This is a genomic window from Pseudomonas rhodesiae, from assembly GCF_007858255.1.
In the GTDB taxonomy this organism is placed as follows: Bacteria; Pseudomonadota; Gammaproteobacteria; order Pseudomonadales; family Pseudomonadaceae; genus Aquipseudomonas; species Aquipseudomonas rhodesiae.
Genome location: NZ_VFEU01000017.1, coordinates 1 through 57671, shown reverse-complemented (window position 1 = coordinate 57671; position 57671 = coordinate 1). Strand labels below are relative to the sequence as shown.

The 57671-nt window shown below is 58.3% G+C and carries 51 protein-coding genes, 2 tRNA genes and 1 pseudogene (1 of these 54 running past the window's edge); 34 read left to right on the top strand and 20 right to left on the bottom strand.

What is annotated here, in order from left to right; all coding sequences use genetic code 11:
* The 3 genes in view from carB to FIV35_RS21080 are tightly spaced (at most 28 nt apart) and all read left to right on the top strand, a layout consistent with a single transcriptional unit that may run on beyond the window.
* Window positions 1-897: the 3' end of a carbamoyl-phosphate synthase large subunit gene (gene carB / locus FIV35_RS21090; protein WP_034100733.1), read on the top strand. Its footprint begins 2325 nt before the window's first position; the window shows 897 of its 3222 coding nt (coding positions 2326-3222); its start codon lies beyond the left edge, outside the window; it ends in the stop codon at window positions 895-897.
* Window positions 898-899: 2 nt separating this feature from the next.
* A complete protein-coding gene (greA, locus tag FIV35_RS21085) occupies window positions 900-1376 on the top strand; it encodes a transcription elongation factor GreA (RefSeq protein ID WP_034100946.1) in 477 nt (158 codons plus the stop codon).
* A gap of 28 nt (window positions 1377-1404) precedes the next feature.
* Complete coding sequence (locus FIV35_RS21080) at window positions 1405-1809, top strand: hypothetical protein (protein ID WP_034139322.1); 405 nt, start codon at window positions 1405-1407, stop codon at window positions 1807-1809.
* A gap of 9 nt (window positions 1810-1818) precedes the next feature.
* Here the strand turns inward: FIV35_RS21080 and yhbY are convergent, their stop codons facing one another.
* Entirely contained in the window at window positions 1819-2127 is a 309-nt protein-coding gene (gene yhbY / locus FIV35_RS21075; protein ID WP_028617972.1) for a ribosome assembly RNA-binding protein YhbY, read from the bottom strand.
* A gap of 105 nt (window positions 2128-2232) precedes the next feature.
* On the opposite strand from yhbY, the gene rlmE reads away from it, so the two are divergent.
* From rlmE to FIV35_RS20995, 16 genes are all read left to right on the top strand, one after another.
* On the top strand, window positions 2233-2883 hold the full coding sequence (gene rlmE / locus FIV35_RS21070) for a 23S rRNA (uridine(2552)-2'-O)-methyltransferase RlmE (RefSeq protein ID WP_034139321.1): 651 nt from the start codon (window positions 2233-2235) through the stop codon (window positions 2881-2883).
* 200 nt (window positions 2884-3083) lie between these two features.
* Window positions 3084-4994: an ATP-dependent zinc metalloprotease FtsH gene (gene ftsH / locus FIV35_RS21065; protein ID WP_034100726.1), complete on the top strand. Its 1911-nt coding sequence runs from the start codon at window positions 3084-3086 to the stop codon at window positions 4992-4994.
* An 8-nt stretch (window positions 4995-5002) separates the two neighbouring features.
* Window positions 5003-5854: a dihydropteroate synthase gene (gene folP / locus FIV35_RS21060; protein WP_034139320.1), complete on the top strand. Its 852-nt coding sequence runs from the start codon at window positions 5003-5005 to the stop codon at window positions 5852-5854.
* A gap of 16 nt (window positions 5855-5870) precedes the next feature.
* Complete coding sequence (gene glmM, locus FIV35_RS21055) at window positions 5871-7208, top strand: phosphoglucosamine mutase (protein ID WP_034100722.1); 1338 nt, start codon at window positions 5871-5873, stop codon at window positions 7206-7208.
* A 66-nt stretch (window positions 7209-7274) separates the two neighbouring features.
* Window positions 7275-8030 (top strand): triose-phosphate isomerase, encoded by a 756-nt coding sequence (tpiA, locus tag FIV35_RS21050; RefSeq protein WP_034139319.1) that lies wholly within the window; start codon window positions 7275-7277, stop codon window positions 8028-8030.
* A gap of 4 nt (window positions 8031-8034) precedes the next feature.
* Complete coding sequence (gene secG / locus FIV35_RS21045; protein WP_034100718.1) at window positions 8035-8418, top strand: preprotein translocase subunit SecG; 384 nt, start codon at window positions 8035-8037, stop codon at window positions 8416-8418.
* Window positions 8419-8440: 22 nt separating this feature from the next.
* Window positions 8441-8526: transfer RNA gene (locus tag FIV35_RS21040), tRNA-Leu, on the top strand.
* Between the two features lie 96 nt (window positions 8527-8622).
* A tRNA-Met gene (locus FIV35_RS21035) sits at window positions 8623-8699 on the top strand.
* A gap of 140 nt (window positions 8700-8839) precedes the next feature.
* Window positions 8840-9298, top strand: a complete 459-nt coding sequence (gene rimP / locus FIV35_RS21030) for a ribosome maturation factor RimP (protein ID WP_034100945.1) — start codon at window positions 8840-8842, stop codon at window positions 9296-9298.
* A gap of 47 nt (window positions 9299-9345) precedes the next feature.
* Window positions 9346-10827: a transcription termination factor NusA gene (nusA, locus tag FIV35_RS21025; RefSeq protein WP_034100716.1), complete on the top strand. Its 1482-nt coding sequence runs from the start codon at window positions 9346-9348 to the stop codon at window positions 10825-10827.
* Between the two features lie 27 nt (window positions 10828-10854).
* The gene (infB, locus tag FIV35_RS21020) at window positions 10855-13374 is read left to right on the top strand and encodes a translation initiation factor IF-2 (RefSeq protein ID WP_034100714.1); all 2520 of its coding nucleotides are present in this window, start codon (window positions 10855-10857) and stop codon (window positions 13372-13374) included.
* Between the two features lie 159 nt (window positions 13375-13533).
* A complete protein-coding gene (gene rbfA / locus FIV35_RS21015; RefSeq protein ID WP_034100712.1) occupies window positions 13534-13929 on the top strand; it encodes a 30S ribosome-binding factor RbfA in 396 nt (131 codons plus the stop codon).
* 3 nt (window positions 13930-13932) lie between these two features.
* On the top strand, window positions 13933-14850 hold the full coding sequence (gene truB, locus FIV35_RS21010) for a tRNA pseudouridine(55) synthase TruB (protein WP_034139318.1): 918 nt from the start codon (window positions 13933-13935) through the stop codon (window positions 14848-14850).
* 115 nt (window positions 14851-14965) lie between these two features.
* Window positions 14966-15235 (top strand): 30S ribosomal protein S15, encoded by a 270-nt coding sequence (rpsO, locus tag FIV35_RS21005; RefSeq protein WP_003177875.1) that lies wholly within the window; start codon window positions 14966-14968, stop codon window positions 15233-15235.
* Window positions 15236-15428: 193 nt separating this feature from the next.
* Window positions 15429-17534 carry a polyribonucleotide nucleotidyltransferase gene (pnp, locus tag FIV35_RS21000; RefSeq protein ID WP_034100707.1) on the top strand — a complete coding sequence of 702 codons (2106 nt, stop codon included), beginning with the start codon at window positions 15429-15431 and terminating at the stop codon, window positions 17532-17534.
* Between the two features lie 295 nt (window positions 17535-17829).
* Window positions 17830-18432 (top strand): BON domain-containing protein, encoded by a 603-nt coding sequence (locus tag FIV35_RS20995; RefSeq protein WP_034100705.1) that lies wholly within the window; start codon window positions 17830-17832, stop codon window positions 18430-18432.
* Between the two features lie 229 nt (window positions 18433-18661).
* Here the strand turns inward: FIV35_RS20995 and gstA are convergent, their stop codons facing one another.
* Window positions 18662-19291 carry a glutathione transferase GstA gene (gene gstA, locus FIV35_RS20990; protein WP_034139317.1) on the bottom strand — a complete coding sequence of 210 codons (630 nt, stop codon included), beginning with the start codon at window positions 19289-19291 and terminating at the stop codon, window positions 18662-18664.
* A gap of 150 nt (window positions 19292-19441) precedes the next feature.
* Between gstA and FIV35_RS20985 the strand changes: the two genes are divergently transcribed.
* Window positions 19442-19783, top strand: a complete 342-nt coding sequence (locus tag FIV35_RS20985; protein ID WP_034100702.1) for a winged helix-turn-helix transcriptional regulator — start codon at window positions 19442-19444, stop codon at window positions 19781-19783.
* Between the two features lie 233 nt (window positions 19784-20016).
* On the opposite strand, the gene FIV35_RS20980 is transcribed toward FIV35_RS20985, so the two are convergent.
* From FIV35_RS20980 to dksA, 14 genes are all read right to left on the bottom strand, one after another.
* Complete coding sequence (locus FIV35_RS20980; RefSeq protein ID WP_034139316.1) at window positions 20017-22950, bottom strand: DUF748 domain-containing protein; 2934 nt, start codon at window positions 22948-22950, stop codon at window positions 20017-20019.
* 87 nt (window positions 22951-23037) lie between these two features.
* A complete protein-coding gene (locus tag FIV35_RS20975) occupies window positions 23038-24054 on the bottom strand; it encodes a class I SAM-dependent rRNA methyltransferase (RefSeq protein ID WP_034139315.1) in 1017 nt (338 codons plus the stop codon).
* 68 nt (window positions 24055-24122) lie between these two features.
* A complete protein-coding gene (locus FIV35_RS20970) occupies window positions 24123-24992 on the bottom strand; it encodes an oxygenase MpaB family protein (protein ID WP_034139314.1) in 870 nt (289 codons plus the stop codon).
* A 16-nt stretch (window positions 24993-25008) separates the two neighbouring features.
* Window positions 25009-26946: an acetate--CoA ligase gene (gene acs / locus FIV35_RS20965; RefSeq protein ID WP_034139313.1), complete on the bottom strand. Its 1938-nt coding sequence runs from the start codon at window positions 26944-26946 to the stop codon at window positions 25009-25011.
* Between the two features lie 106 nt (window positions 26947-27052).
* Window positions 27053-28717 (bottom strand): glucose-6-phosphate isomerase, encoded by a 1665-nt coding sequence (gene pgi, locus FIV35_RS20960; protein WP_034100692.1) that lies wholly within the window; start codon window positions 28715-28717, stop codon window positions 27053-27055.
* Between the two features lie 221 nt (window positions 28718-28938).
* Window positions 28939-29790: a pantoate--beta-alanine ligase gene (gene panC / locus FIV35_RS20955; protein ID WP_034139312.1), complete on the bottom strand. Its 852-nt coding sequence runs from the start codon at window positions 29788-29790 to the stop codon at window positions 28939-28941.
* Window positions 29787-30587 (bottom strand): 3-methyl-2-oxobutanoate hydroxymethyltransferase, encoded by an 801-nt coding sequence (gene panB, locus FIV35_RS20950; RefSeq protein ID WP_034100689.1) that lies wholly within the window; start codon window positions 30585-30587, stop codon window positions 29787-29789. Before panB ends, panC begins: the two co-directional genes overlap by 4 nt.
* 214 nt (window positions 30588-30801) lie before the next feature.
* Complete coding sequence (gene folK / locus FIV35_RS20945; RefSeq protein ID WP_034139311.1) at window positions 30802-31299, bottom strand: 2-amino-4-hydroxy-6-hydroxymethyldihydropteridine diphosphokinase; 498 nt, start codon at window positions 31297-31299, stop codon at window positions 30802-30804.
* A gap of 2 nt (window positions 31300-31301) precedes the next feature.
* Window positions 31302-32705, bottom strand: coding sequence for a polynucleotide adenylyltransferase PcnB (locus FIV35_RS20940; RefSeq protein WP_034139310.1), 1404 nt, complete (start codon window positions 32703-32705; stop codon window positions 31302-31304).
* 695 nt (window positions 32706-33400) lie between these two features.
* A complete protein-coding gene (locus FIV35_RS20935) occupies window positions 33401-34840 on the bottom strand; it encodes a sigma-54-dependent transcriptional regulator (protein ID WP_034139309.1) in 1440 nt (479 codons plus the stop codon).
* Between the two features lie 22 nt (window positions 34841-34862).
* The gene (locus tag FIV35_RS20930) at window positions 34863-37817 is read right to left on the bottom strand and encodes a sensor histidine kinase (protein WP_162276695.1); all 2955 of its coding nucleotides are present in this window, start codon (window positions 37815-37817) and stop codon (window positions 34863-34865) included.
* The gene (locus tag FIV35_RS20925; RefSeq protein ID WP_003176118.1) at window positions 37801-37977 is read right to left on the bottom strand and encodes a hypothetical protein; all 177 of its coding nucleotides are present in this window, start codon (window positions 37975-37977) and stop codon (window positions 37801-37803) included. Before FIV35_RS20925 ends, FIV35_RS20930 begins: the two co-directional genes overlap by 17 nt.
* Before the next feature lie 62 nt (window positions 37978-38039).
* Window positions 38040-38927, bottom strand: a complete 888-nt coding sequence (gluQRS, locus tag FIV35_RS20920; RefSeq protein ID WP_034139308.1) for a tRNA glutamyl-Q(34) synthetase GluQRS — start codon at window positions 38925-38927, stop codon at window positions 38040-38042.
* 83 nt (window positions 38928-39010) lie between these two features.
* On the bottom strand, window positions 39011-39451 hold the full coding sequence (gene dksA, locus FIV35_RS20915; RefSeq protein WP_034100675.1) for an RNA polymerase-binding protein DksA: 441 nt from the start codon (window positions 39449-39451) through the stop codon (window positions 39011-39013).
* Between the two features lie 320 nt (window positions 39452-39771).
* On the opposite strand from dksA, the gene FIV35_RS20910 reads away from it, so the two are divergent.
* Window positions 39772-40944 carry a pyridoxal phosphate-dependent aminotransferase gene (locus FIV35_RS20910; RefSeq protein WP_034139307.1) on the top strand — a complete coding sequence of 391 codons (1173 nt, stop codon included), beginning with the start codon at window positions 39772-39774 and terminating at the stop codon, window positions 40942-40944.
* Window positions 40944-41654, top strand: coding sequence for a DNA/RNA nuclease SfsA (sfsA, locus tag FIV35_RS20905; RefSeq protein WP_034139306.1), 711 nt, complete (start codon window positions 40944-40946; stop codon window positions 41652-41654). The genes FIV35_RS20910 and sfsA overlap by 1 nt, the downstream gene beginning before the upstream one ends.
* Here the strand turns inward: sfsA and FIV35_RS20900 are convergent.
* A complete protein-coding gene (locus FIV35_RS20900) occupies window positions 41651-41968 on the bottom strand; it encodes a Rieske (2Fe-2S) protein (protein ID WP_034139305.1) in 318 nt (105 codons plus the stop codon). The two genes, sfsA and FIV35_RS20900, sit on opposite strands and share 4 nt — an antisense overlap.
* Window positions 41969-42123: 155 nt before the next feature.
* Between FIV35_RS20900 and FIV35_RS20895 the strand changes: the two genes are divergently transcribed.
* The 3 genes and pseudogenes from FIV35_RS20895 to FIV35_RS20885 form a co-directional block, all read left to right on the top strand.
* Window positions 42124-43002 (top strand): heme/hemin ABC transporter substrate-binding protein, encoded by an 879-nt coding sequence (locus tag FIV35_RS20895; protein WP_034139304.1) that lies wholly within the window; start codon window positions 42124-42126, stop codon window positions 43000-43002.
* Complete coding sequence (locus FIV35_RS20890; RefSeq protein ID WP_034139303.1) at window positions 42999-44036, top strand: FecCD family ABC transporter permease; 1038 nt, start codon at window positions 42999-43001, stop codon at window positions 44034-44036. Before FIV35_RS20895 ends, FIV35_RS20890 begins: the two co-directional genes overlap by 4 nt.
* A gap of 47 nt (window positions 44037-44083) precedes the next feature.
* Window positions 44084-44803, top strand: a pseudogene (locus FIV35_RS20885) (heme ABC transporter ATP-binding protein); the annotation flags it as partial.
* A 240-nt stretch (window positions 44804-45043) separates the two neighbouring features.
* Here FIV35_RS20885 and FIV35_RS20880 read toward each other — a convergent pair.
* The 3 genes from FIV35_RS20880 to FIV35_RS20870 form a co-directional block, all read right to left on the bottom strand.
* Entirely contained in the window at window positions 45044-45316 is a 273-nt protein-coding gene (locus FIV35_RS20880) for a TfoX/Sxy family protein (RefSeq protein WP_034100663.1), read from the bottom strand.
* Between the two features lie 203 nt (window positions 45317-45519).
* Window positions 45520-45864: a pentapeptide repeat-containing protein gene (locus FIV35_RS20875; RefSeq protein WP_034139301.1), complete on the bottom strand. Its 345-nt coding sequence runs from the start codon at window positions 45862-45864 to the stop codon at window positions 45520-45522.
* 92 nt (window positions 45865-45956) lie between these two features.
* Complete coding sequence (locus tag FIV35_RS20870; RefSeq protein WP_034139300.1) at window positions 45957-47513, bottom strand: bifunctional aminoglycoside phosphotransferase/ATP-binding protein; 1557 nt, start codon at window positions 47511-47513, stop codon at window positions 45957-45959.
* Window positions 47514-47631: 118 nt separating this feature from the next.
* Between FIV35_RS20870 and mrcB the strand changes: the two genes are divergently transcribed.
* The 9 genes from mrcB to msrQ all read left to right on the top strand — a co-directional run bounded on the left by mrcB (window position 47632) and on the right by msrQ (window position 57448).
* The gene (mrcB, locus tag FIV35_RS20865; protein WP_034139299.1) at window positions 47632-49956 is read left to right on the top strand and encodes a penicillin-binding protein 1B; all 2325 of its coding nucleotides are present in this window, start codon (window positions 47632-47634) and stop codon (window positions 49954-49956) included.
* Between the two features lie 16 nt (window positions 49957-49972).
* Window positions 49973-50707, top strand: a complete 735-nt coding sequence (locus FIV35_RS20860; RefSeq protein WP_034100657.1) for a tetratricopeptide repeat protein — start codon at window positions 49973-49975, stop codon at window positions 50705-50707.
* Window positions 50707-51036 carry a YqcC family protein gene (locus FIV35_RS20855; RefSeq protein WP_034100655.1) on the top strand — a complete coding sequence of 110 codons (330 nt, stop codon included), beginning with the start codon at window positions 50707-50709 and terminating at the stop codon, window positions 51034-51036. Before FIV35_RS20860 ends, FIV35_RS20855 begins: the two co-directional genes overlap by 1 nt.
* Before the next feature lie 431 nt (window positions 51037-51467).
* Window positions 51468-53192, top strand: coding sequence for an acetolactate synthase 3 large subunit (locus FIV35_RS20850; RefSeq protein WP_034100944.1), 1725 nt, complete (start codon window positions 51468-51470; stop codon window positions 53190-53192).
* A 2-nt stretch (window positions 53193-53194) separates the two neighbouring features.
* Window positions 53195-53686: an acetolactate synthase small subunit gene (gene ilvN, locus FIV35_RS20845; protein WP_003176102.1), complete on the top strand. Its 492-nt coding sequence runs from the start codon at window positions 53195-53197 to the stop codon at window positions 53684-53686.
* A 47-nt stretch (window positions 53687-53733) separates the two neighbouring features.
* Complete coding sequence (gene ilvC, locus FIV35_RS20840; protein WP_003194132.1) at window positions 53734-54750, top strand: ketol-acid reductoisomerase; 1017 nt, start codon at window positions 53734-53736, stop codon at window positions 54748-54750.
* A 143-nt stretch (window positions 54751-54893) separates the two neighbouring features.
* Window positions 54894-55751: a CDP-diacylglycerol--serine O-phosphatidyltransferase gene (pssA, locus tag FIV35_RS20835; RefSeq protein WP_034139298.1), complete on the top strand. Its 858-nt coding sequence runs from the start codon at window positions 54894-54896 to the stop codon at window positions 55749-55751.
* A gap of 63 nt (window positions 55752-55814) precedes the next feature.
* On the top strand, window positions 55815-56828 hold the full coding sequence (gene msrP / locus FIV35_RS20830) for a protein-methionine-sulfoxide reductase catalytic subunit MsrP (protein WP_034139297.1): 1014 nt from the start codon (window positions 55815-55817) through the stop codon (window positions 56826-56828).
* Complete coding sequence (gene msrQ / locus FIV35_RS20825) at window positions 56828-57448, top strand: protein-methionine-sulfoxide reductase heme-binding subunit MsrQ (protein WP_034139296.1); 621 nt, start codon at window positions 56828-56830, stop codon at window positions 57446-57448. The genes msrP and msrQ overlap by 1 nt, the downstream gene beginning before the upstream one ends.
* Window positions 57449-57671: the final 223 nt, after the last annotated feature.

Genomic DNA, 57671 nt, shown 5'->3' with positions numbered 1-57671 from the left:
GCGATCATGCAGCACATCGAGCAGGCCGGTGTTCACTCCGGTGACTCTGCTTGCTCGCTGCCGCCTTACTCGCTGCCGGCGCACATTCAGGATGTAATGCGCGACCAGGTCAAGAAAATGGCTTTGGAGTTGGGCGTGGTCGGTCTGATGAACGTGCAGTTGGCCTTGCAAGGCGAAGACATCTACGTCATCGAGGTCAACCCACGAGCTTCGCGTACCGTGCCATTTGTGTCCAAGTGCATCGGCGTGTCCCTGGCCATGATCGCTGCGCGCGTGATGGCTGGTAAGACTCTGAAAGAAATCGGTTTTACCAAAGAAATCATCCCGAACTTCTACAGCGTGAAAGAGGCGGTGTTCCCATTCGCCAAATTCCCTGGCGTGGACCCGATCCTGGGCCCAGAGATGAAGTCTACCGGTGAGGTGATGGGCGTGGGCGACACGTTCGGTGAGGCATTTGCTAAAGCACAGATGGGGGCCAGCGAAATTCTGCCGACTGGCGGTACTGCGTTCATCAGTGTTCGTGATGACGACAAGCCGCTGGTTGCAGGCGTGGCGCGTGATCTGATCAACTTGGGCTTCGAAGTCGTGGCCACCGCTGGGACTGCCAAGCTGATCGAGGCTGCCGGCCTTAAGGTGCGTCGCGTGAACAAGGTAACGGAAGGTCGTCCGCATGTGGTCGACATGATCAAGAATGACGAAGTCACCTTGATCATCAACACAACTGAAGGTCGTCAGTCGATCGCGGATTCCTACTCCATTCGTCGTAACGCCCTGCAGCACAAGATTTACTGCACCACCACCATTGCTGCTGGCGAAGCTATCTGTGAAGCACTCAAGTTCGGTCCAGAAAAGACCGTTCGTCGCTTGCAGGATCTACACGCAGGATTGAAGGCATGAGCATTACCAAATACCCAATGACTGTTCAGGGCGCTCGCGCCCTGGAAGAGGAGCACGCCCACCTGACCAAGGTCGTACGTCCGAAGCTGAGCCAGGACATCGGTACGGCCCGTGAGCTGGGTGACTTGAAGGAGAACGCCGAATATCACGCCGCTCGCGAGCAGCAGGGTATGGTCGAGGCGCGGATTCGTGATATCGAAGGTCGCATGCAAAATGCTGTGATCATCGATGTGACCACTATCCCGCACACCGGCAAGGTGATTTTCGGCACCACTGTCGAAATCGCCAACGTTGAAACGGACGAAAGCGTGACTTACCACATCGTGGGTGAGGACGAGGCTGATATCAAACAGGGCAAAATCTCTGTCGGTTCGCCTATTGCACGTGCCTTGATCGCCAAGGAAGAGGGGGACGTGGTGGCCGTCAAAACGCCAAGTGGCGTGATCGAGTACGAGATTGTCGAAGTTCGTCACATCTGATACCCGGCGCCCGTTTCGTGCGGGCGCCATGCTATGGCAGCTCACTCAGATGTTGTGGGTGGGCGGCTTGTGGTTGCTTCACATTGGCGTGCTGCCGGCACTCGGTTTGATTGGTTTGGCGCCGTTGCTCATCGATGAGCTCGACGGATTGCTCAGTGCATTACTGGTGGGTTTTGCCGCAGCGTGTGTGGTGCTTCAAGCGTTGGTGCTGATCAAGGCTGAGGGCTTGGAGAGTTTGTGGAGGGATATTCGCGGCCAACTGCTGTTGATGGCGCTGTATGCATGCGCTATGTATTGCATTGTGCATCTCTGGCTGCCGGAAGCGTTGCGCTGGCGGCTATTCAGCTATCTTGTACTAGGGTTCTCGGGGCTTGTGCTGGTTGTACAGCCTGCGCCGGGATGGAGTGGCGGGGCGCGCGAAGCACGCCCTTGACCCTATTTGTCATTTGAAGCGATGAACGTTCGACAGTTGTTTGTTGACGCTGAAATTCTTGCGATACAGCAGCGCCATCTTGCCGATGACCTGAACCAGGTCTGCTTTGCCCGCCTTGCACAGTTCTGCAATGGCAGCCAGGCGTGCTTCGCGATCGAGGATATTGACCTTGATCTTGATCAGTTCGTGATCGTTGAGTGCGCGCTCGAATTCAGCTAACACACCCTCAGTCAAACCGTTGTCTGCCACAATCAGAACTGGTTTCAGATGGTGGCCAATGGATTTGTACTGTTTCTTCTGCTCTTGAGTGAGCGGCATAATCTGACCCCTGCGTCTGATCTTGTAAAAAGCGGCGGCCAGTTTACCCGAGCGAGTCCGGGACCGCCCAGTTAATCACGACCCGTTTTATTTTCGAGGTGGCCCGTGGCCCGTTCCAAAACCAGCCTTAACTGGCTAAAAGAACATTTCAACGATCCTTACGTCAAAAAGGCGCAAAAGGACGGCTACCGTTCCCGGGCCAGCTATAAGCTGCTGGAGCTGCAGGACAAGGACAAATTATTCCGGCCAGGCATGAGTGTGATCGATCTTGGGGCCGCCCCGGGGGGCTGGTCTCAGGTGGCCAGTCGTCTGATTGGTGGCCAGGGGCGATTAATCGCTTCCGACATTCTGGAGATGGATAGCATCCCGGATGTGACCTTTGTGCACGGCGACTTCACCCAGGATTCAGTGCTGGCCGAGATCCTTGAGGCTGTGGGAAATTCGCAGGTGGACCTTGTGATTTCCGATATGGCACCCAATATGAGTGGATTACCGGCAGTTGATATGCCGCGCGCCATGTTCCTGTGCGAATTGGCGTTGGACCTGGCAGGGCGTGTATTGCGTCCGGGCGGAGATTTCCTGGTCAAAGTCTTCCAGGGTGAAGGTTTTGACGAATACCACAAGAACATCCGTAAATTGTTCGACAAGGTACAGATGCGCAAACCGGACTCCTCAAGGGATCGTTCCCGCGAGCAGTATCTGTTGGCTCGAGGGTTCCGCGGAATCGAAGGCGCGGCGAGTGATGAGCGTCTTTAAGGGTTTCAACGGAGTCGATAGGTTTTTTTATATCGCTTTCGTCATGAAGCTTTACGAATATTGTGTAGTCAAAGTTTCACAAAGGGTTACAGACGGCGCCTGCCAGAGTTGTAGGTAATGTAGTAAGTTAGGTCGGTGAATATCATGCGAAGCGCGCGCCAGCAGCGGAGCTTGCTTCAGAGGGTAGTTAATTGAACGATATGGCAAAGAATCTGATCCTGTGGTTGATCATCGCGGCTGTCCTGGTGACGGTGATGAACAACTTCTCCAGCCCTAACGAGCCGCAGACCCTCAACTATTCCGACTTCATCCAGCAGGTTAAGGATGGAAAGGTCGAGCGCGTAGCGGTTGATGGCTACGTGATCACCGGCAAACGCACCGATGGCGACAGCTTCAAGACCATTCGTCCGGCAATCCAGGACAACGGTCTGATCGGTGATTTGGTGGATAACCATGTTGTCGTTGAAGGCAAACAGCCAGAGCAGCAGAGTATCTGGACACAATTACTGGTGGCCAGCTTCCCGATCCTGGTGATCATTGCTGTGTTCATGTTCTTCATGCGTCAGATGCAAGGTGGCGCGGGAGGCAAGGGTGGGCCGATGAGCTTCGGGAAGAGCAAGGCACGCCTGCTCTCCGAAGATCAGGTGAAAACCACTCTGGCCGACGTTGCCGGTTGTGATGAAGCTAAAGAGGAAGTGGGCGAGCTCGTCGAGTTCCTGCGCGATCCGGGGAAATTCCAGCGTCTTGGCGGGCGTATTCCGCGCGGTGTGCTGATGGTCGGTCCTCCGGGTACTGGTAAAACCTTGCTGGCCAAGGCGATTGCCGGTGAAGCCAAGGTGCCGTTCTTCACGATTTCCGGTTCTGATTTTGTCGAAATGTTCGTCGGTGTCGGCGCAAGCCGTGTTCGCGATATGTTCGAGCAAGCTAAGAAGCATGCGCCGTGCATCATCTTTATCGACGAAATTGACGCCGTTGGTCGTCATCGTGGTGCGGGCATGGGCGGTGGTCACGATGAGCGCGAGCAAACGCTCAACCAATTGCTCGTGGAGATGGATGGTTTCGAGATGAATGACGGCATTATCGTCATCGCCGCAACCAACCGTCCTGATGTGCTTGACCCCGCGTTGCTGCGTCCAGGTCGTTTCGACCGTCAGGTCGTAGTTGGCCTGCCGGACATTCGTGGACGCGAACAGATTCTGAAAGTTCATATGCGCAAAGTGCCGATGGGCGACGACGTTGCTCCTGCGGTGATTGCTCGTGGCACTCCAGGTTTTTCCGGTGCCGACCTTGCCAACTTGGTGAACGAGGCGTCGTTGTTTGCAGCGCGTACCGGCAAGCGCATTGTTGAAATGAAAGAATTCGAGCTGGCAAAAGACAAGATCATGATGGGCGCCGAGCGCAAATCCATGGTTATGTCCGAAAAAGAGAAGCAGAACACTGCTTACCACGAGGCTGGTCACGCTATTGTGGGCCGCGTTGTGCCTGAGCACGACCCGGTCTACAAGGTGTCGATCATTCCACGAGGCCGGGCACTTGGCGTGACGATGTTCCTGCCTGAGGAAGACCGTTACAGCCTCTCCAAGCGCGCGCTGATCAGCCAGATCTGTTCGCTGTATGGCGGGCGGATTGCTGAAGAGATGACCTTGGGTTTTGACGGTGTGACCACCGGCGCCTCCAACGACATCATGCGCGCCAGCCAGATTGCGCGAAATATGGTGACCAAGTGGGGCTTGTCCGAAAAACTCGGCCCTCTTATGTATGCCGAGGAAGATGGCGAAGTGTTCTTGGGGCGTGGTGGTGGCGGTCAAAATGCCAGTTTCTCCGGTGAGACTGCCAAGCTGATCGATTCCGAGGTGCGCAGCATCATTGATCAGTGCTACGGCACAGCCAAGCAGATTCTCACGGACAACCGCGACAAACTGGACGCCATGGCCGACGCGCTGATGAAGTACGAAACCATTGATGCCGATCAGATCGACGACATTATGGCAGGCCGTCCGCCACGTGAGCCGCGGGACTGGGAGGGGGGATCAGGCACCTCAGGTACCCCGCCCGTTGTTCAGAATGAGCGCCCTGAGACCCCGATCGGCGGCCCTGCGGCTGACCACTAAGGTTTGAAATGACTTCTGTGTTGTCCTCCACCCGGTTGCCTTGCGGCAACCGGGTTCTTGATTTGGCCCATACGCATGTCATGGGCATTCTCAATGTAACCCCCGATTCTTTTTCCGATGGCGGCCGATTCAGTCAGCAGGATGCAGCGTTGCGTCATGCCGAGGCGATGGTGGCGGCTGGTGCGACCTTGATTGATGTCGGCGGCGAATCGACTCGGCCTGGTGCTCGTATAGTTTCTCCACTCGAGGAGTTGGAGCGGGTTGCTCCCATTGTCGAGCGCATCGCACGTGAGCTGGATGTGATCATCTCCGTTGATACATCGACTCCGGCTGTCATGCGCGAAACTGCGCGCCTTGGGGCTGGATTGATCAATGATGTGCGCTCTCTACGGCGTGATGGAGCCTTGGATGCGGCTGCGGCTACAGGATTGCCGGTGTGCCTGATGCATATGCTCGGTGAGCCCGGGAATATGCAGGACGACCCCCATTACGATGATCTGGTAGGTGAAGTGACGGGTTTCCTGGCTGAGCGAATCGCTCAGTGCGCCGCAGTTGGAATAGCGCCGGAGCAGATCATCCTGGATCCGGGTTTTGGATTCGCCAAGACCTTACAACACAATCTAAGTTTGTTCAGGCACATGGAGTCCTTGCATGTCCTCGGCCGGCCCCTATTGGTGGGTGTGTCGCGCAAGAGCATGATTGGACTGGCGTTGAATCGTCCTGTTGGCGAACGTCTGTATGGCGGCCTTGCGCTGGCGGCGCTTGCCATGACCAAAGGTGCGCGGATTTTGCGCGTGCACGATGTCGCCGAGACCGTTGACGTGGTGCGTATGATTGCCGCAGTAGAATCAGCCGAATAAGAATGATGGAGCACTTATGACTAAAAAATATTTTGGCACCGACGGTATTCGTGGTCGGGTCGGCGAGTTTCCCATTACCCCTGATTTTATGCTCAAGTTGGGGTGGGCGGCAGGCATGGCGTTCCGCAGTATGGGGGCGTGCCGCATCCTGGTGGGGAAGGACACTCGAATTTCCGGTTACATGTTTGAATCAGCGCTTGAGGCTGGTTTGTCCGCTGCAGGTGCGGATGTGATGCTGTTGGGGCCAATGCCTACGCCGGCGATCGCTTATCTGACGCGCACGTTTCATGCTGAGGCCGGTATTGTGATCAGCGCTTCTCACAACCCTCACGACGACAACGGCATCAAATTCTTCTCTGGGCAGGGCACTAAACTGCCGGACGAAATCGAGTTGATGATCGAGGAGTTGCTGGATGCCCCCATGACAGTGGTCGAGTCCAGTAAGTTGGGCAAAGTGTCACGTATCAATGATGCATCCGGCCGCTACATCGAATTTTGCAAAAGCAGTGTGCCAAGCAGTACTAATTTCGCTGGCCTTAAAATCGTTGTCGATTGCGCTCACGGTGCGACTTACAAAGTGGCGCCAAGCGTATTTAAGGAGTTGGGCGCGGATGTAACAGTGCTGTCGGCCCAGCCTAACGGTTTGAACATCAACGAGAACTGCGGTTCTACTCATATGGAGCAATTGCAGGCTGCGGTTTTGGCTCAGCATGCCGATCTGGGGATTGCTTTTGATGGCGATGGTGACCGTGTGTTGATGGTGGATCACACGGGCACTGTAGTGGACGGTGATGATCTGTTATTCATCATTGCCCGCGATCTGCATGAGCGTAACAAGTTACAGGGCGGTGTCGTTGGAACGCTGATGAGCAATTTGGGCCTTGAGTTGGCTCTGGCGGAATTAGGCATTCCTTTCATTCGCGCGAATGTTGGGGACCGTTATGTGATTGCTGAGCTCCTGGAGCGAAATTGGCAGGTGGGGGGCGAGAACTCCGGGCATGTTGTCTGCTTCCAGCACACCACGACAGGTGATGCCATTATCGCTGCATTGCAGGTGTTGCTTGCGCTGCGGCGTCGTGAAGAGAGCCTCGCTCAAGCGCGTCAGGCCATGCGTAAATGCCCGCAGGTGCTACTCAATGTGCGCTTTGCCGGTGGCGAAAACCCAATCGAGCACCCCGCTGTTAAGGAAGCGTGCGAGCGCGTGACCCAAGCGATGGCTGGCCGTGGACGCGTGTTGTTGCGTAAGTCCGGGACCGAGCCTCTAGTGCGTGTCATGGTCGAAGGGGAAGATGAAATACAGGTCCGTGGCCATGCAGAAGACCTGGCGAAACTGGTAACTGAAGTTTGCGCCTGAATTCGGCTTGCCAGTGATGATGTGGTTGGGTAACATCTGCGCCCACTTTGACCGACGAGGTACAGCATGCGTCGCACTATGGTAGCTGGTAACTGGAAGATGCACGGTACCCGCGCCAGTGTCGCTGAGCTGATCAATGGCCTTCGTCACTTGGCTCTGCCTAGCGGTGTTGATGTTGCGGTTTTCCCGCCTTGCTTGCATATCACCCAAGTGGTTGATGGCTTGAAAGGTAAGTCGATTCAGGTCGGCGCGCAGAATTCTGCGGTGGAGGCCATGCAAGGTGCCTTGACTGGCGAGATTGCGCCAAGTCAGTTGGTCGATGCGGGATGTTCATTTGTGCTTGTTGGGCATTCCGAGCGTCGCCAGATGATGGGTGAGCGGGATGGCACTCTCAATCGCAAGTTCGCAGCAGCACAGGCATGTGGCCTGGTTCCCGTGTTGTGTATAGGGGAGACCCTGGAGCAGCGCGAATCCGGCGAGACCCTTGAGGTTGTCTCGCGTCAGCTTGGCAGCATCATTGAAGAGTTGGGCGTTGGTGCGTTTGCAAAGGCGGTCATTGCTTATGAGCCGGTCTGGGCCATTGGTACCGGGCTGACTGCTACACCGCAACAGGCGCAGGATGTGCATGCAGCCATCCGCGCTCAGTTGGCGGCAGAGAATTCTGAAGTCGCACAAGGTGTGCGTCTTCTATACGGCGGCAGCGTGAAGGCGGCCAATGCGGTCGAACTGTTCGGCATGCCGGATATCGATGGGGGGCTCATTGGTGGAGCTTCCCTGAATGCAGATGAGTTCGGTGCGATTTGTCGCGCCGCGGGAAACTGAAAAAATGCTGGAAACAGTCGTAGTCGTTTTTCATCTGTTGGCTGCCCTGGGTGTAGTTGCCCTGGTTTTGTTGCAACAGGGTAAAGGTGCGGATGCTGGTGCGTCTTTCGGTGCAGGTGCTTCAAATACTGTGTTCGGAAGCCAAGGTTCCTCTACCTTTCTTAGTAAGTTTACTGCTATACTTGCCGCCGGTTTCTTCATAACCAGCTTGGGGTTGGGTTACTTTGCTAAAGAGAAAGCTCATATGCTGACTCAAGTAGGTTTGCCAGATCCAGCAGTGTTAGAAGTACCTAAAGCAAAACCGGCTTCTGATGATGTCCCGGTGCTTCAAGAGCAAAAGTCGGCTACTCCAGCGACTGACGTACCTCCAGCTCAAGAGCAGAAGTAAGAAGGGTTTTAAACGCTGTATTGCCGAGGTGGTGGAATTGGTAGACACGCAACCTTGAGGTGGTTGTGCCCATAGGGTGTAGGGGTTCGAGTCCCCTTCTCGGTACCAATTATCAGGAGAGCCCGCTGTTGCGGGCTTTCTTGTAGGTGGAAGGTTACATTGACCCTGTAAGGGATCGGTCGTATACTTCCGCCCCAGCTTTGTCGCGGGGTGGAGCAGTCTGGTAGCTCGTCGGGCTCATAACCCGAAGGTCGTCGGTTCAAATCCGGCCCCCGCAACCAGTTTTAGCGGAGCCCCTTTTAAGGGGCTTTTTGTTAGCTGGACACTTTCAACGCCGCTGTTCGACGGCGTTTCAAGGATGGGCGTTTCGCCCATTTTTTTATTTTGCACAGCATGCACATACATGCACGAGGGGGTTCAGGTGTCGAGCAAGCTAGAAGAGTTGCAGGCCTTGCTGGCCCCGGTGGTCGTGGCCCTAGGCTATGAATGCTGGGGTATTGAGTTTTCGGCTCAAGGTCGCCACTCAATGTTGCGCGTTTATATCGATAAAGAGGGCGGCGTGCTGGTGGACGATTGTGCCATTGTCAGCCGTCAGATCAGTGGTGTGTTGGATGTTGAAGATCCAATTTCCGTTGAGTACACCCTCGAAGTTTCCTCGCCAGGCATGGAACGCCCACTGTTCACTCTCGAGCAGTTTGCTAAATATGTCGGTGAACAAGTGAAGATCAAGCTGCGATCTCCCTTTGAAGGGCGACGCAACTTTCAGGGCCTTCTACGCGGTGTAGAAGAGCAGGACGTCGTGGTGCAGGTAGAAGACCATGAGTTCCTGTTGCCGATCGATATGGTCGACAAGGCCAATATTATTCCCAGTTTTGACTGAGACGCGGATCCCGCGGATCCAATGGCTTGCGAAAGGCGAGGCGTACGATGAGCAAAGAAGTACTGCTGGTTGTTGAGTCGGTATCCAATGAAAAGGGCGTACCGGCAAACGTGATTTTTGAAGCGTTGGAGCTGGCTTTGGCCACTGCTACCAAAAAGCGTTTTGAAGACGAAGTTGATCTGCGTGTGGAAATTAACCGCCACACCGGTGCCTATGAGACTTTCCGTCGCTGGACGGTCGTCGAAGAAGCCGATCTTGATGATCCGGCCATCGAAACCTGGCCGAGCAAGGTTGCTGAAACGCACCCTGGCGCAAAGGTCGGTGATGTCGTCGAAGAAAAGATCGAATCGATCGAATTCGGCCGTATTGCTGCACAGACTGCTAAACAGGTCATCGTGCAGAAGGTTCGCGAAGCCGAGCGCGCTCAAGTCGTTGACGCCTATCGCGAACGCCTGGGTGAGATCATCTCCGGTACCGTTAAAAAAGTAACTCGCGACAACGTGATCGTCGACCTGGGTAACAACGCCGAAGCGTTGCTGGCCCGTGAAGACATCATCTCTCGCGAAACCTTCCGTGTCGGCGTGCGTTTGCGTGCGCTGCTCAAGGAAATCCGCACCGAGAACCGCGGCCCTCAGTTGATCCTGTCGCGTACCGCCCCGGAAATGCTGATCGAGCTGTTCCGTATCGAGGTGCCGGAAATTGCCGAAGGTCTGATCGAAGTGATGGCTGCGTCCCGTGACCCGGGTTCGCGCGCCAAAATCGCGGTCCGCTCCAAGGACAAACGTATCGACCCGCAGGGCGCTTGTATCGGTATGCGCGGTTCGCGCGTTCAGGCGGTGTCGGGTGAGTTGGGCGGTGAGCGTGTGGATATCGTCCTGTGGGACGATAACCCGGCGCAGTTCGTGATCAACGCCATGTCGCCGGCTGAAGTGGCGGCAATTATCGTTGACGAAGATGCCCATGCCATGGACATCGCCGTTGGCGCAGACAATCTGGCTCAGGCCATTGGTCGTGGTGGTCAGAACGTGCGTCTGGCCAGCCAACTGACCGGTTGGACCCTGAACGTGATGACCGAATCGGACATCCAGGCTAAGCAGCAAGCTGAAACCGGCGACATCCTGCGCAACTTCATCGAAGAGTTGGAAGTCGATGAAGAACTGGCACAGGTTCTGGTAGATGAAGGTTTCACCAGCCTGGAAGAGATTGCCTACGTACCGTTGGAAGAAATGCTCAACATCGACGGCTTTGACGAAGATATCGTCAACGAGCTTCGCGCTCGAGCCAAGGATCGCTTGTTGACTAAAGCCATCGCTACTGAGGAAAAGCTGGCAGACGCCCATCCGGCCGAAGACCTGCTCTCGCTTGAGGGTATGGACAAGGATTTGGCGATGGAACTGGCGGTGCGCGGCGTAATTACCCGCGAAGACCTGGCCGAGCAGTCTATTGACGATCTGCTCGACATCGACGGCATTGACGAAGATCGTGCCGGCAAGTTGATCATGGCCGCCCGAGCCCATTGGTTCGAGTAACTAGGCGCGGCCTGAGGAGAGAAGTGCATGACGCAAGTCACGGTGAAACAACTGGCCGATGAGGTCAAAACACCGGTAGAGCGCCTGTTGCAGCAGATGCGTGAGGCAGGTCTGCCGCACACCGCCGCCGATGAAGGTGTGAGCGATAGTGAGAAGCAGTCTTTGCTGACTCACTTGAAGAGCAGCCACAAGGCGAAAGTGGAAGAACCGCGCAAGATTACATTGCAGCGCAAAACCACCAGCACCCTGCGTGTTGCGGGTAGCAAGAGCATCAGCGTTGAAGTACGCAAGAAGAAAGTCTTCGTACAGCGCAGCCCGGAAGAAATCGAAGCCGAGCGCAAACGTGAACTGGAAGAGCGTCGCGCAGTAGAAAATGCTGCACGTCAGAAGGCTGAAGAAGAAGCCAAGCGTCGCGCCGAAGAAGAAGCGCGTCGCCAGCCTGCTGCTGCGCAACCTGCTGCCACTGAAGCGGTTGCCGCGCCAAGTGCACCTGTTGAAGCTGTGCGTGAGGCCGCTCCGGTTGCCGCTGCACCAGCCCCTGCGGCTGACCGTAAGCGTGAAGAGCCCCGTCGTCCGGACAAACCACGTGCCGACGATAACAATCGTCGCGGCGGCGGCGATGGCGAGCGTAAAAACGCTCCGCATCGTGCTTCGGTCAAAGAGAAAGCGCCTGCTCCACGCGTTGCCCCACGTACTACCGACGAAGAGAGCGATGGCTTCCGTCGCGGTGGTCGCGGCAAGGCCAAGCTGAAGAAACGCAACGCCCACGGTTTCCAGAGCCCAACCGGCCCTGTTGTGCGCGAAGTGAAGATCGGCGAGACCATCACTGTGGGCGATCTGGCCCAGCAGATGTCGGTCAAGGCTGCTGAAATTATCAAGTTCATGTTCAAGCTGGGCACTCCGGCCACCATCAACCAGGTGCTGGATCAGGAAACTGCTCAACTGGTTGCTGAAGAGCTGGGCCACAAAGTGACCCTGGTCAGCGACACCGCCCTGGAAGATTCCCTGGCCGAGTCCCTGAAGTTTGAAGGTGAAGCGGTTTCCCGTGCGCCGGTTGTGACCGTAATGGGCCACGTTGACCACGGTAAAACCTCTCTGCTCGACTACATCCGTCGTGCCAAGGTGGCTGCGGGCGAGGCCGGTGGTATCACCCAGCACATTGGTGCTTACCACGTTGAAACCGACCGTGGCATGGTGACGTTCCTTGACACCCCTGGTCACGCCGCGTTTACCGCAATGCGTGCCCGTGGTGCCAAGGCGACCGACATCGTGATCCTGGTGGTTGCGGCGGACGACGGCGTGATGCCACAAACCATCGAGGCCGTTCAGCACGCCAAGGCTGCTGGGGTTCCGTTGGTTGTAGCTGTGAACAAAATCGACAAGCCGGGCGCCGATCTTGATCGCATCCGTAGCGAACTGTCGGTTCATGGCGTGACTTCCGAAGAGTGGGGTGGTGACACTCCATTCGTACCGGTCTCCGCGAAAATGGGTACTGGCGTTGACGAACTGCTTGAAGCCGTTCTGTTGCAAGCCGAAGTTCTGGAGCTGACCGCAACACCATCGGCTCCTGGCCGCGGTGTCGTGGTCGAATCCCGCCTCGACAAGGGCCGTGGCCCGGTTGCGACGGTGCTGGTTCAAGACGGTACCCTGCGCCAAGGCGACATGGTTCTGGTCGGTTCGAACTACGGCCGTGTACGTGCCATGCTCGACGAGAACGGTAAGCCAATCAAAGAAGCCGGTCCGGCCATTCCAGTCGAGATTCTCGGCCTGGACGGTACCCCGGACGCTGGCGACGAGATGAGCGTGGTTGCCGACGAGAAGAAAGCCCGTGAAGTGGCTCTGTTCCGTCAAGGCAAGTTCCGCGAAGTCAAGCTGGCCCGTGCTCACGCCGGCAAGCTGGAAAACATCTTCGAGAACATGGGCCAGGAAGAGAAGAAGACGCTTAACATCGTCCTCAAATCTGACGTACGTGGTTCCCTCGAAGCGTTGAACGGCGCCTTGAACGGCCTGGGTAACGACGAAGTGCAAGTGCGTGTTGTCGGTGGCGGTGTCGGTGGTATCACCGAATCCGACGCCAACCTGGCACTGGCTTCCAACGCTGTACTGTTCGGCTTCAACGTGCGTGCCGATGCCGGCGCTCGCAAGATCGTCGAGCAGGAAGGCCTGGACATGCGTTACTACAACGTCATCTACGACATCATTGAAGACGTCAAGAAAGCCCTTACCGGCATGCTTGGCAGCGACGTCCGGGAGAACATCCTGGGTATCGCCGAGGTGCGTGACGTGTTCCGCTCGCCGAAATTCGGTGCGATCGCCGGTTGCATGGTTGTCGAAGGCACTGTGTACCGTAACCGCCCAATCCGTGTACTGCGTGAAGACATCGTTATCTTCGAAGGCGAGCTGGAATCCCTGCGCCGCTTCAAGGATGACGCTTCCGAAGTGCGTGCCGGCATGGAATGCGGTATCGGCGTCAAGAGCTACAACGACGTCAAGGTTGGCGACAAGATCGAAGTCTTCGAGAAGGTTCAGGTTGCTCGCAGCCTCTAACTCGCGCACTTCCGGAGCCACGCGGCGATTGGGTATGCAAATGCCCCACACCGCGTACGGACTCTAAACGCAACGCCCGGTCTGGCTCTTGTCAGGCCGGGCGTTTGCCGCTTTCAGACCCCACGGGTTTCACCGTGTGGCAGTAACAGGTAACAAGACATGGCAAAAGAATACAGCCGTACCCAGCGTATCGGCGATCAGATGCAGCGTGAGTTGGCTCAACTGATCCGTCGCGAAGTCAAAGACCCGCGCGTTGGCCTGGTCACCATCACCGCTGTTGAGGTGAGCCGTGACGTGGGTCACGCGAAGATCTTCATCACTGTAATGGGGCAGGATAACAGCGAAGAAATCGCGCAAAGCATCAAGGTGCTCAACGCTGCGGCAGGTTTCCTGCGCATGCAGTTGGCCCGAGAAATGAAGCTGCGCAGCGTTCCCCAACTGCACTTCCACTACGATGAAAGTGTCGTGCGTGGTGCGCATCTGTCGGCACTGATTGAGCGTGCCGTGGCAGAAGACAGCCAGCACCCGTCCGCACCTGAAGACGCCAAGGAGTAAGCGGTGGCTCAGGTCAAACGTATCCGTCGTAACGTCAGCGGCATCATTCTGCTCGACAAACCCATTGGCTTTACCTCCAATGCAGCGCTGCAGAAGGTCCGCTGGCTGCTTAACGCTGAGAAGGCCGGGCACACAGGTAGTCTCGATCCGCTGGCTACTGGCGTATTGCCGCTATGCTTCGGCGAGGCCACCAAGTTCTCGCAATACCTGCTCGATTCCGACAAGGGTTACGAAACCCTGATGCAACTGGGCAAGACCACCACCACAGCCGACGCCGAAGGCGATGTTCTGCAGGTTCGTGACGTGACCGTTGGTCGTGCTGATATCGAAGCTGTTTTACCCGCTTTTCGTGGAGAAATCAGCCAGATACCGCCTATGTACTCGGCGCTCAAGCGTGATGGCCAGCCCCTTTACAAGTTGGCGCGTGCGGGTGAAGTAGTGGAGCGGGAACCGCGTTCTGTTACTATTGCGCGCTTGGAATTGCTCGCCTGTGAAGGCGATACCGCGCGTTTGGCCGTGGACTGCAGCAAAGGGACCTATATCCGTACCCTGGTGGAAGATATCGGTGAAAAGCTCGGTTGCGGCGCCTACGTTGCAGAACTGCGACGCACCCAGGCCGGGCCTTTCAGTCTGGTCCAGACGGTGACGTTGGAAGAGTTGGAAGCGGTGCATGCCGAAGGCGGTAATGAAGCGGTTGATCGCTTCCTGATGCCATCGGACAGTGGGCTGCTGGATTGGCCATTGCTGCACTTCTCGGAACACAGCGCGTTCTACTGGCTCAACGGCCAGCCGGTACGCGCTCCGGATGCCCCGAAGTTCGGTATGGTGCGAGTACAGGATCACAACGGTCGCTTTATCGGTATCGGTGAAGTGAGCGAAGACGGGCGCATCGCGCCGCGTCGACTGATTCGGTCAGAATGACCGAACGAGTGTGGCTGTTAACAGGCATGGTCAACACTCATTTTTAGATACAGGGATTTGTCCCTGGCCTGTTGAAACTTCCCTTTGGGTGGTTTCCTGAAAAAAGGATTGCCTCATGGCTCTCGACGTTCAAGAAAAAGCACAAATCGTAGCTGACTATCAGCAAGCTGTTGGTGACACTGGTTCGCCAGAAGTGCAAGTTGCACTGCTGACCCACAACATCAACAAGCTGCAAGGTCACTTCAAGGCCAACGGTAAAGACCACCACTCCCGTCGTGGTCTGATCCGCATGGTAAACCAGCGCCGTAAGCTGCTGGACTACCTGAAAGGCAAAGATCTGGGTCGTTATCAGACTCTGATCGGTCGCCTGGGTCTGCGTCGCTAATAAGCGATTGCGCTAGAGGTTGGTTGTCTGCCGTGTGTCAGTGGAATCCCGCTGGCCCATGGCAGGCTCCCAGCCTCAAGTTTTATCTGGATGCACGTTTTACCCTGGACGAGCGTCGGGCCGATTCCCGGCATTGCCCAAGAATTTCGCAAGAAGACAAGTTCCCCAAGAGCCACAAAGAAGGTAGGACACCGTGAACCCGGTTATCAAAAAATTTCAGTTCGGTCAGTCGACCGTTACCCTCGAGACAGGCCGTATCGCCCGTCAAGCCTCCGGCGCAGTGCTGGTTACCGTTGATGACGACGTTACTGTATTGGTGACCGTTGTTGGCGCCAAGACCGCTGACCCTAGCAAAGGCTTCTTCCCTCTTTCCGTTCACTACCAGGAAAAGACTTACGCTGCCGGTAAGATCCCTGGCGGTTTCTTCAAGCGCGAAGGGCGTCCTTCCGAGAAAGAAACCCTGACTTCCCGACTGATCGACCGTCCGATCCGTCCGCTGTTCCCAGAAGGCTTCATGAACGAAGTGCAGGTTGTCTGCACCGTCGTGTCCACCAGCAAGAAGACCGATCCGGACATCGCTGCGATGATCGGTACTTCGGCTGCCCTGGCCATCTCCGGCATTCCTTTCGATGGCCCGATCGGCGCTGCCCGCGTTGCGTTCCACGAAAGCACCGGTTACCTGCTGAACCCGACTTACGAGCAACTGAAAGCGTCGAGCCTGGACATGGTCGTTGCCGGTACCTCGGAAGCCGTACTGATGGTTGAATCGGAAGCCAAAGAGCTGACCGAAGACCAGATGCTGGGCGCTGTGCTGTTCGCCCACGACGAATTCCAGGCCGTTATCAAAGCGGTCACCGAGCTGGCTGCCGAAGCCGCCAAGCCAACCTGGACCTGGGCTCCGCAAGCCGAAGCCACCGAACTGCTGGGCACCATCCGCTCTGAGTTCGGCGCTGCCATCTCCGACGCCTACACCATCACCGTCAAGGCCGACCGTTACGCTCGCCTGGGCGAGTTGAAGGATCAGGTCGTGGCCAAGCTGTCCGGTGAAGAAGGCCAGCCTTCCGCCAGCGACGTCAAAGCTGCATTTGGTGAAATCGAATACCGCACCGTTCGCGAAAACATCGTTAACGGCAAGCCACGTATCGACGGCCGCGATACCCGTACCGTGCGCCCGCTGAACATCGAAGTCGGCGTTCTGCCGAAAACTCACGGTTCGGCCCTGTTCACCCGTGGTGAAACTCAGGCACTGGTAGTTGCGACCCTGGGCACTGCTCGTGACGCACAACTGCTGGACACCCTGGAAGGCGAGAAAAAAGACCCCTTCATGCTGCACTACAACTTCCCTCCGTTCTCGGTGGGCGAGTGTGGTCGTATGGGCGGTGCAGGTCGTCGCGAAATCGGTCACGGCCGTCTGGCCCGTCGTTCGGTTCAGGCCATGCTGCCGGCTGCTGACGTGTTCCCGTACACCATCCGTGTCGTATCGGAAATCACTGAGTCCAACGGTTCCAGCTCCATGGCTTCCGTGTGCGGTGCCTCCCTGGCACTGATGGACGCCGGTGTGCCGATGAAGGCGCCGGTTGCCGGTATCGCCATGGGCCTGGTGAAGGAAGGCGAGAAGTTTGCCGTCCTGACCGACATCCTGGGTGACGAAGACCACTTGGGCGACATGGACTTCAAAGTAGCCGGTACCGCTAAAGGTGTTACTGCGCTGCAGATGGACATCAAGATCAAAGGCATCACCGAAGAAATCATGGAGATCGCTCTGGGCCAAGCCCTGGAAGCGCGCCTGAACATCCTCGGCCAGATGAACCAGATCATTGGTCAGTCGCGTACCGAACTGTCGGAAAACGCTCCGACCATGATCGCGATGAAGATCGACACCGACAAAATCCGTGATGTTATCGGTAAAGGCGGCGCGACCATCCGTGCGATCTGCGAAGAAACCAAGGCCTCGATCGATATCGAAGACGATGGTTCGATCAAGATCTTCGGCGAAACCAAGGAAGCTGCGGAAGCTGCACGTCAGCGCGTGCTGGGCATCACTGCAGAAGCTGAGATCGGCAAAATCTACGTAGGTAAGGTTGAGCGCATCGTCGACTTCGGCGCATTCGTCAACATCCTGCCAGGCAAGGACGGTCTGGTTCACATCTCCATGTTGAGCGACGCTCGCGTTGAGAAGGTGACCGATATCCTCAAAGAAGGCCAGGAAGTGGAAGTACTGGTACTGGACGTGGACAACCGCGGCCGTATCAAGCTGTCCATCAAGGACGTAGCAGCGGCCAAAGCCTCGGGCGTTTAATTACCCCTAGGTCTCAAGCTGAAAAAAGGACTCTTCGGAGTCCTTTTTTATGGCTACCGGAAAATGCCTAGAAATCAGACGGTTAATGAAAACCCAAAAGCCGCAACTTGCATGCAGGTGTTGAGGGCTTCATGCAATATGCACGATTCCGGAAATAGCATTGATTTGTAACTCATTGTTTTTAAAGGTTTTAATTGAAAAAATAGAATTGGCACAGTGCCTGCAATATCCCTGTTAACGCTGCAGCATTGAGGTTTACACGCTGCAGACTTTTAATAAAACAGGAGTTACTCGTATGAAGAAGTTCGCTCTCGCTACCGCAACAGCTACCGCTCTGACCCTGGCTATGGCCAACGCTGCCTTCGCCCAACCTACTCAGGCGCCGATGACCCTGGCTGCTGGCGAGATGACCAAGGCTAAAGAGTCCACTTCGGATACCTGGATCACCACCAAAGTCAAAGCTGATCTGCTGACCGAAAAAGGCATTCCAGGTTCGGACATCAAGGTTGAAACCAACAAAGGCGTGGTTTCCCTGTCTTCCGATGTAGCAATTTCGGACTCGCAGAAAGCCACTGCCGTAGCTATCACCAAGAAAATCAAAGGTGTTACCGCTGTTTCCGCTGATGGCCTGATGGCTGGCGGCGCTGCAAAGGCTGACAACATCGACAAGTCCAAAGAAGCCACTTCGGATACTTGGATCACCACCAAGGTCAAAGCTGACCTGGTAACCGAGAAAGGCATTCCTGGCACCGATATCAAGGTCGAAACCAACAAAGGTGTGGTTTCCCTGTCCTCCGCTACCCCAGTGACCGAATCGCAGAAAGCCACTGCTGTTGCGATCACCAAGAAAATCAAAGGCGTTAAAGCTGTATCGGCTGATGGTCTGAAAGCCGAGTAACGCTCAACAGTTCGTCTGAACTTAGCGGCGGCGGCGCGTGAGTTAGATATCCACTCAATGCACCTCTGAGGTTCATGCGACCGACCACACGGAAGTGGTCATTACAGGCCCCGGCACTTTGTGTCGGGGCCTGTTCTATTTTAAGGCCGACTGCGACAAGCGAGCCTACTGCACCGGGGGAGCTGGCATCGATTGTCCATAGCTATCTCGAATCGACCTGCACACACGTTCACGCAAGACCTTCTTCTTGCAACGCTTTTCGAACGGCAGGACGCACTTTAACCCGGTCATACCAGGCATGTAGGTTAGGCAAATTGTCGAAGTGAATGTCGGCTTTGTAATAACTGGCCAGCCAGGCGGCCTGCCCCCAGCCTGTCAATGCGAACAAATAGGCATCCGCCACAGTGAAGGAATCACCCATGAGGTATGGGCGAGTACTCAACTGTTCGTCAATCCAGGCGAAGCGCTTCTCCAACTTCGGCTTGGCAGTGTCTACGTATTTACCTGCGAGTGTGGCGTACAACAGCGGAATGAACCCTTTGTGAATCTCCGACGTCAGGAAACTCAGCCATTCTTGAAGTCGGTATCGATCAAGGGTGCCATTGGGGGGAACAAGCCCAATCTCCGGCCTCAGGTCACCCAAATACTGCACGATTGCTGGGCCTTCACGCAGGAGAGTGCCGTCGTCCAGCTCGATTGCGGGCACATAACCGAAGCTGTTGACCTCTAAGTAATCGGCGCCTGATTCGGTGAGGTGTTTCTTGTAATCGACTTTAATCAGCGTGGCGTCGAGACCAAGCTCATTCATGACGATATGGGGCGATAAGGAGCAAGATGCGGGGATGTAGTACAGCTTCATTTACAGACTCCAGAGCATGAGTAAGCGCTTTCAATTCCAACAGAGAGGTGGCTTCAGCTCATTCTAGATGTCAGGTATAAAATAGGAAGAACGCACTATTTTGTAGTATAGGTACAAAAAATATACCTACATCCGTCTAGGATTTTGACCATGAAAGACAATATATCTGGCTGCTCAGTCGAAGAAGCGATGCGTTTGCTCGGTGGTCGCTGGCGTCTGCTCCTTGCCTCATACCTGCTCGATGGGCCAAAGCGCTTTAATGCGCTTAGGCGGGACATCCCCGCTATTTCCCAACGGATGTTAACCCTCGATTTACGCGCTCTTGAGGAAGCAGGTCTCGTCAAACGTACAGTATTTCCCACCGTGCCCGTCACGGTTGAATATGAGCTCACACTCGACGGACGGCGGTTAGAGCCTGTGGTTGAGGTAATGAAACAGTTTGGGCTATGGGTCAAGAGTCGCCAGTGCGTTGATGGCGTCGGCCCAGCTTAACGTGCCTTAGTTAGCGGCCATTCTACGTAGGCTGCGGTAGCTGGCCGATCTCAATTACCGGCTGCGCCTGCAGCCGTTTGAGGGCTTCCTTCAAAATACGCCAAGACTGTGACTTGGCGTGAGGTAGGCATCATCGTCTTTGGCGTCTGGGCCGGGCCGGACGGACACTACTGGAACCGGCGCCCCAGTACGAGCACGGCCCCAGCCACAATGCGCCTAGATACGCCCCCTCACTACTCGGCATCCAGATGCATTGGCGTTACCACGCTACCGTCTTTTTCAGCCTGGCCTAACTGCGCATCAATGAAGTAAACCCGATCGTCTTCCAATTGCCCTTTATCCACCAAGTAGTCCTTGATGGTACTGGCACGGTCTTGACCCAATTGGCGCAACAGCACATCACTGGTGCTCCAGAACTTGATCACGCCGTCCTTAAGCTTCGCCGAACGCTCGTCTCGGCTCAGGTCTTTCCACTCCGCGGGCGGCTGCTGTTTCAAGCGGGTTCGGTAGATGCCTTCCAGCAGGGGCGCTTTCTCGCTTTCCGGTACTTGCAACAGGGAGGCCTGGGCCGGGACTTTGTCGCCCCGACGTTGCAGCATCTTGTAGTAGTTGTATTGGTATTCGCGTTCCAAGCGCTGTTCAGCCAGGAATGGCCCGTCGCTGCTGGCGGCGGCGGTGCCTTCGATTTCCAGGCGCAGGGTAGGGCGTTCTTTAAGCGCCGTGGCCAGTTTATTCAGCGCGTCTTCGGCGTCCTTGCTCAATTCGCTGGAGCCCGGTGCGAACGAGACGTTACCCAAGTCTTCGGCACCACCGCCGGTGACCAGCCCGCCAATGAATTTGAAAGGCGCCGTGGCGGCGCGAACCACCAGGTTTCGCAGGGTCTGCCAAACGATCGGCATAACGCTGAATTGGGGGTTATTGAGGTCGCCACTGACGGGCAGCTCGATGGATATCTTGCCGTCACTGTCTTTGAGCAGTGCAATGGCCAGACGAATCGGTAAATCTACCGCATCGGCACTGTCGACTTTTTCACCCAATTGCAGCTGTTCGACCACCACTTTGTTTTCAGCTTTCAGTTGGCCTTTGGTGATCACGTAATGAAGGTCGAGGTTCAGGCGGCCCTTGCGGATACGGAAACCGGCGAACTTGCCTGAGTAAGGCGTGAGGGTGGTCAGTTCGACCCGTTTGAAGCTGGTGGCGATGTCCAGCGCCGCCATCGGATCGAACGGATTGACACTGCCTTTGATCGTCACGGGCGCATAGCGGTCGACCTTACCCTTGATGTCGACGCTGGCGGGCTTGGCCTGGCGGCTGTCGATGGTACCGATCTGACCGTTGAGCTGTTGAATCGCCGTGGCGAAGTTAGGCGTGAGGCTGAAGTCGGCAAAGTTGGCCGAGCCGTCGTTGATCGCAATCTGCCCAATGCGAATGCCCAGCGGCTTGTCTTTGCTCGCAGCCGGTTTGGCCGTCGACTTGGCGCCAGTGTCCGCCGGCTGCGGAATCAGCAGGTCATCAACGTTGGTGGTGCGGTCATCGTTGATCATGAAACGGGCGTACGGCTGCAGCAGGTTGACCTTATCGATCGATAGGCTTTGGCCATGTTGGTAATTCACGCCTTCGAGTACCAGACGCTGCCACTTGAGAAAGTCGCGGGTCTTGAGCGTATCGAGAGTGTGCAGTTGGTCGACCTGAGCCCGGCCAGTGACTTGGAGTGCCAGCGGTTCGGTGCTCTTGAGGTTGACGTCCAGATTGCTGCCGAGCATGCCGCTACGCAGCTCCAGGCGTATGAAGGGGCTGATATAGGACTGGACGACACGCAGGTCGATGTCCTGGGTAGTGACTTTCAATCTGGCGCTGACCGGGTTGAGGTTGACCTCACCACTGGCCTGCAGCTTGCCCTGTTTGCCTAAGCCGCTATCGATTTTCAGGTTGAAGGGGCTGCCGTTGAGGCTGTCGAAGTTCTGCATGTCGACGTTCAGCGGGCCCAGTTCCAGTGCGACCGCAGGCTTGGCCTGACGATCAGCCAGATGCACTTGGTAGTTGCGCAGTTGCACATCCTTGAGCAGCACTTGCCATGGCTTGCTGGGCGCGGCGGGTTCTGCCTTGGGCGAATCGGCGGTGGCAGGGGCGCTGGCCGGCTCCGGTGCCTTGGCCGGTTTGCTCGGTTGGCTGGCGAACAGTTTTTGCCAGTCCAGTTGCCCGTCAGCCTCACGCGCGGCCCAGGTTTCGAGCTTATTGCTGCGGATTTTGCCGACGACCACTTGCTGTTTGGCCAGGTCCACGGTGGTGTCGCTGACGTCCAGGCGCTCCAATCGCACCAGTGGCCGGCCGTCCGGCGCCTTGATGGCAAACGGCGCGATACTGGCGGCGGTGTTGGTGAGGTTCAGTTGGGTATCTTTGGCCAGGCTGAGGGTGTATTCGGTGCTGAAATTGAGTACGCCATCTTCAAGCACCAAGGGCAGTGCGTCGCGCACATACGGCCACCAGGCTTTCATTTTGCCGTCGGTGACCTTCAGGGTGCCCTGGGACGTGATCGGCACCAGGCTGAAATTGCCTTTCCAGTCGATATGCCCGCCCTCGGGGCCGGCCGCGACCAGGGTCATGTCGGCATTGTCCTCAGGGAGGGTGCTGAGGTTCTTCAGTTCGAAGTCGAGTTTGTCGTAGAGGAATTCGATGGGCTCGCTGGGGCGCAAGTCCTCAAAGTGCAAATAGCCACCGGCCAGTTTGATGTTGTCCACACGCAGCGGGAAGGGCTTGGCGTCAGGATCAGTCGGTGTTGGCTCACTGGGTGGTAGTTTGAACAACTGCGCCAGGTTCAATTGGCCGGATTTGTCGAACAGCAATTCGGTCTTGGGCTTGTCCAGTTGCACATCGGCCAGATGCAGGGCGCGGGTCCAAAGGCTGTCGACCTGAAGGTTGGCATACAGACGCTCGAAGCCCAGCTGCTCCTTGCCCGGGTCACCTATTTTCAGGCCCCAGACCGTCAGCTCAAGGCTGAACGGGTTCAGTTCGATCCGCTCGATGCGTGCTGGCACTGTGGCGTACTCGGCCAATTGTTGGTTGGCAATGCGAAGGCCAATGCCGGGGAGGATCAAAAAGCCCAGCAAGCTGTACAAGGCCAGGGCAGTCAACAAGGCGCCGGCGGCGCGGATCAATCCTTTTGGCATGGGTGACGCCATCTATGTCGAACAAGGAGTGCCTTGGAGTATGGCACGGGTTTTCGGTTCCGAAGAGCCGGGCGTTTGGGACGAATCTTACAGCTGCAGGATCAGCGTTTTCAGGGGCGGCTGGTGATCTTGCGATGGGAAATCTGCGCCCGGAGTCATCACTTTCCAATCACGTACAGGGCGCCCGGCTTTTTCCGCGCAGCGCAGCACCTGTTCACGGCAGTCGTCCATGCTGACCTTTGCCAAGTTATTGCAGCAGATCAACACGCCGTTGTCGGCGGTAGTTAGAAGGGCGGGCTTGAGCAGGCTCTGATAGTCGCGCAACAGATCGACGGTGCCGAAGGCGCTCTTGGCCCAGGCGGGTGGGTCGAGCAATACCAGGTCGTATTGGCGCTGCTCCAGGCGCGGGTAGCTGGGCAGTTTCTGCCCGCGACGCTGAGTGATCGGCAGGCCGGCCAATTGGCGAATGGCGGGGAAGTAGTCCGATTGCACGAAGTTCATCGTTTGCAGGTGGGGGTTGAGCTGGCCATTTTCGCGCCCGACCGCCAGGTTGCCTTCGGCGAAGTCCAAGTTGCACACCTCCCGAGCACCCCCAGCGGCGGCGCTCAGGCCCACACCGCAGGTGTAAGCGAACAGGTTCAGCACGCTCTTGCCGGCGGCGTGTTCTTTGACCCAGCCACGTGTGTTGCGCAGATCGAGAAACAACAGCGGGTCCTGCCCGGCATGCCGTCCGCGCACACGGTAATTGAGGCCCCACTCGTGGCCGACCAGGTCTTGCAGAGCGGCGGGTTCGGCGCGGTACACCGAGTCTTCGCGATCGATCCGCGAGTTGCCTCGGGAGCGGTCGTTGTACACCAGCAGCAACTCCATGCCCATGTGCTGGTTGATCTGTCGATGCAGGTCCAGCAAGTCGGATGCTTGCAGTGACTGATGGAAACTCTGCACCAGCAACTGCGGGCCATAGCGGTCGATGGTCAAGCCGCCGGCGCCTTCCTGGCTGCCGTGAAACAGTCGGTAGCAATCGGTGCCTTGAGCATGCAGCTCGTGGATCAAGTCTTGGCGATGGTCGAGGGCGGCGCGCAGCGCCTGGTTCAGGGGAGACATGGAGCGCGCCTTGCTTTAGGTAAATGTGGGCAATGAGGGCGCGAAGTCTACCAGCTAAGGGATGCGGCCTACAGCAACCCCATCCGTCGATGGGCGCGCTGCACCGAACCATCGCGCATCGCCCAGCGTAGCAACGGTGCGCTGCGCTTGACCCCGGCTCGGATCATCCGGCGCTGCAGCGGGCTCTGATGCTGATCGAGCATTTCACTGGCCCAATCCGGCAGCAGGTCGATGCCGGCCTGCATCATCAAAGCGCCAAACGGCTTGGCCAAGGGGCTGGGCGCGGGCGCATTGAGCAGCAGGCGTAGCACTTCCCGGCTGCGCTCGTCGCATAGCAGTTCGGGGCGGATGCGCTCTAGATACTCAGAAATTTCCTGCCTGGAACGCGGTACGTTCTGCGCGCCCAAGCGTTCGGCGACCAGCGCAATCTCGCTGTAGTAACGGTCCTGATCGGCGCCTGAGAGGCGTGGGTTGCGATAGCGCAGATGGGCGGCGAGAAAGTTGCTCACTTCCGCCACATGCACCCACGTCAGCAGCGCCGGATCGCTCGCCGCGTAGGGGCGCCCGTCCGGGGCGTGGCCGACCACTTGCAGGTGGATGGTGCGCACTTTCTCGATCAGCCAATCAGCGTCCTTGCGTGCGCCGAAGGTGGTGCCGGAAATGAACTGCGAGGTACGTCGCAGACGTCCAAGCATGTCCTGGCGAAAGTTCGAGTGGTCCCACACCCCGGCCAGGGCCAAGGGGTGCAGGGCTTGCAGCATCAATGCGCTGATCCCGCCGATCAGCATGCTGCTGAAGTCGCCATGCACTTGCCAACTGACCGAATCCGGCCCGAACAGGCCTGGATCGCCCTTGGGGTTCTCCAGGTCCAACTGGCCCAGTGACAGCCCCGTCAGACTCATCAACTGGCTTTCGATACGGCTGCGGATAAATTCCATGGCGACGTGAGGCTTCCTATCGGTTCAAGCGTTTGTCGATCAGGCCGTCCACTACGCTGGGGTCGGCCAGGGTTGAGGTGTCGCCGAGGCTGTCCAGCTCGTTGCAGGCAATCTTGCGCAGAATTCTGCGCATGATCTTGCCGGAACGGGTTTTCGGCAGGGCCGGTGCCCATTGGAGCAGTTCCGGCTTGGCAAAGCTGCCGATTTCCTGGCTGACCAGTTCCAACAGGTGTTTTTTCAGCGCATCGCTGGGCTCCACGCCGTTCATGGGCGTGACAAATGCATAGATGCCCTGACCCTTCACATCATGGGGATAGCCCACCACCGCGGCTTCGGCCACTTGGTCGTGCAGAACCAAAGCGCTCTCCACTTCGGCAGTACCGATGCGGTGACCGGAAACGTTGATCACATCATCGATACGCCCGGTGATCCAGTAATCGCCATCCTCATCGCGGCGCGCGCCGTCGCCGGTGAAGTAATAGCCGGGGTAGGGTTTGAAATAAGTGTCGATCATGCGTTGCGGATCGCCGTAGACGCTGCGGATCTGCCCCGGCCAGCTGGCCTGGATTGCCAGCACGCCGCTGCCTGGGCCAGTGAAAGGGTGGCCGTGTTCGTCCAGCAGTACCGGCTGCACGCCAAACATCGGCTGAGTAGCGCAGCCGGGTTTGATGCGCTGGGCACTGACCAGCGGGCTGAGCATGATGCCGCCGGTTTCGGTCTGCCACCAGGTATCGACAATCGGGCAACGTTGTTCGCCCACGGCGTTGAAGTACCAGTCCCAGGCTTCCGGGTTGATGGGCTCGCCTACGCTGCCCAGCACGCGCAGGCTGGCGCGGGAAGTGCTTTCCAGCGGGCCGTGTCCCTCACGCATCAAGGCGCGTAACGCGGTGGGGGCGGTATAGAAAATATTCACCTGGTGCTTGTCGATCACTTGCCAGAAGCGCGAGCTGTCCGGGTAGCTGGGGACGCCTTCGAACATCAACGAGGTGGCGCCGTTGGCCAGCGGTCCATACACGATATAGCTGTGGCCGGTGACCCAGCCGACATCGGCGGTGCACCAGAAGACTTCGCCGTCGCGGTAGTCGAGCACGTACTTGAAGGTCATCGCCGCTTGCAGCAGGTAGCCCCCGGTGGTGTGCAGCACGCCCTTGGGTTTGCCGGTGCTGCCGGAGGTGTACAGGATGAACAGCGGGTCTTCGGCGTCCATCGGCTCGGGCGGGCAATCATCGCTGGCGGCGGCCAGGGTTTCTCGATATTTCAGGTCACGGCCGTCGCTCCAATTCACGGCCGCGCCGGTACGTTGCACAACCAGCACGGTGCTGACACGCGGGCAACTGGCCAGGGCTTTGTCGACATTGTTTTTCAGCGCCACCGGCTTGCCGCCGCGCACGCCCTCGTCGGCGGTGATCACGGTGCGGCAATCGGCATCCAGGATGCGGTCGCGCAGGGCATCCGGCGAGAAACCACCGAACACGACCGAGTGCACCGCGCCGATGCGCGTGCAGGCCAGCATGGCGTAGGCGGCTTCGGGGATCATGGGCATGTAGATGCACACCCGGTCACCTTTCTTCACGCCACGACTTTTCAGCGCGTTGGCCAGGCGGCAAACGTTCTGGTGCAGTTGGCGGTAGGTGATCTTGCTGGAGTTTGTCGGATCGTCGCCCTCCCAGATGAAGGCCGGCTGATCGGCGCGGTGCTGGAGGTGGCGATCGATGCAGTTATAGCTGACGTTCAACTGGCCGCCGGCGAACCATTGGGCGGCACCGGTGTTGATATCTGACAGTTGGACGGTATGCCATGGGGTTGTCCAGTCGAGAAAAACGCTGGCCTGCTCGGCCCAAAAAGTATCGGGTTGCTCGATGGATTGGCGGTAGAGGCGCTGATAGTCCTCTTGACTGAGTTGTGCTGCCCGGCGGACGGCATCGGCGGCGGGAAACGTGCTGATATCGAACATGAGCGGTCCTTATTCTTGTTGTCGGGACAAGGCATAAAGATGCACCCAGCGTGGGGAGGGGGCAAGGCCAACGTCCAAACGGACGTTGGCCTTGCGGGCAGTGCGATCAGCCGCGGTGACGCCCGCGGAAGTAGTTGATCAGGCCCTGGGTCGAAGCATCCTCGGCCGAGGTTTCTTCGGCACCGGTCAGGCGGTTGTACACGCCCTTGCCCAGTTCTTTACCCAGCTCCACACCCCATTGGTCGAAAGCGTTGATACCCCAGATCACGCTTTGTACGAACACTTTGTGCTCATACATGGCGACCAGAGCACCCAGGCGGCGCGGGCTGATGCGCTCGACCACCAACGTGTTGCTCGGACGGTTGCCCGGGATCACCTTATGCGGCGCCAGCTTCTGCACCTCTTCCTCGGCGATGCCCTTGTCACGCAACTCGGCTTCGGCTTCGCTGCGGGTTTTGCCGAGCATCAGCGCCTGGCTTTGGGACAGGCAGTTGGCGTACAGCCACTGATGGTGATCGGACACAGGGTTGAAGCTGACAATCGGCACGATGAAGTCGGCCGGAATCAACTGAGTCCCTTGGTGCAGCAACTGGTGGTACGCGTGTTGACCGTTGCACCCCACGCCGCCCCAGATCACCGGGCCTGTGTCGGTGGACACCGGCGTGCCGTCCTGGCGCACGCTCTTGCCGTTGGATTCCATGTCCAACTGTTGCAAGTGCTTGGTGATGTTACGCAGATAGTGGTCGTACGGCAGGATCGCATGGCTCTGCGCACCCCAGAAGTTGCCGTACCACACGCCCAAAAGGCCCAGCAGCACGGGCATGTTGGCTTCGAACGGTGCGTTCTGGAAATGCTGGTCCATGGTGTAGGCGCCGGACAGCAATTCCTTGAAGTTGGACATACCGATGGCCAGGGCGATGGGCAAGCCGATGGCCGACCACAGCGAGTAACGGCCGCCGACCCAATCCCACATCGGGAAGATGTTTTCTTCGCGGATACCGAAGGCCACGGCTGCCGCGTTGTTGCTCGACACCGCAATAAAGTGGCGATACAGCTCGGCTTCCGAGCCACCCTGGGCCAGGTACCATGCGCGTGCGGCTTGGGCGTTCTTCAAGGTTTCCAGGGTGTTGAAGGATTTCGACGAGACGATAAACAGCGTGGTCTCGGCGCGCAGCTTCATGGTCAGTTCGTGGAACTCACTGCCGTCGATGTTCGCCAGGTAATGGCAGCGTACGCCCTTATGAGCGTAGGACAGCAGGGCTTCGGAGACCAGCTCCGGGCCGAGGAACGAGCCACCGATACCGATGTTCACCACGTCGGTGATCGGTTTTTCGGTGTAGCCACGCCACAAGCCGTCATGGATGCGGCCGACCAGATCAGTGATCTGATTCAGCACTTTGTGCACGTCCGGCATGATGTTCACGCCGTTGACCGACAACTTGTCGCCCACCGGACGGCGCAGTGCCGTGTGCAGGGCCGGGCGGCCTTCGGACGAGTTGACCGGGTCGCCGGCATACAGCGAATCGATGGCGCCCTTGAGATTGACTTCCTTGGCCAGGGCCACCAGCAGGTCACGGGTTTCGCTGGTAATCAGGTTTTTCGAGTAATCGAGGAAAAGTCCGCAGCTGCTCAAGGTGAATTGGGAAAAACGCTGGGGATCGGCATTGAACGCTTCGCGCATGCTGAAATCCTGCATGGCTTGGCGGTGTTGAGTGAGCGCTTGCCAGGCGGGCAGAGCGGTAACGTCATGAGGAGTGCGGTAGTACGCCATCGCTGCGGGTTTCCTTTTATTACGGGGACTGCCTTTAGGACACTTCAAAGCCCGGAACATCCAGTCTTTTATCAAGGGCTGGGTTCCAGATAGCGCTAACCATAGCGCAGGGCGATTACATTAAACCTAGCGTGGGCATATGTCTTGGCTTTGTCTGTGCTGTAGCCGGTACTTTTTTATACCGGCACAGCGGGCGGAGCAATGGCGGAGTGTCGGCAGGGTCAGTCGAGGGTCAAGTGCAGGTTATCGATCAGGCGGGTTGCGCCCAGATAGGCGGCGACCAGAATCACCAGGTCACGGTCTTCGGCCGTGGCCGGGCGCAGATTTATGCCCTGACGCACTTCCAGGTAATCCAGGCGCAACCCGGCGGCTTCGATCTGCTCCACCTGTTCGGCGCGCAGCCTGGCGAAATCGCGATCGCCGGATTTGATCGCAGCGGCCATCTGGCTGAGGCTGCGGTACAGCACCGGCGCGATGGCACGTTGTTCATCGCTGAGGTAACCGTTGCGCGAGGACAGCGCCAGGCCGTCGTCGGCGCGTACGGTGGGTTCGCCGATGATCTGGATCGGCATGTTCAGGTCGCGCACCATGGCGCGAATCACGGCCAGTTGCTGGTAGTCCTTTTGACCAAACACCGCGATGTCCGGCTGAACCATATTGAACAGCTTGCTGACTACCGTGGCCACGCCCTCGAAGTGACCGGGGCGGCTGGCGCCACAAAGGCCTTCGGACAATTGCGGAACACTGACGCGGGTCTGGCCGGCCATGCCGTCGGGGTACATCTCTTCGACGGTCGGCGCGAACAGCAGGTTGCAGCCGGCCTGCAGGAGTTTTTCCTGGTCGGCGGCCAGGGTGCGGGGGTATTTCTCCAGGTCTTCGCCGGCCCCGAATTGCAGTGGGTTGACGAAGATACTCGCCACCACGAACTCGGCCTGCTGCGCGGCCTTGGTCACCAGCGTGGCGTGGCCGCTGTGCAGGTTGCCCATGGTGGGCACAAAGCCGATGCGTTTGCCGGCCTTGCGCGCATGGGCCACGGCCGATCGCAGTTCTCGTACGGTTTTTACGGTGTTCATGCAGAAAATCCGTGTTCGGCGCCGGGGAAGGTCACGCCTTTGACTTCGGCGACATAGGCGCTCAACGCGGCGTGGATGCTGTCCTGGCCGAGCATGAAGTTCTTGACGAACTTCGGAACCCGGCCGCTGATCGACAGCCCGAGCATGTCGTGCAGCACCAGTACCTGGCCATCGGTGGCCGAACCGGCGCCAATTCCAATCACCGGTACTTTGACGGCCTGGGTGATTTCAGCGGCCAGTTCGCTCGGCACGCATTCCAGCAGAATCATTGCGGCGCCGGCTTGCTCCAGGGCGATGGCGTCGGCACGCATCTGTCGCGCTTGGGCTTCCTGGCGGCCTTGCACTTTATAGCCGCCGAGCAGATTGACCGACTGCGGGGTGAGGCCCATGTGTGCGCATACCGGCACGCCGCGCTCAGCCAGCAGGCGGATCGACTCGGCCAGCCATACGGCGCCTTCGACCTTGACCATGTGGGCGCCAGCCTGCATCAGTTTGCCGGCGTTCAGGAAGGTTTGTTCGAGGGTGGCGTAACCCATGAATGGGAGGTCGGCGATGATGAACGCACCATCATTGCCGCGCTTGACGCTGGCGGTGTGGTACGCCAGTTCATCCGTGGTCACAGGCAGTGTGCTGTCATTCCCTTGAAGAACCATGCCCAGGGAGTCGCCCACCAGCAACACCTCGACCCCGGCCTGGCAACTGGCGTGGGCGAAAGTGGCGTCATAGCAGGTCAGCATGGCGATTTTTTCACCTTTGAGCTTGAGGCTCTGCAAGGTGGTCAGGGTAATGTCTGGCATGAAAAGGGTCCTCGTTCAGGCGCTTGGAAACAGCGAGTAACGCGCGTGAGTCTTCGTTTATACAGGCGCACTGTCTTGAGAGCAGTGCTTATAAGGCCTGGATTGCGCCCTTTAGCGCCGGGTTGGCGGCAGCGGGACGCCTATAGTCGTGAGGAGGACACGGGAAGTCAATTGGATGTGTTACCGCATTGTTACGACGGCGGTGTTACCGCTGTTACTGACGCGATTCAGCAACTGGGAGCCGTTCCAGGCCGACAAACGGGCAGGCTTCAAGCAGGGCGCTGAGGCGTCTGCCATCCGGCAATTGCAATGCGGCGGGCGCCAGTTCGGCCAACGGGTACAACACAAACGCACGCAGGTGCATCTGGTAGTGGGGCACTTTCAGGCGCGGCTGGTCGATCAGGTGATCGCCAAACAGCAGGATATCCAGGTCGAGGGTACGAGGGCCCCAGCGTTCGAGGCGTTCGCGGCCTTGGTCGTTTTCGATAGCTTGCAGCGCGTCGAGCAGGTCCAGGGGCGCCAGGTCGCTGTCCAAGGCTGCCACCGCGTTGGTGTAACGTGGTTGCCCGGGCAATAGGGAGTCACTTTGATAGAACGCGGATACCCCTGCGAGGGTAGAGCCGGGCAACCGCGCCAGCGCTTGGACAGCACTGCGCAGTTGTTGCTCCGGGGCCGCCAGGTTGCTGCCCATGCCGATGTAGATACGTTCCACGGTTACTCGCCTGCGGTGCCCGAGGTATCGGCGGCGCTACGTTTGCGCTTGGCACCGCTGCGACGACGCTTTTTCGGCCCTTCGCCGGCACCCTCGCCTTTGCTGCCCAGCTCACGGATCATCTCGCGGCGTTCGCTGTCATTGGCATCCTGGTAGTCGGTCCACCATTCGCCCAGGCCGTCGGTCTGTTCGCCGGCGCTTTCGCGCAACAGCAAGAAATCGTAGCCGGCGCGGAAGCGCGGGTTGTCCAGCAACAGATCGGCGCGTTTGCCGCTGCGGCGTGGCAGGCGTTCCTGCATGTCCCAGATCTCGCGGATCGGCAGGGTGAAACGTTTCGGAATCGCAATGCGCTGGCACTGCTCAGCGATCAACTCGTGAGCGGCTTCCTGCATGGCCGGAATCGGCGGCATGCCCCGTTCCTGCAAGCGCAGCACACGTTTTGGCAGGGCTGGCCACAACAGCGCAGCAAACAGGAAGGCCGGTGTCACCGGCTTGTTCTGCTTGATGCGCAGGTCGGTATTGATCAGCGCTTCGCTGATCAGCGTATGGGTGTAGGTCGGGTTGTATTCAAGCGCCTCGGCACTGGCCGGGAACAGCGGATCGAACAACTGCAGGTCGACGAGCATTTCGAAGGTATCGGCCGCGTAACCCGAGAGGAACAGCTTGAGCACTTCTTCGAACAGGCGCGCCGAGGGGATTTCCCGCAGCATCGGCGCCAGGTCGCGAATGGGGGCGGCGGTGTGTTTCTCGATCCCGAAGTTCAGCTTGGCGGCGAACCGCACGGCCCGCAGCATGCGTACCGGGTCTTCTTGGTAGCGCTGGGTCGGGTCGCCGATCAGGCGGATCAGGTTGTTGCGAATATCGTGCACGCCGTTGGCGTAATCGAGGATGCGCTCGCTGACCGGGTCGTAATACAAGGCGTTGATGGTGAAGTCGCGGCGCTGCGCATCTTCTTCCAGGGTGCCGTACACGTTGTCACGCAGGATACGCCCGCTTTCGTTGCGGGAAGACTGGTTGGTGTCTTCCTCTTCATCGTTTTGCGGATGCCCGGCGCGGAATGTGGCGACTTCGATGATTTCTCGGCCAAAGTGGATATGCACCAATTTGAACCGGCGACCGATGATCCGCGCATTGCGAAACTCGGCGCGCACTTGTTCGGGCGTGGCGCTGGTGGCGACGTCGAAGTCCTTGGGCGTGATGTTGAGCAGCATGTCGCGTACGCAACCACCCACCAGATAGGCCTGGTAGCCGGCGTTCTGCAACCGTTCGACAATATTCACCGCATAACGGCTGAACTGAGCGCGTTGCAGCGAATGCTGGCTGCTATTGAGCACTTCAGGCGTGCTGCGTTTGTGTTGCGTACGACGCAAGGGAGAACGGAATGACTGGAACAGCTTCTTCAGCATGGGATGCACTGTTTGAAGGAATGTTCGGCCAAAACGAAGAATGACCGCATGATGGGCCGGGATTCTAGCATTTAGTCAGGGGATGGTGTAGGAACAAGCTACAGGCATTGCGCCATAAGCTTTGGAAGGTCAAATCGCGGAAACTACAAGGGGAGCCGAAGCTCCCCCAGAAGTAGTTGCGTGCTCTATTTTTATTATTGATTTCGGGCTTCTTGTTTTTGTTGATCGCCCTCGCCATGAAGCTTCACCTTCATGACACTCCCAATCGGGAGTCAAGAGCAAACGGATTGCTTTGGTCGCTGTGTTGCTGATCTACGATCCAACCAGTTCAGGCTCTGCCTTAGGGCAGTTTTTGTTGTTCTCGGCCTGGTTGCGGGGCAAGCCCCAAATGCAACGCCTCTCCAAAAGAATCAGTTAGCTGCGCCTCCGCCGTGTTGTTTTTGTTATGCGTGAGTCGATTCGTCTTATTTTTATTGTCTTGTACAAAGCTTGTTATTGTTTTTGTACTAAGCATATAGCAGGGGGCGTGCCAACTTTTGTGCCGTCCAGCAAAACCGGGGGGTTGAAGAGGTTTCGGTTTTTTGACAGGCCAAAAAAAGCCGGGGCTTCGTTACCGTAAGCCCCGGCTTTTGTTACGCGGATTGTCCGCGGTAACAGTTTTTTCACATTTGCCGGTGTTACCGGTGGGCGCGCGCTCAGCTCTCGCTGGCCACGCCGGTCTTACGCCGAGGAATGCCCAAGCGCTGACGGCGTTCCCACAGGCACTTGCGGCTCACGCCTAATTTGCGCGCCAGCTCGGTCTCGGTCATGTGGTCCTGATGCTCCAGGACGAAATGCTGGAAGTAATCTTCCAGCGACAGATCTTCCGTCGGCTCATGGCTGGTGTTACTGGCCGCGCCCTGTTGCGGCGCCAAGCCGATGAACTCGTCGTCTTCCAGGTCGCTGAGTTCGATGTCGATGCCCAGCAGCTCAGCGGAAATTTCCGGGCTTTCCGACAGAATCACCGCGCGCTCCACGGCGTTCTCCAGCTCGCGAACGTTACCCGGCCATGAGTAATGCCGAATAGCCTGTTCGGCGTCCGGGGCAAACTTCAGGTCGGTACGGTTGATGCGCGCGCTTTGACGCTGCAGGAAGGCATTGGCGATCTCGTTGACGTCGGCGCCACGCTCGCGCAACGCTGGCAGTTTGAGAGCGATCACATGCAAGCGGTAGTACAAGTCTTCGCGGAACTGACCGATCTTGGCCAGGCTCTTGAGATCGCGGTGGGTCGCCGCGATCAGGCGCACATCCACCTTTTGCGATTGCACCGAGCCTACACGGCGAATCTCGCCTTCCTGCAGTACTCGCAGCAGCCTCGCCTGTGCTTCCAGCGGCAGCTCGCCGATTTCGTCGAGGAACAGCGTGCCGCCGTCCGCCGCTTCCACCAGCCCCGCACGTCCAGCGCTGGCGCCGGTAAAGGCGCCTTTCTCGTGGCCGAACAGCTCGGATTCAATCAGCGATTCTGGGATCGCCGCGCAGTTCACCGAAATCATCGGAGCCTTGGCGCGCTTGGAGAGGTTGTGCAGGGCGCGGGCCACCAGTTCCTTACCGGTCCCGGATTCACCCTGGATCAGTACATTGGAGTCGGTGGGGGCGACTTTGCGGATCTTGCCGTAAAGGTCCTGCATCGGTGGGCAGGAGCCGATGATGCCGATCTCGCCGTTGCTGTTGTCGACGCCGGGCTTGTCTGAGCCGTTGGCGGCCTTGCCGGCGGGGCGCTGCTCGGCGGGGGCGCTGCTGGCCGACTGGCGGTCGCGCAGGATGCGGGCTACTGCCTGGAGCATCTCGTCATGGTCGAAAGGCTTGGCGATGTAGTCCACCGCGCCCATCTTCATGGAGTCCACTGCCGAGCGCAGGCTGGCGTAGCTGGTCATGATCAGCACCGGGGTGCCTTGGCCGAGTTTGATCAACTCAGTGCCGGGCGCCCCGGGCAAGCGCAGGTCGCTGACGATCAAGTCGAACGTGGGAATGCTGAAGCGCTCCTGGGCTTCCTGCACCGAGCCGGCTTCGCTGACTTGATACTGATTGCGTTCAAGCAGGCGACGCAAGGCAGAGCGGATAATGGTTTCGTCTTCGACGATCAAAATGTGCGGCATTGATTCAATTCTCTCGACGGTCTCAGTTCACAGCGGACGTCGCTTCGACATGACGCGGCAAGGTCACCCGAATACGGGTGCCGCGTTGGCTTTCGGTGTCAGCCGGGCTGTCGATGGTGATTTGTCCATAATGCTCTTCAACGATGGAATAGACCAGTGCAAGGCCCAGACCGGTGCCTTCACCCGGATCCTTGGTAGTGAAGAAGGGTTCGAACAATCGGTCCATGATGTTCTGTGGAATGCCGCTGCCTTCATCCTCCACGATCAGGTCGATCGTGTGCTCGAAAGCCTCGCTCTTGACGCGTACCGCACTGTGGGGGGGCGAGGCGTCGCGAGCGTTGGACAACAGGTTGATCAGGACTTGGGCCAGGCGTTGCGAGTCGCCGTCGACCCAATGATCGGGATCGCACAGGTTGAAAAACTGTACTTCGAAATTGCGTCGGTTCAAGGCCAGCAGCCCGATGGCATCCTGCGCGACCTCAGCCAAGCACACCGCCTCGTCCTGATTCTGATGAGCGCCGGAATGGGCAAAGCTCATCAACGACTGCACGATGCGCGATACGCGCTTGGTCTGTTCAAGGATCTGCCCGCTGATTTCAGTGATTTCACCGTCTTCTTCCCGTTCTTCGCGCAGGTTCTGCGCCAGGCAGGCAATGCCGGTGATCGGGTTGCCGATCTCGTGGGCCACACCCGCAGCCAGGCGACCAATGCTGGCCAGGCGCTCGGAATGCACCAGTTTGTCTTCGAGCATCTGGGTTTCGGTCAAATCTTCCACGAGTAACACCAAACCGCTGTTGCCGGGGGCCAGGGGCTCGTCGATGGCGGCTTTGTGCAGGTTGAGCCAGCGGGTCTGGCCATCGAGGGCCAGGTGCTGTTTGTGCAAGTGCTCATCAGGCAGGTTGATAAAACCTTGCAGCAACTCTTTCCACGGTTCGCCCAGAGTCGTGAGGCGCGAGCCCACTACGCGCTGCGCGGCGATACCGGTCAGCTCTTCCATGGCCTTGTTCCACATCAGAATCTCTTGATCCTTGGCCAGGGAGCACACGCCCATGGGCAACTCCTGCAGGGTCTGGCGGTGGTAACGGCGTAACGCATCAAGTTCGGCGGCCAGGCCGGTGAGGCGCGAGTGGTAGTCCTCCAGGCGACTCTCGATAAAGTGAATGTCTTCGGTCACGTAGTTTTCGCCGCCGGCCTTGTAGGGCAGAAAGGTTTCGACCATGTCCTGGGAAACGCTGGGGCCCATCAGGCCGGACAGGTTGGCTTCGATGCGGTCGCGCAGGCGGCGCAGCGCATACGGGCGGCGCTCGTCAAAGGGCAAATAAAGATCGCGCAGCGCTTGCTCGACTTCCTTTTGTGCGGCCTTGGCGCCCAGGGGTTTGGCTAGTTGCGTGGCGAACTCTTGGGGCGAGGCTGCGTGCAGTTCACGGCGTTGCGGGCGGCGCACGTTGTCCACTGCGCAGGCTTCGGCGGCGCTGGTTTCCTCGGGGCTGGCGTTGGTGAACAGCGAGATCAGGGTGAACATCAAAACGTTGGCGGCCAGGGAGGCAATCGCGGCCATGTGCCAACTGGTGTCGTCCAATACGTAAATCATATTCAGCAACGGGATGTAGAAACCCTGGAGGTTGCCGACCAGTGGCAGCAGCATGGTCACGACCCACACCAGAATCCCCGCGAGCAGCCCCGCGATAAAACCACGACGATTGGCGGTCGGCCAGTACAGCACCGACAGCACCCCCGGCAAGAACTGCAAGGTGGCCACAAACGCCACGATGCCCAGGTTGGCCAGGTCTTGCCCAGCGCCGAGCATCAGGTAGAAGCCGTAGCCGGCCATGATGATGGCGACGATCAGCGCACGGCGTGTCCATTTCAGCCAGCGGTAGATATTGCCTTCCGCCGGCGGCTGGTACAGCGGCAGCACCAAATGGTTGAGCGCCATGCCCGACAGCGCCAGGGTGGTGACGATAATCAGGCCACTGGCCGCCGACAGACCGCCGACATAGGCCAGCAATGCCAGGGCCGGGCTATTGGCGGCCATGCCAATGCCGAGGGTGAAGTATTCCGGGTTGGTGGTAGCGCCCAGCTTCAGGCCGGCCCAGAGGATCAGCGGCACGGCGAGGCTCATCAACAGCAGGAACAGCGGCAGGCCCCAGCTTGCACTCACCAGCGCGCGGGGGTTGAGGTTCTCGGTGAACGTCATGTGATACATGTGCGGCATCACGATTGCCGACGCGAAGAACACCAGCAGCAATGTGCGCCACGGGCCTTCCTGCAAGGGGGTGTGCAGGGCGGCGAGGGCGGTCTGGTTCTGCAGCAGCCAAAGCTCCAACTGTTGTGGGCCATCGAACACGCCATAGAGCGCATAGAGACCGACGCCGCCAATGGCGATCAGCTTGATTACCGATTCGAAGGCTATCGCGAATACCAGCCCCTGGTGCTTTTCTCGGGTGGCGATGTGGCGTGAACCGAAGAAAATCGTGAACAGCGTGATCAGCGCGCAAAACGCCAGGGCCACGCGATGCTGCACCGGCTCATGGGTAAGGATGCTGATGGAGTCGGCCACCGCTTGGATCTGCAAGGCCAGCAAGGGCAACACGCCAATCAGCATGAACACGGTGGTCAGCGCACCGGCCCAGGTGCTGCGGAAGCGAAACGCAAACAGGTCGGCCAGGGACGACAGCTGGTAAGTCCGGGTGATTTTCAATATGGGGTACAGCAGCACCGGCGCCAGTAGGAATGCTCCGGATACGCCGAGGTAGCTGGACAGAAACCCGTAGCCATACTGATAAGCCAGGCCCACCGTGCCATAGAACGCCCAGGCGCTGGCGTAGACCCCCAGGGACAAGGTGTAGGTCAATGGATGGCGAATGATCGCCCGCGGGATCATCCCGCGCTCACTGATCCAGGCGACGCCGAACAGCGCGGCCAGGTAGGCGGCGCTGATCAGCAGCATCTGAGTGAGGCTAAAGCTCATCGGCATCTTTTTGGCTCTGCAGGATGAAGGTCACGACGATCAGGATCAGCCACAGCAGATACGGGCGATACCAGGCGCCGGTGGCGTCGATCCACCAATCCATGATGGCGGGGGAAAACAGGTAGATCCCGACGACCAACAGCAGGACCAATCGATAGATGTACATGTTGGCCTCTGAGTTAAAAACTGCCGCGATGGTAACGGATGGCTGGCAAGCTGCAAGCGCCTTCAGCTCAACTGCGCTTCTGCCAACGTAAGCGCGCGCGGGATGCGGTTGGCATCCCAATGCCGGACGCCCCAATCGAGCAGCTCGCGCGCGCTGGCGTAGAGCAGTTCGCTGCCCGGTTGTTGGCCAAGGGCACGCAAGGCTCTTAACAGCAAAGGCGTGGCTTGGTCGGGTATCAACGGCGGTGAGCGATAGGACTTGCCCAATTTGTGGCCGTCCGGCTGAACGATCAACGGTACATGCAAATAGCGCGGTTGGCGCAAGCCCAGCAGTTCTTGCAGGTACAGCTGGCGTGGCGTGGAGTCCAAAAGGTCGGCGCCGCGCACGATGTCGGTCACGCCCTGCCAGGCATCGTCCAACACCACGGCCAACTGGTAGGCGTAGAGGCCGTCGCGCCGACGGATAACAAAATCGCCGACCTGACGGCCCAAGTGCTGTCGGAAATGGCCCTGTACTCGGTCGGTAAAGTGGTATTCCAGTTCCGGAACACGCAAACGGATGGCTGCGTCGTGCGGGTCATGACCGGCGTTACGACAAAGGCCCGGGTAGATGCCGTTGTAAGGCTCCAGCTGTTTGCGTGAGCAGGTGCAGGCGTAGGCCAGGCCGTGGTTGAACAGGTCGTTCAATACTTTGGCGTAGGCATCATGCCGTTCGCTTTGTCGGACGAGTTCACCGTCCCACTCGAATCCATAGCTCTCCAAGGCATGAAGAATCGCCGCCTGGGCGCCGGGCTCTTCGCGGGGGGGATCCAGGTCTTCCATGCGCATCAGCCAGAGGCCTTGATTGGCGCGGGCGTCGAGGTAGGAGGCGAGGGCGGCGACCAGGGAGCCGAAATGCAAATGGCCGCTGGGCGTGGGGGCGAAACGCCCGATATAGGTAGAGGCTGTCATGGGCCGGATACTACTGGAAAATCGGCAAACGCCAGAAACAAAAATGGAGCGTTCGCACGCCCCATTCGGTCAGCCCGGCAGGATTATTTGCCGACCTGTTTTTCCTTGATTTCGGCCAAGGTCTTGCAGTCTACGCACAGGTCCGCGGTTGGGCGGGCTTCCAGGCGACGGATGCCGATCTCGACGCCGCAGGATTCGCACCAGCCGTATTCTTCGTCTTCGATCAGTTGCAGCGTCTTGTCGATTTTCTTGATCAGCTTGCGTTCGCGATCACGAGCGCGCAGTTCGAGGGCGAACTCTTCTTCCTGGCTGGCACGGTCGGCCGGGTCCGGGAAGTTGGCGGCTTCGTCCTTCATATGGTCAACCGTGCGGTCGACTTCCTGCATCAAGTCCTGCTTCCACTTTTGCAGGATCTTGGTGAAGTGCTGGCGCATGGGCTTGCCCATGTACTCCTCACCCTTCGTTTCGACGTAAGGTGTGAAGCCGCTGAGGCTCTGCTGCTGTTGCTTTGCTTGGGTGGACATGAATAGACCGCCTCTCACTCTTCTAATCCATTGCGCAGGATTGCAACGTCACCGACACCTGCCGGCCCTGCGGCTGCAAGCGGGCGAACTTACCAGATAGATTCAGGGTGCGCCACTCCCGGTTGTCGAAGCCCTTCGCTCAGGGGTTGCAAACTGCAGCAGCCCGCTGTGGCTGGGTATGGATCGCCTCGAATGTTGATTTTAGTCGTTTTGCTGGCGCGTGCCGGGTTCATCACGAACGACCGAGCAGGCAATAGAGCATGTTTTACCGCGAGGGTTCGGTAGAATCCTGATTTTGTCCTCACCGTTAAGGAAGGCTAATGGCCCAGCCCTACAGTGCGCGCAGTCGCGCCATCGAACCTTTTCATGTCATGGCGTTACTGGCGCGCGCCAATGAGCTGCAAGCGGCCGGCCATGATGTGATCCACCTGGAAATCGGCGAGCCGGATTTCACCACGGCCGAGCCGATCATCCAGGCCGGCCAGGCCGCGCTGGCCAATGGCAAAACCCGCTACACCGCCGCCCGTGGCCTGCCGGAGCTGCGCGAAGCCATCAGTGGGTTTTATCAGCAACGCTACGGCTTGAATGTCGATCCGGAACGCATTCTGATCACGCCCGGCGGTTCCGGTGCGTTGCTGCTGGCCAGCAGCTTGCTGGTTGATCCGGGCAAGCACTGGCTGCTGGCAGACCCCGGTTACCCATGTAACCGGCATTTTCTGCGCTTGGTCGAGGGCGCCGCGCAACTGGTGCCGGTAGGGCCGGACATGCGCTATCAACTGACGGCCGACTTGGTGGACAAGCATTGGAACCAGGACAGTGTGGGCGCCCTGGTGGCATCGCCGGCGAATCCGACCGGCACGATTCTCACCCGTGACGAACTGGCCGGGCTGTCGAGTGCAATCAAAGCGCGCGATGGCCATCTGGTGGTGGATGAGATTTATCACGGCCTCACCTACGGCACCGACGCCGCCAGTGTGCTGGAAGTCGATGATGACGCCTTCGTCTTGAATAGTTTTTCGAAGTATTTCGGGATGACCGGCTGGCGCCTGGGCTGGCTGGTGGCGCCGCCCGCAGCGGTGGGTGAGCTGGAGAAGCTGGCACAAAACCTCTACATCAGCGCGCCGAGCATGGCTCAGCATGCGGCGCTGGCGTGTTTCACTCCGCAAACATTGAGCATTCTGGAGGAGCGCCGCGCCGAGTTCGGTCGCCGTCGCGATTTCCTGCTGCCGGCGCTACGGGAGCTGGGCTTTGGCATTGAGGTCGAGCCGGAAGGGGCCTTCTATCTATACGCCGATATTCGCGCGTTTGGCGGCGATGCCTTCGCATTTTGTCGTCATTTCCTTGAAACCGAGCACGTTGCATTCACGCCCGGTCTGGATTTCGGCCGCTATCAGGCCGGCCATCATGTGCGCTTTGCCTACACGCAGAGCGTCGAACGCCTGCAGGAGGCGGTGGAGCGCATCGCCCGTGGTTTGCGGAGTTGGCAAGGCTGATGCGTTTTTATCCTCCCCTCGAAGAAGGCCGCTTGATTCGCCGTTACAAGCGTTTTCTCACCGATATCGAAACCGTTACCGGCGAGTTACTCACGATTCACTGCCCGAATACCGGTTCCATGCTCAATTGCATGGTCGAAGGCGGGCAGGTCTGGTTCAGCCGCTCCAATGACCCCAGGCGCAAGTTGCCCGGCACCTGGGAAATCGCCGAAACACCCCAAGGTCGCCTGGCCTGCGTGAATACGGCGCGCGCCAATCAATTGGTTGAGGAGGCGCTACGCGCTGGGGTGATCGCCGAGTTGGATGGCTTCACCGCGTTGAAGCGCGAAGTCCCCTATGGCCAGGAGAAAAGCCGTATCGACTTCCGTTTGGACTATCCCCATGGCGCGGCCTACGTTGAAGTTAAAAGTGTCACCTTAGGTTTCGATGATTCCAGAGTGGCGGCCTTCCCCGATGCGGTAACCCAGCGCGGAGCTAAGCATCTGCGGGAGTTGGCCTATCTGGCGCGGGATGGCGTGCGGGCGGTGCAGTTGTACTGCGTCAATCTTTCGGGGATCGATGCGGTGCGCCCGGCCGTGGAAATCGATGCGGCCTATGGCGCGGCGCTGCGCGAGGCCAAGGCGGCGGGGGTGGAGGTGCTGGCCTATGGCGTGCGTGTTACGGCCGAAGAGATTTGCGTAGATCGCCGCCTGGACGTGCTGCTCGACTAGAGGTCCACCCACAGGCCCTGTGCGTCTTCGCGGCCGGGCAGGGCGACCAGACTTCTACCGGCACAGGGTCCGGCGATGCACTCGCCGGTTTCAATCAGGAACAAGGCGCCGTGCGTCGCGCACTGGATCAGGCTGGCGCTGTCGTCGAGGAATTGGCCGGGTTGCCACTCCAGTGCAACACCGCGGTGGGGGCAACGGTTGATATAGAAGTAAGCAATGCCATCGCGGCGCACAGCCAATAACTTGCACCCGTCGATATCAAAGCCGAGGCTGGTATTGGGTGCCAGTGCGGCGGAGGAGCATAGAAACTTCATTTCAATCCTTAAGTGCCTTGACGTTCAAATGCAAACAATTATCAAATGCGGGCTTCGCTCGTTGGCTGACGGGGCGCTACGTTCGATGCCTGGCAGGGTCAATCTGTCCCCTCGAAAAGCGTTCTGAGACCCAGTCCCTGGAAGGAAACCCTGTTATGCGCCTGAGTACCAGCGCTATTGCGCTTGTTGTTGGTTTGCTCATCAACCACGGGGCACTGGCCTCTGAACTACCACAACGCTGGGTGAGTGCCGGTGGCGCTCTGTCGGAGTGGGTCGTGGCCTTGGGGGGCGAGCCAAAACTGGTGGGAGTGGACACCACCAGTCAGCATCCCGCGACACTCAAAACGTTGCCGAGTATTGGCTACCAGCGTCAATTGTCGGCCGAGGGCATTCTCAGCCTGCGTCCGCAGGTACTGGCGGGCACCGAAGAAATGGGGCCGCCGCCGGTGCTGGCGCAGATCCGCAGTGCGGGTGTGCAAGTGGAGATGTTTTCCGCACAGCCAGATTTACAGGCGCTGAAAAGCAACCTTGAGCACCTGGGGATATTACTCGGTAAGGCGGCTGAGGCGCGCGCACTGTTCGGCGATTATGAGCAGGCACTACAACGGCAGAAAAACCGCCTCGTGAAGATCCAGGCGACTCGGCAGGCGCCGGGTGTGTTGCTGCTGGTGGGCAATGCCGGTGGTAAGCCGCTCGTTGCTGGCCAGGACACGGCAGCGGACTGGATGCTGCGCCAGGCGGGTGGCCACAACCTAGCTACGCACACGGGGTATAAACCCTTTTCGGCAGAGTCGCTGGCGGGGCTGAGTCCGCAGGTGCTGGTGTTTGCGGATCGCGCATTGACAGGGGAGGCGGCGCGTGCGGCGCTGTTCAAGGAAAACCCGATTTTGGCGTCGACGCCAGCGGCCAAACAGGGCCGGGTGCTTGAAGTGGATCCCACTCTGTTGGTTGGCGGATTGGGGCCGCGTCTGCCGCAAAATCTGGAAGTATTATCGGCCGGGTTCTATCCGACTTCGTCTGAAGCTACACCATGACCACACTGGTAAAACCACGAACGTTGTTTATCGGCTTGACGCTCTTATGCGGGTTGGCCACCTGGCTGTCATTGGCTTTAGGGCCCGTCAGCCTGCCGCTGTGGGATACGCTTCGTGCGGCTTTGCGCTTGATGGGCCTACCCATCGATGCCTACGGCCTGGAGCAGGCAGAGCTGATCCTGGGGCAGATCCGGCTGCCGCGCACCTTGCTGGGCCTGGCGGTCGGCGGCGTGTTGGCGTTGTCGGGGGTGGCGATGCAGGGGCTGTTTCGTAACCCGTTGGCGGACCCGGGATTGGTGGGGGTGTCCAGCGGCGCGGCCTTGGGGGCGGCGGTGGCGATTGTCGGCTCTGCGTTCCTGGGCGGTTTGCCGGATGTGTTCGGGCCCTATGTGCTGTCGTTGTGCGCGTTTGCCGGTGGGCTGGGGGTGACTGCGTTGGTTTATCGCCTGGGGCGGCGTGATGGTCAGACCCATGTGGCCACGATGCTGCTCGCGGGCATTGCGCTAACGGCTCTCTCCGGTTCGGCAGTCGGTTTGTTTACCTATCTGGCAGATGACGCCACGTTGCGCACACTCACGTTCTGGAACCTGGGTAGCCTCAACGGTGCCAGCTATTCAAGGCTATGGCCGTTGTTGCTGGTAACTGCGGGGGTTGCGCTGTGGTTGCCGCGGCGGGCGAAGGCTTTGAATGCGTTGCTGCTTGGCGAGTCTGAAGCGAGCCACCTGGGCGTTGATGTCGAAGGGCTTAAACGTGAACTGGTGTTTTGCACCGCCCTGGGTGTAGGGGCGGCGGTGGCTGCGGCGGGGATGATCGGATTTGTCGGTTTGGTGGTGCCGCACTTGGTGCGATTGCTTGCTGGGCCTGATCATCGCGTGCTATTGCCTGCGTCGGTGTTGGCGGGCGCGAGTTTGTTGCTGTGTGCCGACCTGGTCGCACGGCTTGCCCTGGCGCCTGCTGAATTACCGATCGGCATTGTGACGGCATTTATCGGCGCGCCGTTTTTTCTGTACTTGCTATTACGAGGACGCGCCTGATGTTGCGAGTGGAAGGGGTGCAGGTCCGTCGTGACCGCAAAGTCGTATTGGCGGACATAACCCTCGATCTGCTGCCGGGCGAAGTGCTCGGCGTGCTGGGGCCCAATGGCGCCGGCAAAAGCACACTGTTGAGTACCTTGAGCGGTGAGTTGCAAGCGGATCAGGGTAATGTCTGGCTGGATCAGCAGGCTTTGAGCGCATGGAGCGGGGCACAGCGTGCTCAGCGCCTGGCAGTGTTGCCGCAAACTTCCACCCTGGATTTTGCTTTCCGTGTCGAAGAGGTGGTGGGTATGGGGCGCCTGCCCCATCAGACCGGCAAGACCTGTGATGAGCAGATTATCAATGCTGCGTTGCAGGCGGCGGATGTCGGGCACTTGAGCGGTCGCAACTATCTGGCCTTATCGGGCGGTGAGCGTCAGCGCGTGCACCTGGCACGGGTATTGGCGCAATTGTGGCCGGGTGAGGCGGGGCAGACATTGCTGCTGGATGAGCCCACATCGATGCTCGACCCCTTGCACCAACACACCATCCTGCAGGCAATACGTGCCTTTGCTGACCGCGGAGCGGCGGTGCTGGTGATCCTGCATGACCTGAACCTGGCGGCGCGTTACTGCGACAGGATGCTGCTCCTGGAGCAGGGACGTCCCTACGCCTTGGGCACGCCGACCCAGGTGCTGCAGCCTGAGATCGTCAAGGCAGTATTCGGCCTTGAAGTGTTGGTGCAGCCGCATCCGGAGCGTGGGCATCCGTTGGTCATCGCGCGCTGAAATGGGATTTCTATCAGGCAAAAAAAGACCCGGCAAAAGCCGGGTCAAATAACCGTGATTAGCCTGATGAGGAGATAATCTGAGAGTCCGAACCAAGGGCCTTTCAGTTATCGGCTGATCTCGCGACCAGTTGTGATAATCATAACGATTCTCATTTGAGAGTCAACCGCTGTTTTTGCGGTCGCCTGAAGTTTTCTCAAACGCTCGTTCGAAACGCCGAGTGGCGAGATCTAGCCAAGCTCAACTCTTCGGGCGAGACGACACCGCCTCCAACTGGCGATTCAAGGCTTCCTTGCGTTCGGCAGGAATATCGTTCCAGTGCACATCCAGCAAGGCCCCTTCGATCGCATACAACAACACTTTCGATGCCCGAAATCCGCGAGTCCTCACTGCTCGATAGGCATCGACCGCCCCCAGGCGGCGCAGGTCCGATGCACTGTGGATGCCCACTGCATGCAGCCACTGCGCTGAGGTCTTGCCGAGGTTTTTCAGGTGTTGCAGCTCATCGTTCATCAAGCCTCCTTGCGACGGCCGAACGGTGCGGTGGGTATCGTGACCAGACAGGCCTGAAAAGGAGTGTAGCGTTCAGTAGGAAAAGTGCAGTTCTTTGCTCTGATACGGCTCAAAAGCTTATAAGCCTGACGCTGTAACTTTGACGCGCGCAGTGCCAAGGCTCCGGTTACGCTGGCGCATAACCGGGGCCTGGACCTTGAAGTTCACTTGGTGCGGTAACGCAGGCGAGTGCCGAAGTTGACCGACATCAGGATCTCATCGGCGGTCAGTTCAGGCGGGAAGTAGGTGCCGGAAATCTGCGCATGGGCAAGGCTGGCGCCTTCCAGCGAGCAGCCACGCAAATCCAGGCCGCGTAGGTCGGCAGAGCGGAAATACGCGTCGGTGAAATCCACGCCGCTGGCGTTCAGGTCGCGCAGGTCCAAACCTCGGAAATCGCCTCCGCGCATATCGATGACACCTTCGGTAGGGCGCTCTTGGTTGAAGCCGCGAATATCGTCTTTGTGCAGGAGCGCGTAGAGCGGTGTATCAAGAAGCTTAGGCTTACTCATGAAAACGACTCCTGTTGGACTTATGACGCCATTATAGTGCCACTATTGTGCGGTCGCGCGTTTAAGTAGACGACGCGACCAATAAATTTTTCTTACAAGCCTGGCAGACGCTGACGAATTTGCGCGACCAGTGCATCCAGGGTTCCGCTTTGATTGGTTTCCACCCGCTTGCTCTGCAATAACTCTTCAGGCGTGAGGGGATCGCGATGGGCCTGCTGTTCCTTGATAACTGCCAGGGTCGCGTCGGACGGGTCGTTTTGTTCCGCCTGGCGTTGCGCCAACCAACTGGCAATAACCGCTTGTGGCGCATTGCAATCCAGAATCAGAAACGGCGCACCAGTGGCTTCGGCGACCTTGGCGGCAGCATCGCGTTGTTCACGTTTGAGGAACGTCGCGTCCAGCACCACCGGGAAACCGGCGCGCAGCACGATGTTGGCGATTTCATTCAGGCGTGCGTAGGTCTTGGTGCTGGCGTCGGCGGCATAGATGCCCGCCTGAGGTGTGTTTTCTACCTGCTGTTCACCGAACAGGCGTTTGCGTTCTACATCCGACCGCAGGCGCACAGCACCCAAGGCTTCCACCAGGCGCATGGCGACGTGGCTTTTGCCGACGGCCGAGACGCCGTGGGTGATCGCCAGAAAGCGCGATGGAATGGTGCTGTAGCTTTCCGCCAGATTGGCGTAGTTGCGATATTGGCGCAGGGTGGTGGCCCGTTGCACCGGGCTGGCTTCGCTCGGCATGCTGAACAGCGCGACTTTGGCGCGGACCAGGGCACGGTAGGCTTTGTAGAAATTCAACAACTCAAGGCCCTGGTAGTCGCCGGTCAGTTCCAGGTACTGACTGATGAAGCGGCGAGCCAGGGACTTGAGGCCGCGGTCTTCCAGGTCCATGGCCAGGAAACCGGTGTCGGCGTAAACGTCGGTGAAGCGAAACGGTTCGTTGAACTCAATGCAGTCGAAGATCACCACTTGCCCATCGATCAGGGTCGCGTTGCCCAGGTGGATATCACCGTGGCACTCGCGGGTGAACCCATCGAGCTTGCGCTGCGCGATTAGCGGCTTGAGGCGTTCGAAGCTGCTTTCGGCCCAGGCTTGCAAGGCTTCGAGTTGAGCCAGGTCGGCCTTGTCGCTGAGGAACGGGCGGATCTGCTCGAAGTTCTGGCGCACCGGCGCCATCACCTCGTCCGGGGTCCCGGCGGGGTGAGCTTGCGGTACATGAGGGGCGCTGAGGTGAAAATGCGCGATCTGCCGGGCCATTTCATCGATGTGCGCAGCGGTCAGTTCGCCATTGGCCTGCAAGGTGCTGAGCAGTTGGCTTTGGGGAAACTGACGCATCTTCAGCGCGTATTCGATCACAGGCCCGTCACCGCCCAGTTGTGGCGATTCGGCGGTGCCGGTGATCGGCAGTACTTCCAGGTACAAATCCTGGGTCAGGCGTTGGTTGAGGCGCAATTCCTCGTTGCAGAAATGGCCGCGATCTTCCAGGGCGGTGAAGTCCAGAAAGCCGAAGTTCATTGGTTTCTTCAATTTATAAGCATAAGGGCCGGTCAAAATGACCCAGGAGATATGGGTTTCGATGACTTGGAACGCTTCTACCGGATGGGGGTACAACGCCGGGTCTTGCAGGGCTGCGATCAGGGACTGGCTCACGGGCGATCCTTCAAAGTCTTGGGGAAATCATGTCGGGCATTATGGCCGCTGTAGGCGGTCGTGCAAACCGCTGTCCGGCTCATGTTGATCATCGATAAAGTGCGTATAATCCGCCGCCATGACTCGAACCCGATCTCCCCGCTCCCGTAAAAAAACACCTTCCCGCAGCCTGCGCCCCTGGTTGGGCTGGGCGCTCAAGCTCGGCCTTGTCGGTCTTGTAGTGCTCGCCGGCTTTGCGGTGTACCTCGACGCCGTGGTCCAAGAGAAGTTCTCTGGTAAACGTTGGACTATCCCGGCCAAGGTCTACGCCCGCCCGCTGGAGCTGTTCACTGGCCAGAAGCTGAGCAAGGATGATTTCCTCACCGAGCTCGACGCGCTCGGTTATCGCCGTGAGCCGGTCAGCAATGGCCCGGGTGCCGCCGCCGTCAGCGGTAATACGGTTGACTTGAACACTCGTGGCTTCCAATTCTATGAAGGCCTGGAAAAGCCTCAGCCGGTACGCGTGCGCTTCTCCGGCGATTATGTGGCCGAACTGTCGTCGCTCAATGGTTCCAAACTGCCTGTGGTTCGTTTGGAACCGCTTATGATCGGCGGTATTTACCCTAAAAACCTTGAAGATCGCATCCTGATCAAGCTGGATCAGGTGCCGCCTTACCTGCTGGAAACCTTGGTTGCAGTAGAGGATCGCGATTTCTACAGCCACTGGGGCGTCTCGCCCAAGTCGATTGCCCGCGCGATCTGGGTGAACACCTCTGGCGGCAAAATGACCCAGGGCGGCAGTACGCTGACGCAACAATTGGTTAAGAACTTCTACCTGACAAACGAGCGCAGCCTGACCCGTAAGCTCACCGAAGCCATGATGGCGATGCTGCTTGAACTGCATTACAGCAAGCAGGAAATCCTTGAGGCTTACCTTAATGAGGTGTTCGTCGGCCAGGATGGTCAGCGCGCAGTGCACGGTTTCGGCTTGGCCAGTCAGTTCTTCTTCGGCCAGCCGCTGTCCGAATTGAAGCTGCACCAGGTCGCGCTGCTGGTCGGCATGGTCAAGGGGCCTTCCTATTACAATCCGCGTCGCAACCCGGAGCGTGCGCTGGAGCGCCGCAACCTGGTGCTGGACGTGCTGGAGCAGCAGGGCGTTGCTAGCGCCGAACAGGTTGCCGCGGCCAAGAAAATGCCATTGGGCGTGACCTCCCGAGGCAAGTTGGCGGACAGCTCATTCCCAGGCTTTATCGATCTGGTCAAACGCCAGCTGCGTGAAGACTATCGCGACGAAGACTTGACCGAGGAGGGGCTGCGAATCTTCACCAGTTTTGACCCGATCCTGCAGATGAAGGCTGAAGCGTCGGTCAACGACACCTTCAAGCGTCTGACCGGTCGCAAAGGTTCCGACGAAGTGGAAGCCGCAATGGTGGTGACCAACCCTGAAACGGGTGAAGTGCAGGCCATGATCGGCAGTCGCCAGGCCAGCTTTGCCGGGTTCAACCGTGCCTTGGATGCTGTGCGCCCGATCGGCTCGCTGGTCAAGCCGGCGGTGTACCTGACGGCACTGGAAAAGCCGAGCAAATACACGCTCACCAGTTGGCTCTCGGACGATCCGTTGTCGGTCAAGGGCGGGGATGGTCAGGTGTGGACCCCGCAGAACTTTGATCGCCGCTCCCATGGCACGGTGTTCCTTTACCAGGGCTTGGCGCATTCCTACAACATTTCCACCTCTCGCCTCGGGCTGGAGGTGGGAGTGCCGAATGTGCTCAAGACCTTGGCGCGACTGGGCGTTACCCGTGAATTCCCAGCGTTTCCATCCATCCTGCTAGGCGCTGGCGCGATGACGCCGATGGAAGTGGCAACCATGTATCAGACCCTGGCCAACGGTGGTTTCAATACGCCGATGCGGGGCATCCGCAGTGTATTGACCGCCGAAGGGGAGCCGCTCAAGCGTTATCCTTTCCAGATTCAGCAGCGTTTCGACGCGGGTTCCATCTACCTGATCCAGAACGCCATGCAGCGCGTAATGCGCGAAGGTACTGGCAGTTCGGTCTATAAGGTGCTGCCGTCCAATCTGACGCTGGCGGGCAAGACCGGCACCAGTAACGATTCGCGGGACAGTTGGTTCGCCGGTTTTGGTCAGGATGTACTGGCCGTTGTATGGCTGGGGCGCGACGATAATGGCAAGACGCCGTTCACCGGTGCAACCGGCGCATTGCAGGTCTGGACCAGTTTTATGCGCAAGGCTGACCCGCTCCCGTTGAACATGCCACAGCCGGATAACATTGTGCAGGCCTGGATCGATCCGCACACCGGTCAGGGCTCTGATGCCAACTGCCCGGGCGCGGTGCAGATGCCGTATATTCGCGGCAGCGAACCACCACCCGGTGCAGCGTGCGGTGGCGGTGCCCCTGCTGACGCAGAATCGGTGATGGACTGGGTCAAGGGCTGGATGAACTAAGCAAAGAGGGTTTCAAGTGAACAAGTGGTGGTTTCCAGCTATTACAGCGCTGGCTTTGCTCGGCGGTTGCTCCAGCGTGCAACGCGGTTCCATTCCAGTGGTGGACTCGAGCACGGCCGTTTCCAATAGCGATCGGATCTCGGCCAATGGCGGCTTCCGCCAAACCGTGACCAAGCGTCCCGTCCAGGCCGCGGCTCAAGCGGTGCCGCAGGACTCGGGCGTGGTGGTGATGGTGCCCGGCGGCGGTGCCGCGACTTCGGCGCCGATCAGTGCCGAGCCGTGGACACCAGGGCCAAGCACTTCCGGGCCGATCGACGCCACGCCGATTCAGACGGCGCCGGTCAATCAAGGCACCTATAACATGCCGTCCTCGCCGAGCGGCATTCCGTCGTCTTCCAATGCAGGCGGCTTGTCGGCTGACGAGCAACTGGACGGGCCGGTGCTGGCTTTGTTGACCACTGCTCAGCAGCAGCAGGCGGGTGGCGACTTGAACGGCGCTTCCTCAAGCCTTGAACGCGCGCAACGTGTCGCACCCCGAGAACCTCAGGTTCTGTATCGCCTGGCGCAGGTGCGCATGGCTCAGGGCGACGCGCCGCAGGCCGAACAATTCGCGCGTCGGGGTTTGAGCCTGGCCAACGGTCGCCCAGACCTGCAAGCCAGCCTGTGGGCATTGATCGGCGACGCGCGCGCCGCGCAGGGCGATGCCGCCGGCGCCGCCCAGGCCCGCCAGAAAGCCAAGGTTAACCTCTGATGGATGGGCGTTTTCCTGCGATTGCCGAACAGTTATTGCTGATCGAGCGTGAACTGCGCGTGCAAGGCTGGTGGGAAGAGGTTCCCCCCAGCTCTGAAGCACTCAGCAGTGTTGAGCCGTTTTCGGTGGATACGCTGGATTTCCACCAGTGGCTGCAATGGATCTTTCTGGCGCGCATGAAGCACATCCTTGAGCAGGATCTGCCTTTGCCACGCGCGTCGGGCATTCTAGAAATGGCCGAGATGGTCTATGTAGACCGGCCTCAGGAAAGCCTCGGATTGCGCAACGCGCTGAAAAAGTTCGATCAATTGATCGTCGACGCTCGTTAATTGCCTGACTGCCGGCTTTTTCGGCAGTCTTGCGCATATTTCTACCGCTTGACGACATTCAGGCGAGTTTTATCCCTCCTCACGGCCCTTTCTTCTACGTTCTCATGCGCTTAGTTGGAAAAAAGCGCAATTATTGCTTGACTTGAAGGGCCTGAAACAGAAGAATCCAAAGTCCGCTGTATCGGGACTGCCAGAAGCAGGCCCGCTCAGCAGATCATGAGGCGCACATCCGCGCCGACCTGTTACACCCGCAACGCGTTACCTCGCGCTGGGTGGGAAAAGCCCGCAACACTTGGGACGATCCCAATACTTGCTCAGTCAGTGCTGACGTAGTCGGCGACCACCGTCGCTCATGCTCTGTTGAGAAGTAAACCTATTAAGACCCGTCGGTTTTCAACGGACGGTATTCTGGCGTTTTAGAGGTGAACAACGTGGAGCTTTTATCTGGTGGTGAGATGCTCGTCCGCTTTTTGCGTGACGAAGGCGTCGACTATATCTACGGGTACCCAGGTGGTGCTCTTCTGCATGTTTACGACGCGCTGTTCAAGGAACCGGCTGTTACCCACATCCTGGTTCGCCACGAACAAGCCGCGACCCATATGGCTGACGGTTATGCCCGCGCCACCGGTAAAGCCGGTGTAGTGCTGGTAACTTCCGGCCCAGGCGCAACCAATGCTATTACCGGCATTGCGACGGCCTATATGGACTCCATCCCGATGGTGATCATTTCCGGCCAGGTGCCCAGCACCATGGTGGGAACCGACGCGTTCCAGGAAACCGACATGATCGGTATTTCCCGGCCGATCGTGAAACACAGCTTCATGATCAAGCATCCGTCGGAAATCCCGGAAGTCATGAAAAAGGCCTTCTACCTCGCACAGTCCGGTCGTCCGGGCCCTGTCGTTGTCGATGTTCCGAAAGACATGACCAACCCAGCGGAAAAATTCGAATACGTCTTCCCCAAGAAAGCCAAGCTGCGTTCCTACAGCCCGGCGGTCCGTGGGCACTCAGGGCAAATCCGCAAGGCCGCAGAGATGTTGCTGGCGGCCAAGCGCCCAGTGTTGTACTCGGGCGGTGGTGTGATCCTGGGCGGCGGTTCCGCACCGCTGACCGAACTGGCCAAGCTGCTCAACTTGCCGGTGACCAACACACTGATGGGGCTCGGTGCGTTCCCGGGTACGGACCGTCAGTTCGTCGGCATGCTCGGTATGCACGGCAGCTACACCGCTAACCTCACCATGCACCACGCGGATGTCATTCTGGCGGTTGGCGCACGTTTCGATGATCGGGTTATCAACGGCGCGAGCAAGTTTTGCCCAAATGCCAAGATTATCCATATCGACATCGATCCGGCGTCCATCTCCAAGACCATCAAGGCCGACGTGCCGATCGTGGGGCCTGTAGAGAGCGTCCTGACCGAAATGGTCGCCGCGCTCAAGGATATCGGCGAGACGCCTAACAAGGAGTCGGTGGCCAGCTGGTGGAAGCAGATCGATGAGTGGCGCGGCGATCGCGGCCTGTTCCCTTACGACAAGGGTGACGGCAGCATTATCAAGCCACAAACCGTGATCGAAACCCTGTGCGAAGTGACCAAGGGCGACGCCTTTGTGACCTCCGACGTGGGCCAGCACCAGATGTTCGCCGCGCAGTACTACAAATTCGACAAGCCGAACCGCTGGATCAACTCCGGCGGCCTGGGCACCATGGGCTTTGGTTTTCCCGCCGCCATGGGGGTGAAGCTGAGTTTCCCGGACGCCGATGTTGCGTGCGTCACCGGTGAAGGCAGCATCCAGATGAACATCCAGGAACTGTCGACGTGCCTGCAGTACGGTCTGCCGGTCAAGATCGTCTGCTTGAACAACGGCGTGCTGGGCATGGTGCGTCAATGGCAGGACATGAGTTACAACAGCCGTCACTCCCATTCCTATATGGAGTCGCTGCCAGATTTCATCAAATTGGTTGAAGCCTATGGCCACGTTGGCATTCGCATCACTGATCCGAAAGATCTGAAGCCGAAGATGGAAGAGGCGTTCGCCATGAAGGATCGTCTGGTGTTCATCGATATTCAGGTGGATACCAGCGAGCACGTCTACCCGATGCAGATCAAAGACGGCTCTATGCGCGACATGTGGCTGAACAAGACGGAGCGTACGTAATCATGCGGCATATCATCTCCCTGCTTCTTGAGAACGAACCCGGCGCTCTGTCTCGTGTTGTCGGCCTGTTTTCGCAACGGAACTACAACATCGAAAGCCTGACAGTGGCGCCGACCGAAGACCCGACTCTGTCGCGTCTGACATTGACCACCGTAGGCCACGATGAGGTGATCGAGCAGATCACCAAGAACCTCAACAAGCTGATCGAAGTGGTCAAGCTGGTCGACCTATCGGAAAGCGCTCACATCGAGCGCGAGCTGATGCTGGTTAAAGTCAAGGCCACGGGCGCCCAACGTGCCGAGATCAAGCGGACTACCGACATCTATCGCGGGCAGATCGTCGATGTGAGCGCCAGCGTTTATACCGTTCAACTGACCGGCACCAGCGACAAACTGGACAGCTTCATCCAGTCGATCGGGACGGCCTCGATTCTGGAAACCGTACGCAGTGGTGTCACCGGGATTGCCCGTGGCGACAAAGTACTCAGCATCTAACCCAAATTAGCGAATGGCCTTAAGGCCTTGATATATAGAGGAACCTCATGAAAGTTTATTACGATAAAGATTGTGACCTGTCGATCATCCAGGGCAAGAAAGTCGCCATCATCGGCTACGGCTCCCAAGGTCACGCGCAAGCCTGCAACCTGAAAGACTCCGGCGTTGACGTGACTGTTGGTCTGCGCAAAGGCTCGGCCACCGTAGCCAAGGCTGAAGCTCATGGCCTGAAAGTGACTGACGTTGCTTCCGCGGTTGCTGCTGCCGACCTGGTCATGATCCTGACCCCGGACGAGTTCCAGTCCTCGCTGTACAAGAACGAAATCGAGCCGAACATCAAAAAAGGCGCCACCCTGGCCTTCTCCCATGGCTTCGCGATTCACTACAACCAGGTTGTGCCACGCGCCGACCTCGACGTGATCATGATTGCGCCGAAAGCGCCGGGTCATACCGTACGCTCCGAGTTCGTCAAAGGCGGCGGTATTCCTGACCTGATCGCGATCTACCAAGACGCATCGGGCAACGCCAAGAACGTTGCGCTGTCCTACGCTGCTGGCGTTGGTGGCGGTCGTACCGGCATCATCGAAACCACCTTTAAAGACGAAACTGAAACCGACCTGTTCGGCGAACAAGCTGTTCTGTGCGGCGGTACCGTTGAACTGGTAAAAGCTGGTTTCGAAACCCTGGTTGAAGCTGGCTATGCGCCGGAAATGGCCTACTTCGAATGCCTGCACGAACTGAAGCTGATCGTTGACCTCATGTACGAAGGCGGGATCGCCAACATGAACTACTCGATCTCCAACAACGCCGAGTACGGCGAGTATGTGACTGGTCCGGAAGTGATCAACGCCGAGTCCCGTCAGGCCATGCGCAATGCCCTGAAACGCATTCAGGACGGCGAGTACGCCAAAATGTTCATCAGCGAAGGCGCTACCGGCTACCCTTCGATGACCGCTAAGCGTCGTAATAATGCTGCTCACGGTATCGAAGTCATCGGCGAGCAACTGCGCTCCATGATGCCGTGGATCGGTGCCAACAAGATCGTCGACAAAGCTAAAAACTAAGTCGTACGCATCAAAGAAAAACGCGGCCTAGGCCGCGTTTTTTCGTTTGGCTGGCCGGTTCTGGTATAAAGCTGCATCGTTTGCTGGCGAACACTCGCCGCACGTCTTTGTCGAATTTTTCAAACTGTTGCAAGGTAAAGTCCATGAGCGAACGTCCCGAAGAGCCAAGCCAGGCTTCTGACGCCGAAAGCCTGCTGCCAATCGATGAGCATGTCGAAGAAGGGCATGACGCGGAAGGCCGCAAGGTCCGGCATCGTGGCATCTATCTTCTGCCTAACTTGTTTACCACCGCGAACCTGTTCGCCGGCTTCTACTCGATCATCAACTCCATGAGCGCCCAAAGTGCGCTGGCGGCGGGTGACGCGGCGAGTGCCAGCAAATATTTCGGTTTTGCTGCTATCGCGATTTTTGTGGCCATGGTGCTTGATGGTCTGGATGGTCGTGTAGCGCGGATGACCAATACGCAAAGTGCATTTGGTGCCGAGTACGACTCGCTGTCGGACATGGTGGCATTCGGCGTCGCCCCTGCATTGCTGGCGTTCGCCTGGGCGCTGGGTGATATGGGCAAGGTTGGCTGGATGGTTGCCTTTATCTATGTCGCGGGTGCCGCGTTGCGTCTGGCGCGTTTCAATACCCAAGTGGGTACCGCGGACAAGCGTTACTTTATCGGCTTGGCCAGTCCGGCTGCTGCGGGAGTGGTGGCGGGTATCGTCTGGGCATTCAGTGATTACGGTATCCAGGGGTCGAAAATGTCGTTCCTGGTGGCCTTGATGGTGGCGGCTGCCGGGATGTTGATGGTGAGCAACATCAAATACAACAGCTTCAAGGAGCTGGACCTCAAGGGGCGTGTGCCTTTCGTGGCGATTCTTGTCGTGGTGTTGGTGTTCGCCGTGGTGTTCAGCGATCCGCCGCGGATTCTGCTGCTGGCATTCCTGGTTTATGCCGCGTCGGGCCCGATTCAGTATTTGCTGCGTCTGCGTCGGGACAAAACGTTGCCTTAATGTAATTTCCCCCATACTCCACAGTCTATTGGTGCATCAGTCCTCCAAAGCTGCGGAGTTGCCATGTTAATCAAATTGCCTAAAGCGTCCGATTCCCATGAGTCGGACGTCACGCCTGAATCTTTTTACCTCTCTCGTCGCAGCCTGCTCGGTGGTGCACTTGCCGGCATTGCCGCCAGCAGTCTTCCACGTTGGGCGAGTGCGGAGGATGCTGCGCGTTATGCCGACGTCGAACCGGGTAGGGCGCCTGGGTGGTTCACCGAAAAGCTGCCTGCTACAAAGTGGCAAGCGGTAACGGTCAAAGATGAGGCAATTACTCCATTTAAGGACGCAACCCACTACAACAACTTCTATGAGTTCGGTACCGACAAGGGAGATCCGGCAAAAAATGCCGGTTCGCTCAAGACTGAGCCCTGGAGTGTTGTGATCGATGGTGAGGTGGCGAAACCTGGGCGTTATGCCCTTGAAGACTTCATGAAACCTTATCAATTGGAAGAACGAATCTACCGTTTACGCTGCGTCGAGGCGTGGTCGATGGTTATTCCATGGATAGGGTTTCCGATTGCCGCTTTGCTTAAGCAGGTCGAACCGACGTCCAAGGCCAAGTACATCCGTTTCGAGACTTTGCAGGACCCAAAAAGCATGCCGGGTCAGCGTTCTAGCTTCGCTCTGATCGATTGGCCTTATGTGGAAGGCCTGCGTTTGGATGAGGCGATGAACCCTTTGGCGATTCTTGCCGTGGGCATGTATGGGCGGGAGCTGCCTAACCAGAATGGCGCGCCGTTACGTTTGGTTGTGCCGTGGAAGTATGGCTTTAAGAGTGTGAAGTCGATTGTGCGCATCAGCCTGGTCAGTGAGCAACCGAAAACCACATGGCAAAGCATCGCTGCGGATGAGTATGGGTTTTATGCAAATGTGAACCCCACTGTCGATCACCCTCGTTGGACTCAGGCGCGGGAGCGTCGGCTGCCAAGTGGCCTTTTCAGTCCTAACGTACGTGAAACGCAGATGTTCAATGGATACTCGGAAGAGGTGGCTTCTCTTTATACGGGCCTTGATCTGCGGAAGAACTATTGATGCGTCATCCTATCTGGCGTGTCGGCGTTTTTATCGCCGTAGCGATATGGCCGTTGTGGTGGTTGTATCAAGCATGGAGTTTTGCGCTGGGGCCTGATCCGGGCAAGGTGTTGGTTGATCGCTTGGGGTTGGGCACGTTGGTCCTGTTGCTGATCACTCTGGCAATGACGCCGATGCAGAAGCTGACTGGGTGGTCGGGGTGGATAGCGGTGCGTCGGCAGTTGGGGTTGTGGTGCTTTGCTTATGTGGTGCTGCATTTGGCTGCTTATTGTGTCTTCGTCTTAGGATTGGACTGGTCACAACTAGGAGTGGAGTTGCGCAAGCGACCTTACATCATCGTCGGAGCATTGGGGTTCCTGGGCTTGTTAGCCTTGGCCGTGACTTCGAATCGCTATAGCCAGCGTCGGCTGGGTACTCGTTGGAAGAAGCTGCATCGCGTTGTGTATGTGATTCTTGGTCTTGGTTTATTGCATATGTTGTGGATCGTGAGGGCAGATCTGAAGGAGTGGGCGATCTACGCCTTCATAGGGACGCTGCTTTTGGCGTTGCGGCTGCCCCCTTTAATGCGCCGTATCCCCCGGCTTAAGGCGAAAAAACCATCTTCTGCGGAAAAGGTGTAATTAACGCTTGACGGCAGATTCCAGAAGTCTATAATTCGCCCCACTTCCGGCGCAGTCGAAACGGAAAACTCCTTGGTAAACAAAGAGTTACGCAATATTCGACAGCGGATCGCTTCAGTTCATCGAAGCCCAGAAGGAGTTGGTAGAGCGGTGTTGTTTGGCTCTATTAACGTTTCGATCTTCTCGGTCGAAAGCGGAGAAAAAGAGGTGTTGACAGCAGCGT

Bases quoted from the DNA above. Each gene is read 5' to 3' on its own strand.
- panC (WP_034139312.1), bottom strand. From the start codon at position 29,790: ATGAACACCGTAAAAACCGTACGAGAACTGCGATCGGCCGTGGCCCAT.
- rbfA (WP_034100712.1), top strand. From the start codon at position 13,534: ATGGCAAAAGAATACAGCCGTACCCAGCGTATCGGCGATCAGATGCAG.
- secG (WP_034100718.1), top strand. From the start codon at position 8,035: ATGCTGGAAACAGTCGTAGTCGTTTTTCATCTGTTGGCTGCCCTGGGT.
- mrcB (WP_034139299.1), top strand. From the start codon at position 47,632: ATGACTCGAACCCGATCTCCCCGCTCCCGTAAAAAAACACCTTCCCGC.
- FIV35_RS20925 (WP_003176118.1), bottom strand. From the start codon at position 37,977: ATGTACATCTATCGATTGGTCCTGCTGTTGGTCGTCGGGATCTACCTG.
- msrQ (WP_034139296.1), top strand. From the start codon at position 56,828: ATGCGTCATCCTATCTGGCGTGTCGGCGTTTTTATCGCCGTAGCGATA.
- rpsO (WP_003177875.1), top strand. From the start codon at position 14,966: ATGGCTCTCGACGTTCAAGAAAAAGCACAAATCGTAGCTGACTATCAG.
- FIV35_RS20980 (WP_034139316.1), bottom strand. From the start codon at position 22,950: ATGCCAAAAGGATTGATCCGCGCCGCCGGCGCCTTGTTGACTGCCCTG.
- FIV35_RS20910 (WP_034139307.1), top strand. From the start codon at position 39,772: ATGGCCCAGCCCTACAGTGCGCGCAGTCGCGCCATCGAACCTTTTCAT.
- pgi (WP_034100692.1), bottom strand. From the start codon at position 28,717: ATGGCGTACTACCGCACTCCTCATGACGTTACCGCTCTGCCCGCCTGG.
- FIV35_RS20930 (WP_162276695.1), bottom strand. From the start codon at position 37,817: ATGCCGATGAGCTTTAGCCTCACTCAGATGCTGCTGATCAGCGCCGCC.
- pssA (WP_034139298.1), top strand. From the start codon at position 54,894: ATGAGCGAACGTCCCGAAGAGCCAAGCCAGGCTTCTGACGCCGAAAGC.
- FIV35_RS20975 (WP_034139315.1), bottom strand. From the start codon at position 24,054: ATGTCTCCCCTGAACCAGGCGCTGCGCGCCGCCCTCGACCATCGCCAA.
- FIV35_RS21080 (WP_034139322.1), top strand. From the start codon at position 1,405: ATGCTATGGCAGCTCACTCAGATGTTGTGGGTGGGCGGCTTGTGGTTG.
- FIV35_RS20970 (WP_034139314.1), bottom strand. From the start codon at position 24,992: ATGGAATTTATCCGCAGCCGTATCGAAAGCCAGTTGATGAGTCTGACG.
- folP (WP_034139320.1), top strand. From the start codon at position 5,003: ATGACTTCTGTGTTGTCCTCCACCCGGTTGCCTTGCGGCAACCGGGTT.
- FIV35_RS20890 (WP_034139303.1), top strand. From the start codon at position 42,999: ATGACCACACTGGTAAAACCACGAACGTTGTTTATCGGCTTGACGCTC.
- infB (WP_034100714.1), top strand. From the start codon at position 10,855: ATGACGCAAGTCACGGTGAAACAACTGGCCGATGAGGTCAAAACACCG.
- FIV35_RS20895 (WP_034139304.1), top strand. From the start codon at position 42,124: ATGCGCCTGAGTACCAGCGCTATTGCGCTTGTTGTTGGTTTGCTCATC.
- FIV35_RS20995 (WP_034100705.1), top strand. From the start codon at position 17,830: ATGAAGAAGTTCGCTCTCGCTACCGCAACAGCTACCGCTCTGACCCTG.
- sfsA (WP_034139306.1), top strand. From the start codon at position 40,944: ATGCGTTTTTATCCTCCCCTCGAAGAAGGCCGCTTGATTCGCCGTTAC.
- FIV35_RS20855 (WP_034100655.1), top strand. From the start codon at position 50,707: ATGGATGGGCGTTTTCCTGCGATTGCCGAACAGTTATTGCTGATCGAG.
- gluQRS (WP_034139308.1), bottom strand. From the start codon at position 38,927: ATGACAGCCTCTACCTATATCGGGCGTTTCGCCCCCACGCCCAGCGGC.
- acs (WP_034139313.1), bottom strand. From the start codon at position 26,946: ATGTTCGATATCAGCACGTTTCCCGCCGCCGATGCCGTCCGCCGGGCA.
- FIV35_RS20900 (WP_034139305.1), bottom strand. From the start codon at position 41,968: ATGAAGTTTCTATGCTCCTCCGCCGCACTGGCACCCAATACCAGCCTC.
- ilvN (WP_003176102.1), top strand. From the start codon at position 53,195: ATGCGGCATATCATCTCCCTGCTTCTTGAGAACGAACCCGGCGCTCTG.
- FIV35_RS20875 (WP_034139301.1), bottom strand. From the start codon at position 45,864: ATGAGTAAGCCTAAGCTTCTTGATACACCGCTCTACGCGCTCCTGCAC.
- ilvC (WP_003194132.1), top strand. From the start codon at position 53,734: ATGAAAGTTTATTACGATAAAGATTGTGACCTGTCGATCATCCAGGGC.
- FIV35_RS20880 (WP_034100663.1), bottom strand. From the start codon at position 45,316: ATGAACGATGAGCTGCAACACCTGAAAAACCTCGGCAAGACCTCAGCG.
- glmM (WP_034100722.1), top strand. From the start codon at position 5,871: ATGACTAAAAAATATTTTGGCACCGACGGTATTCGTGGTCGGGTCGGC.
- FIV35_RS20985 (WP_034100702.1), top strand. From the start codon at position 19,442: ATGAAAGACAATATATCTGGCTGCTCAGTCGAAGAAGCGATGCGTTTG.
- FIV35_RS20935 (WP_034139309.1), bottom strand. From the start codon at position 34,840: ATGCCGCACATTTTGATCGTCGAAGACGAAACCATTATCCGCTCTGCC.
- nusA (WP_034100716.1), top strand. From the start codon at position 9,346: ATGAGCAAAGAAGTACTGCTGGTTGTTGAGTCGGTATCCAATGAAAAG.
- tpiA (WP_034139319.1), top strand. From the start codon at position 7,275: ATGCGTCGCACTATGGTAGCTGGTAACTGGAAGATGCACGGTACCCGC.
- dksA (WP_034100675.1), bottom strand. From the start codon at position 39,451: ATGTCCACCCAAGCAAAGCAACAGCAGCAGAGCCTCAGCGGCTTCACA.
- ftsH (WP_034100726.1), top strand. From the start codon at position 3,084: ATGGCAAAGAATCTGATCCTGTGGTTGATCATCGCGGCTGTCCTGGTG.
- yhbY (WP_028617972.1), bottom strand. From the start codon at position 2,127: ATGCCGCTCACTCAAGAGCAGAAGAAACAGTACAAATCCATTGGCCAC.
- FIV35_RS20940 (WP_034139310.1), bottom strand. From the start codon at position 32,705: ATGCTGAAGAAGCTGTTCCAGTCATTCCGTTCTCCCTTGCGTCGTACG.
- gstA (WP_034139317.1), bottom strand. From the start codon at position 19,291: ATGAAGCTGTACTACATCCCCGCATCTTGCTCCTTATCGCCCCATATC.
- msrP (WP_034139297.1), top strand. From the start codon at position 55,815: ATGTTAATCAAATTGCCTAAAGCGTCCGATTCCCATGAGTCGGACGTC.
- panB (WP_034100689.1), bottom strand. From the start codon at position 30,587: ATGCCAGACATTACCCTGACCACCTTGCAGAGCCTCAAGCTCAAAGGT.